The organism is Pseudomonas sp. BTN1 (genome assembly GCF_001907715.1).
Taxonomy (GTDB): domain Bacteria; phylum Pseudomonadota; class Gammaproteobacteria; order Pseudomonadales; family Pseudomonadaceae; genus Aquipseudomonas; species Aquipseudomonas paracarnis.
Genome location: NZ_MPBM01000044.1, coordinates 1 through 56,212, shown reverse-complemented (window position 1 = coordinate 56,212; position 56,212 = coordinate 1). Strand labels below are relative to the sequence as shown.

The window sequence follows — 56,212 nt, the reverse complement described above, 5'->3', positions numbered from 1 at the left end:
ATCCCGAAGCGCCATCACCATTGAGTGAAAGTCATCACCAGTGGTGCATGCGCCTCTCCATGGCGCTGCACCCCTCCATGCTGCCCCCACATTCCGATCCACTGCGACTGCTTCATAGCTGGGTTGAACCGGCTATCTGGCAGCGTCTTCGATTGCGCTTTCCCCGTACACGTGTGAGCGAGGCTGAAATAGCAAACGCCCCACTCGAACATGCAAGCGGCCGATTGAACACTCTCTGGCAGGCCGTCGTCTGGCGCGTCACGACCATGGCGAGCGGCAACACGCCCCTGTCTCGCACAGGTGAGGAAAACAGTAATGTTATGCCGACATACTATTGAGTTACGCAATGACGCATCCGGCGCACGAGGAAGCCTTATCAAGCGCGAAGAGCTTGCCCATTGGGAACACGCCAACCACCTCCTGAGCCACGCCAAGGCCCAGGCCGACGAATTGATAAGTATGGCCGAGAAAAAATGCGAGGCCATGCTTGAACAAGCCTCATTGGAAATCTGGCAACGCGCAGATGCACAACTCAAGCAATGGGAACGCGACCGTCAAACGATGCGCGACAACCTTGAACACTATGCGACCTCCATAACCAACCAGGCCATTCGCTGCTTGCTCGGCGAGACGACTGCCCCGCAAAGGCTCGCAGCACTGTTAAAGCACTTGCTGGAGAGCCAAGTTCAGGAAGTCAGCGCGACGCTGCTCTGTCATCCCCTTGATCTTGAGGAAATAAGGCAGAGCCTTGCACGCCACAAGAGCAACGCCTGGAAGTTAAGCGCCGACGACACAGTTCATCTTCAGACACTCGTACTGAAAACAGATGAGGGCGACTTCCGTATCAGCTGGAACGCCATGCTCGACACTTTTTTCAAGCAGGATAAAGAGTACTTGATCGAGATTTAATCCTACGAACATAGAGACTTTCTTTATGTTAATCACTCAGAGCTGACTGTTTAAATTCATCCATCGACAATAGAAAACCGAGGAAAAATCATGGATTTTTTCAAAGAACTGACTCATTCGATTGCCCGAAATAAAACATCGACATACAAGGAGTTCAAAGCCGGCTTCGAAGAAAGCCTGGCCGCCGAAGACAGCGAACTCTTTCACAACTTGGTAACGCGTAGAGAGGTCACCTTTGCGCTTTATAACGAGCACGGTAAAACCGTCAACCAAATGCTTAAAACAACTATTGAAAGCTTCCAGTAGATGAAGGCGCTCGTGAGTGACTGGTTGAGCAGCGGAAAGGAAAAAATCGCTCTATTTGAGCGCGACGACGAAGTCACCCTGCAACGTCAGGGAGACACCGTTTTATTGGGGGCTCAACTGACCTCTTCTCTACCCGATAACTCAGCCTTGCAAGGCTGGCTGCGCCTGGGCGCGGCCAGCTTGAATCATTTTCAAGGTGCATTGGCTCAAAAAGCCGACACGGGAGCGCTATGGGTGATTAACAGCCTGCGCGCCGACCGTGGAGAAGCCGGCCTGCTTGGCTGCCTTGAAGCCCTGCTCAACCAACGCGACACATGGCGCGCAATCAATGCACGACTTGCTCGCCCAGTTCAAAACCTCAAACCCACCCCGCTAAGTTCACGTTCGTACTAATCAGAGAACTGTCTATGTCTAACAAGACCCATAAGGGCAATCGCTCGTACCTTGGCTCGCCTGCCGTTACAGCCAAAAGAACCCACTGGCGGAATGTGTTTTTGTTTTCCTGGTTGCTGGTTTCAGCACAAAGCGCGCTGGCCGCCATCCCTTCGGAATGGAAAAACACCGCCTACGCTTATGAAGCCGAGCATAAGCCGGTGCGCGAGGTACTCGAAGATTTCGCCCAGACCTTCGGTACACAACTGCAGATCGAGGGCCTGCTGGAAGGCATCGTCAATGGCAAGATACGCGCTAACACCCCGCAGTCATTGCTCGACCGCCTGGGGGTAGAGCATCGCTTCCAATGGTACCTGTACAACAACACGCTCTACGTCAGTACTCTGGACCAGCAAGAGTCAGCGCGCCTGGAGGTCTCCTCCGAGACCATTGCCGACCTCAAGCAAGCCCTCACTGATATCGGCCTGCTCGACAGCCGCTTCGGTTGGGGTGAGTTGCCCGACGATGGCATCGTGTTGGTCTCAGGGCCTCGGCGCTATATCGAGCAAGTCAAACAGTTCAGCAGCCAACGCCGCTCGGTGGACGAAAAACAGAGCGTGCTGAGTTTCCCGCTGAAGTTTGCCAATGCAGCGGATCGCCACGTGGATTATCGCGGCCAGAAGATCACCATTGCCGGTGTTTCCAGCATTGTGCGGGGCTTACTGGAGCCACGCTCCAACGCGACACCCCCTGCGTTAGCCCAGCGCCCCGCCTCACAGCCCGCCCCTCTCGTACCCAACGTTCCCCGCTTGAGCAACCCGTTGCTGGGGCAGATGCTCGCTACAAACAGCACTCCCATGCCAATGGATATTGGCGCCACACTCACCCCGCGGGCGCCGGCCCCCACCAGTCGCATTCGCGTCGAAGCCGATATGCGCAATAACGCGGTGCTCATTTATGACCTGCCAGAGCGCCAGGCCATGTACCGCGAGTTGATCGCTCAACTCGATGTGGCGCGCAAGTTGGTGGAAATCGATACGATCATTCTGGATATCGAGCGCACCCAATTGCGTGAATTCGGCGTGAACTGGGGGTTTCAGAACAGCCGTTTCCGTGGTGGTGCAAATATGGCGCCCGGCACATCGCAGCAGTTGTCGATCGAGAATCGCGACCGTTTCTATGCTGACATACGCGCCCTGGAAGCCAAGGGGCTGGCGACCATGGTGTCCAACCCCTCCGTGCTCACCCTGGAAAACCAACCGGCGGTGATCGACTTCAACCGCACTCAGTACCTGACACCCGGTCGTCAGAACGCAACCATCCTGCCGGTCACCGTGGGTACCAGCGTGCAGGTCGTGCCCCGCGTCATCACCAGCCGAGGCAGCCATCAGATTCACTTGGTGGTGGATATCGAGGACGGTACGTTCGATGAGTCCAACCCCAATCGTGACCTCAATAACTTGGATGTGCGCCGCGGTAACGTCAGTACCCAGGCGGTCATGGCGGAAAAACGCTCAATGGTGGTGGGCGGATTCCATGTCACGGAAAGCACCGACAAGCACAACAAGGTGCCGCTGCTGGGCGATATCCCACTGCTGGGCAAGGCGTTGTTCTCTTCAAGCGAACGGCAGAACAATCGGCGTGAACGCCTGTTCATCATCACCCCACGCGTCATCGGCGACCAGGCCGATCCGTCCCGCTACTTGCCTCAGGCAGACCAGGCCGAGTTGCAGACGGCCCTTGCACCACTGGCCAGGCGCAACGCCCCTCACCAGCCCGAGATCAAGCGTAGCGACATCATCAGCACGTTGGCGCATCTGGTGACGGGAGAAGTGCCCAAGGCCTTCAAGTTGGCGCCCATGCCCCTGGGATTGAACACGCTGTGCAGCCCCCGCGACTTGCTGGCGCTGAACAGCGAGCGCAGCCAATGGTACGCAGGCCCCGAGTACAACGTCGCCGTCGTGGTGATGCGCAACCAGTTCAACCGCAATGTGCGCATCGATGAAAAAGAATGCAGCAACTCGCAGACTTTGGCCGTCACCGTGTGGCCACGCGCCTGGTTGAAGCCGGGAGAAGAAGCCGAAGTCTTTATCGCCATGCGCCCGGTGAAGAAGGATGAACACCTCAGCGTTCCGCGCCCTACCTTGATTACTCCTGTCAAAAAGGCCCGACCATGAAGCATCAATTGTTGTGCGTCACCCTGATCGGTGCGGCGCTGCTCGTCAGCGCTTGTACCCCAACATGCAAAGGCGACTCCTGCTCACGCCCGCAGTCGACCGCGCAGAAGATGGTGATCTGGTGGCCATCGCACATGCGCGTCCAGCCTGGACCGTCCGGGGAGCGCGCGGACTACCAGACGGTATCGCTGGAGCGATGAGCACGACGCAAATGCCCGGCAACCAACCCCAGGTAGTGCTGAACGACCTGGTGAGCGGCGCTGCCGCTCACCAGTCCCTCGCGCCCGGTATCAAAGTGTGCACGTTGCAGGCCGGCAATCGCCCGGGGCTGGCTCTGCATGTCGCTCGCGAAGCGTTGCAAGCCGGGCAATTGCAACGGATATTACAGCGCCGCTTTGAGCAGGCCCTGGTCTTCGAGGGGTGCTTTGTCTACCTCGATGCCCAGGGCGCCATGGTGATCTGGCACGCGCTGCCAACACCGCCCGGCAATCTGGACAGGACGCTGAGCCGGATGCTCTCGCTGGCAGGTCTCAGTGTCCTGGACCCAGGATCCATTCGCTGATCAGCGCTGGTCAAGCTCCGGGAGCTCCAGCGTCTCGCGTTTGGCGTCATCGTCCAGCTCGCGCAAGGTGCGATAGATCAACGCCACGGCCTGCAGGGTTTCGCGAGGAATGCTGGCTCCCAACTTTTTGGTGTAGATCGTACGCGCCAACCACACACACTGAATCACGGGCACCTCGGCGGCCTTCGCGCGCGCGATCAGTTTTCGCGCCTCGTCGTCCGTGCCTTTACTGATCAGCAGGGGCAGAGGCGTCTTGCCAGGACGGTAATACAGGGCGACCGCAAAGTGCGTCGGGTTGACTACCAGCATGTCTGCCTCTTCCAGCTTGGGCAGTTTGACCTTCGGTTCCTCCTGGGCCAATTGCTGCGCCAACTGACGGCGCTGCCCCTTCACATGAGGGTCGCCTTCCATGTCTTTGTATTCTTTGACGACCTCAACCTGTGTCATGCGCATACGCTTGGCGAAGAAGTGCTTCTGCAACGTCAGATCGATCAACGCCAACACCAGCAACAGCCCCAGGCAGGCATGCAGCAAGTGACGGAACAACGCGATCAGCGCCAGTAGGTAACTCTGCAGATCGCTGTTGGCAAGATTGATCAACGCCCCCAAAGAGGGCCAAACCACCACGTACACAATCAGGCCCAGGAGGAACGCCTTGGCTATGCTCATCAACAGATTCATCAAAGACTGGGCAGAAAACATCTGCTTGATCTGGCTGATAGGGTTGAGGCGATTGAAATCCAGCTTGAGCGTTTGCGGGGCGAACAACAAGCCGAACTGCATCCAGCTGCCAATCAGCTTCGCAGCAATTGCAAGCCCGGCCATCAGCAGAGAGAACGAGAAAAACATGACCAGGCCCTCCACCAGTACTTCTTCCAGCACTCGCACAAACGGCTGGCTCAAGCGCGACATCGGGAACACCATCAGTTGCTGAAAGCGCTGCAAACTGGTCTCGGCAGTGAACAAGGCGACTTCACTGATAGCCGTCAGTGCCAACAGCTTGCTCACATCCTGGCTTTGCGCGACCTGACCTTTCTTGCGTTGGTCACGCAGTTTCTTGGCGGACGCCGGGTGCTTTTTTTCCCCCGAATCACTCACGGTGCCGAGACCGAGAACAAAAGCCCCAGATAGTGCTTAAGGTCACCCAGCTGGCTCATACGCCCGACAATAAGATCCTGCAACAATGCAAAGTACAGCAACAAAATACCGATTCCCGCCAGGCATTTAACCGGTGGCGCCAAGGTACTCACTTGCAATTGCTGGCTGTAGACGCCCAGCAACGCGATGCCAAACTCCAACAGCAACAACACGGCAATAAAGGGCGCAGCGTAAAGCATCATGTGCATGAACGTGTCACTCAGCATCCCGACAAATACGCTCATGCCATCAGCCGCTGGAAACGGAAACCACACGGTGGGTGGCCAGATCAGATAACTGTCCCAGATCACCTGGGTCAGCGTGCCCAACCCCAGAACGGCCATCAACAGGTAAATCGCCAGTTGCTTGAACATGTGCCCGATCGGTGTCGCGTCCGGCCCCAGTGACGGGTTAAGTTGGCCACCTGCCAAGGCTCCACGCTGGTTGTCCAGCAGTGCCCCGACCGACTCGAACATCCAGAACGGCATCGCCAGCAACACCCCGAGCAGCAACCCCAGGACCACTTCCTTGATCATCAGCGCACCGAGCATGATTGCTGAAGGGTCCTGCCCTGCCAAAGCTGCGTGAATACCCGGCGCGGGCAGCAGCGCCAGGACCATCACGATGGTGTGCCGAGGCAGGCCTCGCACGTGCTGAAAACAAAACGCCGCCACCAAAATGCCACAGGGGTAAATACGCGCCATGCCAATCACCAGGCTGGGCAGGTAGTCAAGATAAAGCAGCACAGGCGACGCCTCAGTTCAGGGCCGAACGGCCGATCATTTCAAACGTCAGGTTGATCAGCTGGATCAACTCAACGCCAATCCAGCGGCCCGTCAGGATCAATGTGACACCCACCGCCACTAGCTTGATACCAAAGGGTAATGTCTGGTCCTGGATCTGCATCAGTGCTTGTACCAGGGAAGTCAGTACCCCCACCACCACCGCCACGATCAGCGGCGGCGCCGACAGTACAACCACCAGCAACATGCCCTGCTTGAACAGCACGATAGGTTCCATACGCCACTCAGAGATAAGAAAGGAACAGGCTGTCGAGCAACCGCGACCAGCCAGACACCAGCACGAACAGCAGCAGCTTGAGCGGCAGGGAAATGGTCATCGGCGAGACCATCTGCATACCCAGCGCCAGCAGCAGGTTGGAAACAATAAGGTCGATCACGATGAAGGGGATATATATCAGGAACCCGATCTCGAACCCCGCCTGCAATTGCGAAAGCACAAAGGCCGGAATCAGCAGGATAAGATCCTCACGCTGCACCTCCTGCGCCATTTTCGCTGGCCACAGACGTGCGGTATTTTCCAATAGATGGGTCAGCACATCCGGGTCCACATTACGCAGCATGAAGGCACGCAAGGGGTTGATGGCCTCATTGCCGGTACTCAGAAACGTTTGCACGTTGGTCATGTCCAGAGGCGAAGCCTTAAGGTTCTCGGCGATCTCGTAACCCACCGGCGCCATGATGAACAAGGTGGCAGCCAGGGCGATTCCGTTGATGGCCATGCTTGGAGGCACCTGTTGTACGCCGATGGCATTGCGGGTAATCATCAGCACAATCACGATTTTCAAGAAGGCTGTGCAGACAACCAACAGCATGGGCATCAACGACAACGCCCCCAGAAATACCGCCAGAACTACCGGGTCCAGCCCCTGAAGAATCATCGACCGAACACCACTCGGGACAACTGCAACCCCAGACGCCCGTCAACTTCCACCAACTGTCCCTGGCCGATGGGTCGATCACCGTAATACAGTCCCGCCGTGCCCGGGGCGAAACCGGCAATGCCCAATACCGAGCCGGGCACGAGGTTACGCAGCTCCCCCAGGGTAAGGTTCAGTGTTCCGCAGCGTACGTTCAGCGTCATGCTCAACTCATCGAACGGCTCGGGGCCGAATACGTCCATGACAGGTTCATCGTTTTCATGCCCCGAGTAATGAGGTACAGCTAAATCTTCGTCCACGGACATGTCCTCGATAGAAGTAAGAATGAAACGTAACCGCCCGTTGTCATCGTCAATGCCCCCGTGCAGGCGCTCTCTGCCAACCTGCACATAGCCGCTGCCCAGGGCCTGGAAAAAGGTCTGTTCAAGCACCAGCACATCGCCGGTCCGCAGGCTACTGGCCTGTACAATCGGTAACCGCAACCGCCCAAGGGTCACGGCAATTGCCAATTGAAACGACAACGGCAGTGGCGCAGCCGTGGCCCGCCAGGAACTCGCCTCGTGCAAGGCCAAAAAGCTTTCGGGGCTCAACCAGGCATAACCCTCAGCCCAGGATGCCCCCAGGGTCACGGTGAGGCGGCAGCCAAACCCCCTTGGTCGCTCGGTGTGCAGCAATCTCACATAACCCAACAACGACCGCACTTCGGGGCTCAGGTAATACTGGAACAACGCCCAGAACCAGGAGTCTGGTTCGTTGTCGGCCCCAGCGAGGGTCACCGGACACTCGCCCATCAGGCTGAGCAACGGCCCTGCCTTAGCGAGCGCCAGCACGCCGCACTGCGTGTCAAAGCACACCGCTTCACTGCCAACTGGCGCACGTCCAGGCTCAAGCCGCAGCTCACCGGCCTGACCCGCGACATGGAACGGCAGGTACAGGCCGCGCCCCAGTCGGTTGCGTGCGGCAACCAAGTCGCTCTTGATCGACGGGAATGTCAGTAGCGGTACGATCATAGGTTGCCGACGCTTGGCACAAGTACGCTGACTGGCCGCCCCAGCGCTTGCGCAAAACGTTCCTCACACTGCTGTCGTACGCCACTGAGCCACCGTGCCGTGGCGCCCTGTTCTGCTTCCAGCTCAATGGTCCAGGCGCTCTGTTCTCGGCGCACGCTGGCATTGATCCGTCCCAGACGTGGCAAGTACAACACTGCCTGCAACGGCCATTGCGAACCGGCCAATACACGCGGCGCCAGCTGTTCGGCGAGCGCCTCGATCATGGCGATACCGGATGCTGATTTTTTTCCCGATAAGGAGGCTCCCGTCCCTGTGCCCTCACGCTCATCAGCAAACAGCCGCGCAAACAGTCGCCCTTGCTCCCAGGGCACCACGCCCGCTGTTCCCGGCTCACGTTCTTCCCGTGGCTCACGCAGGGGCGGTCTTTGAGGGGGTTTATTAGCAACCTTAGTCATGCCGGCTCCCGTGCCAGTAAAAGTGATAACTCCTGTAACTTTTCGACCTGTCGCAAGCATTCGGTGGCTTGCCTCTGGGCTTTGCCAACGTGGCTTTCTTTTACTGGCCGTTGGCTGCGCAACGCCTCAAGCTGCCCCTCTTCTCGCTGGGTGCTGGCGGATAAGGAGTGTTCCTGCGCGCGCCAGGATTTCAGCCCCTTCAAGGTCAGGGTCTGGCCCTGATGCTGACTGAGCAACTGCGCACTTTGCCGGGCTTCCTCCTGCCGAGTCTGTTCAAGTGCTTCCTGGGCCTGCTGGATGTGCGCAAGCAGGGCCTGCTGCGCACGCTTGGCCTCACGCAGGGCACGCTCGGCCCGATCGGCCCGGTGCCTGCGCAGGCGCCGCAGCGTCTCCACCTCACCGAGCAGTACGTCAGAATGGGACATGGGCGGTCAGCTCCTTGAGTTGCTCCAGCGTGACAGCCATCGGTGTCGGCTCACGCAAATCCTGGCGCAGGAAACCATCCACCGCTTGGCGACTGTTCACCGCCAGGTCCGTCAGGGCATCGCTGCCAGGCTGGTACTCGCCCAGCTTGAGCATCAACTCAATCTGCTGGTACGCCGATAGCAAACGCCGCAACGCCGTGCCCGCCTGGATATCCGCAGGTTCTGCGACGTTGCTCAATATTCGTGAAAGGCTCGCCAGCACATCCACCGCCGGATAGTGCCCACGCTCGGCCAATTTGCGCGACAGCACGATATGGCCGTCAAGCAACGAACGCACTTCGTCGGCCACTGGGTCGTTCATGGAGTCCTGCTCGATCAGCACCGTGTAGATCGCTGTGATCACACCGTCACGGGTCAACCCGGCGCGTTCCACCAGACGCGGCAGCAAGCTGTACACCGAAGGCGGCAGACCACCGCGTCCCAGGGGCTCACCGGCAGCCAGGCCAATTTCGCGCTGGGCCCTGGCGAAACGAGTCAGGGAATCAATCAGCAACAACACCCGTTGACCCTTGCGCCGGAAACCTTCAGCCAACGCCGTGGCGGTGAATGCAGCGCGAGCGCGCTCCATGCTGGAGCGATCAGACGTAGCACACACCAGTACCGCTTTGGAGCGCAGTTGCTCATCCAGCTCATGGTCGAGAAACTCACGCAACTCGCGGCCTCGCTCGCCGATCAGGCCGAACACGATGACGTCGCATTCGACGTTACGGGCGATCTCGGCCAACAAGGTCGTCTTGCCGCAACCGGCCCCGGCGAACAGACCGACGCGCTGGCCTTCACCCAGCGTCATCAAGCCATCAATGGAACGCACCCCAGTGGCCAGGGCACGGTTGATCCGCGGGCGCTCGGTGGGTAACGGCGCTTCACACAGCACCGCACTGGTATCGGGCAGTTCAGCTTCGACAAACGCACTGGCGCCCTGCCCCGTAATCGGTCGCCCGAAACCATCCAGTACTTGGCCCAACAGCGCCTCGCTGACCTGCACACGATGCGAAACGCCCAGGCGCTCAACGCCAGCGCCCACTCGTACGCCTTCCAGATTACCCAGGGCACTGAGTACTGCATCCTGCTGATCAAAGCCGATGATTTCGGCGAGCATGAAATCGCCCGGCCCTTTTTCCACTTGGCACAAATCGCCGATGCGCGCCTGAGGCAATCGGCATTGCAGCAACATGCCATTGACGCGCTGGATGCGACCACGCATCGCCACTGGCGCAAAGCTGCTCAGCGCCTGGGCCTGGCGCTGTTGCCAGGCGTCGAGACGCGCTTGCAATTGCGTACTCACCAAAGCACCTCATAACGCTGCGCGCCGTCGAAAACCACCTTGCTGTTGTCGATCAACACCAGGCGCAGGCCATCTACCTGATCCCCCAGAAAAAGCCGGCTCCCCTCTTCCAGAACCACGTGGCCGTTCGGTCCGCCCACTATCTGCACAATCCTGAACGGCAAGGCCCCATCGCGCACACGGACACGACTGATCACCGGCACCGCACTGTCGAATTGCTCACCAAAACGGCTGAGCATCCGCGACACCAACTCCACATCTTCCTGGGAAACATCCCCGCTCAGCACGACTTGGCCGTTGATCACCTGCAAGCCGATGCGCGGGTTCAACTCACGCTCGCCAAGCATCTTCACCAACTGTTGGCGCACATCAATCGGTGAGGCCAGTTCCTGTTTGCCAGCCACCGCAGGCATCAGCGAAGCCTGGGCCTCATGCTCCCCTGTCGAGACCATGCCCACTACGGCGATGATGATCGCCATCACCAGCACCAGGCTGATCAAGCGCTTTTGCTGCGAGGGCGCAATGGCGGACAACATCAGTGCCTGCGCGGGTTCATCCGGCGATGGCACCGCTGCGGCCGCCGGCGCCACAGGCTCGGGCCACGGTTGATCCGCCAGGGTGACGCACAACCTTACGCTGCCCACCAGAAAGGGCACGTTCAATGCCAGATTCGGGATCTGCGCCATGGCTTGCCCAGCAGCCCCGTACAACAGTTCCGCCTGGGCCTGCACCGACCAGTTAGCCTCAAAAAAGCGCAGCAACGCATGCTGCTCGGCAACCCCTGGATCGTTCAGCACCAAGTCAGCATCTGCCTGGGCGCCAATGCTCCATTGTTCGCCAAACAACGGCAACGCAGCGCCCTGGCGCTGGCCATCAAGCACCCTTAGCTCATACATTATCGAGCCCTCCTTCGTATTAACCATGGCCGCAGGCTCATGCCGCCGCCCCCCGCATCAAGGCTTCCTGGCCCAGGTCTATGCGCCCCAGGACCTTGACCTTGGATGTGCTTCCCAACTCAGCGAAAGACAGCACCGGTACATGGTTGAACTCTTCCAGCAGCAAGGTCCGCAATGGGCTGCGCAAGTCTTGCGCCACCAACATCACACTTTTGCTCTTGGCCCTTAGAACAAAGGCTTGGTTGAGCAAACTGATAAAGGCCGCGCTGTGGTTCTCGTCCAGCGCGAAAAACACGCCGGTCTGGGTCTGGCGCAGCGCCTCGCGCAGGATGTTTTCGCTCTGCGGAGATAACAGCCAGGCATGCAGGCCATCGGCCTCGCTGTACTGGTGGTAGATCTGTGCCTTGAGGGCAATGCGCGCATAGTCGGCCAGGGCTTCCGGCTCACGCTCATGCTGCCCGTACTCGATCAGCGACTCGACAATCAGCCGCACTGCTCGCAGCGGTACGCCTTCACTGGCCAGGCGTTGCAACACCGCCGAAAAACGCGAGAGCGGCATGATGCGCTGCAGTTCCTGCACCAGTTCCGGCTGGTTATGCTCAAGCCAACTCAAGATCGACTTGCTCTCCTGAATCCCCAGGAACTGCGGCCCGCTAAGCATCATTGCCTGCCTCATGCGCTCCAGGATCAGGTGCGTAGCCGTGAAGCGCTCCAGCTCTGGGTCCTCCAGCAGCGGATCATCAGGAGGCAACCAGAGCCAATCCTGTTCATCCCGCTCAGCCAGCCCCGGTATGGCGTGCTCAGGCTCAACCGTCAGCGCCTTGCGCTCAACAGCCACATGGTTGACCACTGACGCCCTGACCATGGGCACCTCATGCACGCAAAAGCGCATTTCATCGGCGGCCAGGGAATCATCGAGTTCAACTTCGAACGGCGGCAATGTCAGGCCGATATTGGCGACCAGCGAGTTTCGCGCCTGGCGAATCCCATGAATCAGGTCCGTCACCTCAGGCGTTCCGCGCAGCACGGGGGAAAACTGCAACAGGTAGGGGCGCGACGGATCAAATCCGCGCAAGTCCTCTTTACCGTTCTCTTCAGGTCGAACGACCTCAGCGGCTTCGTTGGCGGGCTCTGCCTGTCGTTGACGCTGGCGTACCAGGTAGTAACCCACACAGCCGGTGATCAGCGCGATAAGAATAAACACCAGGGTAGGCATGCCCGGCACTAGGGCAAACGCAAGCATTCCCACCGAGGCAATCACCCAGCTCTTGGGCTCGCTGGTCATTTGCCGAGCAATTTCGACGCCCATGTTACTGACGCCTTTGCGTCCATCCGGCGCCACGCGGGTGATGATCATGCCCGCAGTCAGAGAGATCAGCAGCGCTGGAATCTGTGCTATCAGGCCATCGCCAATCGTCAGCACCGAATACAACGAAATGGAATCGGCAGCGCTCAACCCGTGCTGGAACATGCCCGTGGAGAAGCCGCCCAACAGGTTGACCACGACGATGATCAAACCGGCGATGGCGTCGCCTTTGACGAACTTCATGGCGCCATCCATGGCCCCAAACAGCTGGCTTTCACGCGACAGCTGATCGCGTTTGTCGCGCGCCTGCACACCGTCAATCAACCCGGCACGCAAATCGCTGTCGATAGACATCTGCTTACCCGGCATTGCATCCAGGCTAAATCGCGCCGCGACCTCGGCAACCCGCTCCGAACCCTTGGTGATCACCAGGAAGTTGACCAGGGTCAGGATCAGGAAGATCACCATCCCCACCGCCAGGTTTCCCCCCACCACAAAATTACCGAACGCCTCAACGATGTCACCGGCGTCCTGTTCCAACAAGATCAGGCGCGTGGTCGCGATCGACAGCGCCAATCGAAACATAGTGGTCAACAACAGGATCGACGGGAACGACGAGAACGCCAAAGGGCCCGGTAGATAAAGCGCCAGTACGATCAACAGGCAAGATATGCAGATATTGAGAGCAATCAGAATATCTACCAGCCAGGTCGGCAGTGGAACGATAAAGATAAAGATAATGGCCATGACCACCACAGCGCCCAGCACTTCAGCTCGCTGTGCCACTTTGAGCAGTAAGCCATTGATGGTCGACAGCAGGGTCACGTCATAGCCTCGGCCAGCTCAGGAGAACGCTGGGTTCCGCCATCGATCCGGTTCAGTTCGTCCATCACCGCTACAAACTTGAACAAGGTTTCCTCACGGACTCTGGTGTCAGGCCACAAGGCCAAAGGTAACTGCCGGATCAGAGGGTAAAGCGCGTTGAGAGCTGTCAATTGCCTGGTAGGCGAACCACTCCCCATCTCATTCCCCAACCGCAGAATTTCATCGGCGCCTATGCCGCTGCTGGCATATCCGAGCAGGCGCTGCAGCAGCGTAACGGCCTCATCCTCCATCTCCAGGCGCTGCTTGCACGTCACGCAACTGGCCAGCACTGCGCTCAACTGCCCGCAGCTTCGCAGCCCCACCAGCAAGGAGCGCAGCAATGGTGTAGGCACCGAGGACACCAAGGCGGCAATATCGTCTGCCAGGGCTTTACGCATCACGTTAAGCCCTTCTTGAAACCCATCACCGCCGTATACACCCAGCAGGGCTTGCATCATTGTTGCCAGGGATTGGCGCGTGACCACGCTGGCGTAGTAGAGCGCACGTAGGGCCTGGCGCTCCTCGGGGTCCACGCTGGCGGCTTGCAGTGTTAAGGCGATGTTCAGGCCGGCCTGGATTTCGCCCTTGAAACGCGCCTCCAGCTTGGCGATGGCTGCGTGTGCCAGGGCCGCTTCGGATTTACGGACTTCAGCGTCCGCCTCGCTCACCACATGCTTGAGCACCACGAAAGCACGCGCCGGGTCGCCTCCGGCGAGGTCGAGCAATTTTTCGAGACTGGCGCTTTGCAGCAACTGCATCCTGATTCGGCGCGAAACCGAAGCCATGCTCGCCTGGGCCGGGTGACCCAACTGGTCATAAAGCTCCACCAGCTTTTCAGCCGCAGGCACGCGCACGCCCATTTGCCGATGGGCCAGCGGGAGCTTATTGAGCTCCACTTCCTGATTGAACAGATGGGCCAGTTCGTCGACACCCTTCGCAGGTGCAGGCACGGAGCCAGTGTTGATAACAGGTTGATCCGAGCTTTGGACCGTTTGCACATCGTTGCGAGATTCGACTTTCATGGACAGGCCAGTTCAGGAAGAGTGTTTTCCCTGTGTGGCGAGGCCCACCCATACGGTTCCATAGAAATTTGAGGCTGAGCCGGGTTTGAAAAGACTTGCACAGGCACCTGGTCCCCCGTGCAAAAGTCTGCGTAAAAACACCTCCATTCAAAATATTTATCTATGTATATCAAGCTATTAAACGATTTTTTCTCTTTGGCACACGCAGTGCAATCGGGGTCCTGTCGATACGTTTTCGACTGCGTCTACCTTAAGGAAAAAATCATGAATATCCCTATTGAAGCCTTAGTTCACCTTGGTGGCAATTCGCCTCAATTCATGCTCCATCTGACAGACGATCAACAGAAAAAACTGCGGCGCTTCATTCACAAACGGGTCCTCAACCCGGAAGACGCGGATGATCTATTGCAACTGACTTACTTGGAGGCCTGGCGCAATCGCGAGCGCTTCAGTGGTACCGCGACGCTCAGCACCTGGATGTGCGGCATCGCGCAGAACCTGATCCGCAATCATTTCCGGCGCCTGTATGCCAAGCCCTCTCATTGCGAATTCGACGAGTCGCTGTGGCATGGCCATGAAGAAAGCCACAGCCTGGATTGGGAATTCGAGGTCAACCGACGCCTGGAAAATACCCTGAGCGCAATTGATCACTTGCCCACAGAGATGCGCAGAACACTGTATGCCTCCCTGGAAACCGACGGCAGTTACCAGGACACCGCCGACGTACTGGACATTCCTATCAGCACCGTGCGCTCGCGCCTGTCACGGGCACGCGAACAGCTCAAGCGCGTCACCCACACCCCACTGCATCAGTAAGTTGAACTAGCCAGTCAAGCGTTGGGCGACAGGGATATCTGCCCAACACTGTCGGACTTGGCCCGTGAGTAGACCCTCGAAGACGCTTAGCGCTTGCGCTCCCCTCATGCACGGCGCATTCGCCACCGCCCGTCGCCAAAATCAGCGCTTTGGCTTAAACAGTTGAAAGCGTAGAAAAATTTTCAACAAAAACGCTTGACGCATTGCCTTTCCAAGCGAATAATGCGCGCCACTTGGCTACATAGCTCAGTTGGTTAGAGCATAGCATTCATAATGCTGGGGTCCGGGGTTCAAGTCCCTGTGTAGCCACCAAGTACTAAAAACGGCTTACCGAAAGGTAGGCCGTTTTTTTATGCGCGCAAAAAAACTCCCCAACTGTATTTTGACGCCCCCCAACCCCACTGTTAGTGTCCTGCCTCCCCTAAACACGGAGTGCCCCGATGCAACTGGACATCTACCAAGTCGACGCTTTCAGCCACCATCCCTTCGGCGGCAACCCGGCAGCGGTGTGCCCACTCACTGAGTGGCTGGCCGACGAGCAACTGCAGCAGATTGCAGCCGAGAATAATCTTTCGGAAACCGCGTTCTTTGTACCCCGTGGCGAGTTCTATGAGTTGCGTTGGCTCACGCCGGAAGTTGAGGTGGACCTGTGCGGCCATGCCACGTTGGCAGCCGCGTGGGTATTGATCCACAAGTTGGCGGACGCCCCGCAGGTTCTGCGCTTTGCCACCCGTAGCGGCGAGTTGCGGGTAACGCGCAACGGCGATGAGCTGGCGATGGATTTTCCGGCCAAAAAACCCGAACGCTGCGAGCCGCCCCACGGCATGTTGAGCGCCCTGGGGCTTGAAAACGCCGAGGTGTTTGGCACCGACGACTACATCGTGCTGGTGGAAGATGAAGCACAGGTGGCGGCTCTCACACCGGACTTTGCGCGGCTCAAAGGCCTGCCTAAACGCGGGGTTGCGGTGACCGCTAAAAGCACTCGGTTTGATTTTATCTCGCGCTGGTTCGGCCCGAATGTGGGCGTTAATGAAGACCCGGTTACCGGCTCGGCGCACACCTCGCTGGCACCTTTCTGGGCCGAGCGCCTGGGCAAATCGCAATTGAGCGCCGAGCAAGGCGGCCAGCGTAAGGGCCAGCTGCGCTGTGAACTGCAGGGTGACCGGGTGATTATTTCCGGCAAGGCCGTGCTGTACATGCAAGGCACGATTTACCTGTAAACAACGCAGTAGCCCAAGGACCACAGCACCTTCTCAACATGAACGGAGTTCAGCGCGTGTTTTTGATTTCCCGCCGCAGTCTGACAGTCATCGCCGCAACCCTGGCCCTCGCCGCCTGCCACACGCCCGTCAACGAACAGCCTCCGGCGCCAGAGCTGGGCTCGGGCTACCGCACCGACCTGAGCACCCGCCACGCCGAGCGCCATATGGCCGCCGCCGCCAACCCGCTGGCCGCTGAAGCCGGGCGTGAAATGCTGCGTCAAGGCGGTTCAGCCATTGATGCGGCGATTGCCATGCAAGCGGTATTGACCCTGGTGGAACCGCAGTCTTCCGGCATCGGCGGCGGTGCGTTCATCATGCTGTGGGATGGGCACAACGTGCAGGCTTATGACGGCCGCGAAACTGCGCCGGCCGGGGCCACGGAGCGTCTTTTCCTGAAGGCCGACGGTACGCCGATGGCGTTCACGGATGCGCAGATTGGCGGGCGCTCGGTGGGCACTCCAGGGGTATTGCGCGCCCTGGAGATGGCGCACCAAAAGAGCGGCCGCTTGCCATGGGCCAAGGTGTTTGAACCGGCGATTCGCCTGTCGGAGCAAGGCTTCGCCATTTCCCCACGCTTGCACAGCTTGATCGCGGCTGACCGCTTTATCGCGCAATCGCCCGACATGGCGGCGTACTTCCTGAATGCCGATGGCTCGCCAAAAGCCACCGGCACGCTGTTGAAAAACCCGGCTCTGGCCGCGGTGTTCAAGCGCATCGCCAAGGAAGGGCCGGATGCGCTGTACCAAGGATCGATTGCCGATGAGATCGCACGCAAGGTGCAGGGCCATCGCAATGCCGGCAGCCTGTCCCAGGCTGATCTCAAGGGCTACACCGCCAAGCAACGCGCACCGCTGTGCACCGACTACAAACAATGGAAGGTCTGCGGCATGCCACCGCCGTCCTCGGGCGGGATTGCCGTGGCGCAGATCCTCGGGACACTGCAGGCGCTGGAAAACCGCACCCCGCGCCTGGCCATCGCCCCTATGACACCGGTCAAGAGTGCCTCGCCGGCCGGGCTTGAGCCGACACCCGAGGCCGTGCACCTGCTCGCCGAAGCCGGGCGCCTGGCCTTTGCCGACCGCGCGCTGTACGTGGCCGATGCAGACTTCACCCCCGTACCCGTCGCCGGCCTCGTCGCACCGAGTTACCTGGCGCAGCGCGCCACGCTGATCGGCGAACGCAGCATGGGCATCGCCAAGCCCGGCCAACCCGCCGGTATTCAGGTAGCGTATGCGCCAGACCGCTCGCCGCTGCGCATCTCCACCTCACAGGTGGTGGCGGTGGACGACCAGGGCGGCGCCGTGTCGATGACCACCACGGTTGAAGCGGCATTCGGCTCTCATGTGATGGTCCAGGGCTTTTTGCTCAACAACCAGATGACCGACTTCTCGTTCATCCCCGCAGAAAACGGCCAGCCTGTAGCCAACCGCGTACAACCGGGCAAACGCCCACGCTCGGCCATGGCGCCGACCTTGGTGTTCGACCGCAACTCGGGCGAACTGCTGGCTACCGTCGGCTCCCCCGGTGGCTCGCAGATCATCGAGTACGTGAGTAAATCCCTGGTGGCCATGCTCGACTGGAAGCTCGACCCGCAGGCGGCCATCAGCCTGCCCAACTTTGGCAGTCGCAATGGTGCTACCGAGTTGGAAGCTGGGCTGTTCAGTCCGGCGCTGAAACAGGCGCTCAAGGACAAGAGCCACGCCCTGAGCGAGATCGAGATGACCAGCGGCGTGCAGGCCATCGTGCGCACACGGGATGCCCAGGGTAAGGTGACGCTCAGTGGTGGCGCGGACCCTCGGCGTGAAGGTGAGGCGTTGGGTGATTAAGGTGTTGATCTATCCGTACAGGCTTATAAAAAAAGACCTGCACCCTTACGCCTTAAATCCTACGCGGAGCGCCAGAACTCAAAGTGCCATGTCATCTTTTGCGATAAAAACCTTCTTGAGCAGCCCCATCTCACCTGCGATTTTCTGGCCCGCCCTTTCTTGCCAGAGGCTACGTCAAAGACGTAGAATTTCGCGTGTTCACTCTCATAGAATCCCCTCTCTTCAGCAGGCAATGGCCTGACTATTGGACTGAAGATGAAAAAGGTATCTTCATGGCGTTTCTCACCAGCCATCCTGATGCTGGAAATGTCATTCCGCGCTCGGGAGGTTGCCGAAAGATACGCTGGAGCATGGAGGGCCGGGGTAAAAGTGGATCAGTGCGGGTCATCTACACCACACATCTGGAGTGCGGAGCAGTCGTCGCGCTACTGATTTATGGCAAGAGCGCCACGGAGAATATTCCGGCACATATCCTGTACAAAATCGCAAAGGAAATGAACCATGCCACTCACTGATAAAGAACTGAAGGAACGTGACGCCAAACGCAATATAGGCGAAGAACTACTCACAGCCATTCAGGATGTCAAAGCGGGACGTTACGGGGCCGTGCAGCACGTTGAGGTCACTCAGGCTGCCGAAGCAAGAAGCAAGACAGGGCTCTCACAACCCAAATTTGCCGAGCTTCTGGGCGTGTCAGTAAGAACCCTTCAAGAATGGGAGCAAGGGCGTCGCGCACCTTCCGGAGCAGCACGTTCGCTACTGCATATTGCGGCCATAAGGCCGGACGTTTTTCGCGAAGTACTCAGTAACGCCTGATCGCGTTACTGCTTCGGGCCAATCACTGGCGGTTGATCTTCAAGCCCTTGCGCCCCGCATGCCGCTCCAGCGCCAGCTCGATCAACCGGCTCACCAGCTCGCTGTAGCTCATGCCTGCCGCCTGCCACAGCTTGGGGTACATGCTGATGCGGGTAAAACCGGGCAGTGAGTTGATCTCGTTGATCAGCACTTCGCCGTCCTGCGTCAGGAACACATCCACCCGCGCCAACCCGGCGCAGCCCAACACTTCAAACGCCTCAATGGCCAGGCTGCGGATCCGCTCGCTGGCGTCATGACTGATCGCCGCCGGCACCACCACCTGGGCGGCCTGGCCATCGATGTATTTGCTGTCGTAGGAATAGAAACCACTGCTCACCACGATCTCGCCACAACCGCTGGCGATGGGCTCGTCATTGCCCAGCACGGCGCATTCGATCTCACGGCCCTGGACGGCGGACTCCACCAGCACCTTCTCATCAAACCCCAACGCCAGTTCAACGGCAGCGCGGTACTCGGCTTCGCTGCCGACTTTGCTTACCCCCACCGACGAACCCTGGTTGGCGGGCTTGACGAACATCGGCACACCGAGCTTGCCAGCGGCCGTTTCAAACGAGGTGCGCGCCGCATTAGCTCGCGTAAGGGTGATGAACGGCGTGACCGCAATACCCGCGTCGCGCAGCAAGCGCTTGCTGATGTCTTTGTCCATGCACACCGCCGAGCCGAGCACGTCGGAACCGACGAAGGGCAAGTCCGCCATGCGCAGCAAGCCTTGCAGGCAACCGTCTTCACCGAGGGTGCCGTGGACAATCGGGAAGATCACGTCGATGTGTTCCAGCATGCCCTGCCCGGAAGTTTCCACCACTTGCTGGCTGGCCTTGCCGGGCACCACGGCCAATTCACGGTTGGACTGGTTGAGGGCGATGAGTGCCGGGTTTTCCTGGTTGAGCAGAAAGTTCGAGGTGTCATTGAGGTGCCAGTGACCGGCCTTGTCGATACCGATCAAAACCGGCTCGAAGCGTGAGCGATCAAGGGCATCGACAATGTTGCGCGCCGATTGCAGCGAGACCTCGTGCTCAGCCGAACGGCCACCAAAAATAATCCCTACCCGCACCTTGCTCATGACCCGGCCTCACTGTTGAAAGTAAGGCTTCTTACCATGGGTGGTTAGCGATTCGCTACCAGATGTGCACCGAATAACAGGTAGCAGCTCCCGGCAAAGCGGTCGAGCCACTTGCGCGAACGGCTGTAGAGGTTGGCCATGTGCTCGCTGGAAAACACCAGGGCGACGCTGCAATACCAACTGAACGACAAGGTAGCCATGGTGATGACCGCCAGCGTCAACAGCGCCGGCGAGGGTGACGGTGGCATCGTCGAGGCAAAGGCTGTGGCGACGAACAGAGCTGCCTTGGGGTTGGACAAGTTGCCCAGTAAACCGAAACGCCATGCGGAAAATAGTGACCGTCGCGGCTCATCGGGCAACACCGTCTGCCCCGTGCTCGGCGCCGAGCGTTTGAACAGCTTCAGCCCAAGATAGATCAGGTAGCAGCCGCCGATGATCTTGAACGCCAGGTACAACATGGGCGCGGCGGTAAACAGCGACTTGATGCCCAAGCCACCAGCCAACCCCCAGATAATCGTGCCGGTCGCCACGCCCGCCGACGCCACCACACCGTGACGCCGCGAACAGCTGGCGGCCAACTGCGCCGTATTGAAGAAGTTGGGACCGGGGGTCACCACGGCGACCGTCCACAGCAGCGCGAGCGAGACCAGCGGCGCCACATAGGCAGGGTTGAAAACATCCATGAGGAGCACCACCAGCGCAGTATACGAACAGGGAGCATAGGCCTCGCCCCACACCTGCACAATCGTACAAGACCCCAGCAGACAACCGGTGCAGACTCAGTTAACGTGTTTCCACTTCCTTTTGTGACAAGTCACCATGGGCAACCCCATCCACTCCCTCGACTGGCTGCACCGCGCGCCCCACGCCAGTGGCCTTGACCGTATCGAGGCGTACTTTGCCGGCTTTGCCTTCGACCCTCATCGCCATGACACCTACGCCATCGGGCGCACGTTGTTCGGCGTACAGAGTTTTCATTATCGCGGCGGCACGACCCACAGCCTGCCTGGCACCACCATGGTGATCCACCCGGATGAAACCCATGACGGTCGCGCCGGCAGCGACGAAGGCTTCAAGTATCGGATGATTTATGTGGAGCCGGCGCTGATCCAGCAGATCCTCGGTGGCCAGCCGTTGCCGTTTATCCCCGACGGCTTGTCCACCGACCCACGGCTGCACCGCGCCAGCGAAGTGTTGCTGCAGAGCCTGGATTGCCCGATAGACCCGATGCAAGAACAAGACGCTATGTTCGACCTGGCCCACGCGCTGAGCGCTGCGTCCGGGGCCCTCATTCGCCGTAAATCCTTCGACTACGTCGCGGCCGAACGCGCCCGTGAATTCATCCACAGCGCCCTGGGCCGCAGCATCAACCTCGATGAAATTGCCGACCATGCCGGCCGCGACCGCTGGGCGTTATCGCGGGATTTTCGTCTGTTGTTCGGCACCAGCCCCTACCGCTACCTGACCATGCGCCGGCTGGACCTGGTGCGCCACTTATTGGCCCAGGGCCAATCGTTGGTAGATGCGGCGATGACCGCAGGCTTTACCGACCAAAGCCACATGACCCGCCAATTTCGCAGCACCTACGGCATGCCGCCATCGCGTTGGGTGAAAATGCTCGGACGCTGAGTACTGGGTTGGACTGTGGGAGCTGGCTTGCCTGCGATGCAGACACCGCGGTGTATCAGACACACCTTATTGATGCCATCGCAGGCAAGCCAGCTCCCACAGTTGGATGAGGTGGCGTTGCTGGCATTTGGTCATGGTTTGTAAAGGGCCAGCAAGCTGCGTCCCTTTAAATTGCAGGACGTTTCCGAGACAATCCCTGCCGCCTTGTGCCTGTTGGAATCGATGGCTAGTCTTCGGCCCGTCACTGCCTTTTCAGTGATCGGGTTTAGTCGCCCGGACTCTAATCAGGCGCATGGTCCTCCATGAGGTTTTATGGTGGCTGTGCGCAGGGCACCCTCGGGTGCGCCGGATTTTCCTGATTAGCCGGTCGACTAACCTGCGTACAGCCGCCACCCTTCGTTTAGTCGCGACTGGGCCGGCTTCTGCCTCAATCAGGAGTTACACCATGACCAAAGCACTTCCCGATCCACCCATGGATTGCCTAGTCGTCAATGAAGAACTCAGCTTCGAAGACGCTCAACTCTATATTTCCCATCTGATCAACAGCGCATCGGCCACGGTGTGGGACTGTTGCGATCACCTGCAACCCCACGACCGCGCCCGAATCCATGCCGTATGGCACTTGCTGGAGATGACCAAGACCGTAGTAAACCGCACCCTCGAGTGCATGCCACGAACCTGAAGACACCATAAACCCCATGTGGGAGCTGGCTTGCCTGCGATGCAGACACCTCGGTACATCAGGTACACCGAGGTGATGCCATCGCAGGCAAGCCAGCTCCCACAGTTGATCTTCGTGGCTTTGCGCCTCTGTCAGAGCTGGCGCCCGACAACCGGTTGACCAATCGCCAGGAAGTTTCCGCCCGCCACATGGTGCAACGTGCGCAGTTCATCATGCCCCTCAAAATGCCAGCGGCCCTCGCTGAATACCCGCTCATCAGCATAGGCCGCGACCACTTCGCCCAGGAACAGGTCATAGGCCTGCTGATTACGCGGCTCGGGCAGCAGGCGGCATTCCAGCCAAGCCACGCAGCCTTCCAGCATCGGCGCCCCGGTGTGCTCACCGCTGAAAGTGTGCAGGCCGTAGGCAGCGAATTTGTCGGTTTCAACGCCGCGGGTATTGCCCACCGTCTGCACTAGATCAGCCTGCACAACACAAGGCACCTGCAGCACAAAAGTGCCGGCGCCTTCCAGTAGTTGGCGGGTCCAGGCGGCCTTGTCGAGCACCACCGCGACTTTCGGTGGTTCGAAATCCAACGGCATGGCCCAGGCAGCGGCCATGATATTGCGCTGGCCGTTGTGGGCTGCACTCACCAACACGGTCGGCCCGTGGTTGAGCAAACGGTAAGCCTTGGACAATGGGACGGGGCGACGGAACGTAGGGCTCATGGTCGATCAGCTCTGCAAGCGAGAAAAGACCTACGATACCTCAAGCACAAGCCCGACAGGTCAGCTCGACAGCTGATTGGCAAACTGCCCGACCGCACTCACCACCTTTTGCGCACCGTCCTGAATCTCGACGATCACGGTACCCGCCTCCGCCGCCAGGGCCAGGCCCTGCTCGGCTTGCGCACGACCGTCGGCCATCAAGGCCACCGCGTCGCGGGCCATGTCCTGGTTCTGGCGCACCACACCGACAATTTCCTCGGTGGCTTTGCTGGTGCGTGACGCCAATTGCCGCACTTCATCGGCCACCACCGCAAAGCCCCGCCCCTGTTCACCGGCACGCGCCGCTTCGATGGCGGCGTTGAGCGCCAAAAGGTTGGTTTGCTCGGCAATGCCGCTGATGGTCTTGACGATGCTGCCGATCACTTGGGACTGGGCATTCAGCGCCTCGATACCTTCGCCGGCCTGCTGCATGTGCTGGGCCAGGTCGCGCATCACGTCCACGGCCTGGGTGACCACAGTGGTACCGCGCTGGGCGCTGTCGTCGGTTTGCAACGAGGTGCTGTAGGCAATATTGGCGGCCTCGGCCACCGCCTGCTCGCGGTTGACCTGGTCGGTAATGACCGTGGCGAACTTGACCACTTTGTACAACCGCTCATTGGCGTCCAGCACCGGGTTGTAGGTGGCCTCCAACCACACCAGGCGGCCGTGGCTGTCCACGCGTTTGAAGCGCGCGGCGACGAACTCACCGGCGTTCAGGCGCTTCCAGAACTGTTGGTATTCGGCACTGTTGTATTCCTGTGGTTCACAGAACATACGGTGATGTTTGCCTTCGATCTGCGCCAGACTGTAACCCATGGCGCCGAGGAAGCGGTCATTGGCGGTGAGTACATGCCCCTCCAGATCGAACTCGATCAACGCGGTAGAACGCATCAGCGCGGTGATCAGGTTTTCATGTTCACGCGAACTCTCGATGGTGCGAGTAAGGTCGCTGGAGAACATCGAAAACTGCTTGATGCGCCCCTCCGAACTGCGCACCGGCTGCACGATTGAGCGCAACCAGGCTTCCTTGCCATTGCCGCGCATCAGGCGCACGGCGCCGGCAAAGTGTTCGCCGCGGGCCAGCGCGTGCTTGAAGCGCAGCTGGAACTCGTCCTGGCGCACGTGGGCCGGCACCAAGTCTTCGATCGCGCGCCCGACAATCTCGCCCAGCGAGTAAGCCAGCTCCTGCAGGAAGTTGGCATTGGCCCACTCCACACGGCCTTCAGGGTCCAGCGTCAGGCAGAGCATTTCGCTTTCCAGGCTCTCTTTCACCTGAAGCAAGCTCGACAATTCTTCGCGCAGAGCGGTCAGCTCCTGCTTCAGGCGGGTATTGAACATGGGGCACCGTTAGGCAAGTGAGGTGGGTGTACTCACTTGCATCGGCGCTGCCGGGGTTTTCTGAAGAGCGCTTGAGCCCTGGGCCGAACTATATTTTCAACCGCCATTGTTACGGCATACGCCCATGACCTGATATTCCAGGGTATTGAGCTTGCCGCTGGAGTCTTCATAGGTCATGCGCGACGGCACGGCGTTGCACGAGCGGATCGGCGGCGTCACGTTGACGACCTTGGCAATGTCCAGGTCCATGCCATAGCGGTACGCCTGGACCTCGGGCACCGGCTTGCCTTTTTTGATGGCGTAGGCGGCCATGGCTTTCTCATTGCGCTCCATCATCAGGGCAAAGGTGCGATCCCCACCCCCTTCGGCCAGTGCGCCGAATGACAACACAGCCGTTAATACAGCCAAACCTGCTTTATAAAAGTTCATCGCGGTTTCCTCGACTGAAAAGTTCAGTGTCGAGATTAACCAACCCACCCTGACGCCAGGTTCACCAGAACATTACTTATTTGTTAGATGGCCGTTAGTTTCCAGAATTGTAATCTTCGCGCCATGCAGCTGTTATCCGTCGTTTGCAACTATCAGCCAGGGCCAGATCAATAAAAACGCCCGCCTCTATAAGAAGCCGATAACTGCCATCACCGAGGAGCGCATCATGAGCATTCGTCATTACACCCTTCCCTTTTCACTGATGGCTGCACTGCCCATGGCCGCCTTGGCGGTGGAGGACAAGCCCGAAGGTTTTATCGAGGGCAGCCGCATCAACGTGCTGGCACGCAATTTCTACTTCAACCGCGATGACCGCAAAGGCCAGTCCAGCCCCACTGGCAATGGTTACTCCGAAGCCTGGGCCCAGGGCTTCATCGGCAAATTCGAATCCGGTTTTACCCAGGGCACCGTGGGTTTTGGCCTGGACGCATTCGCCATGTACGGCCTCACACTTGACTCGGGCAGCGGCCGCAGCGGCGGCAAAGGCTCGTTCGGCGTGCTGCCGGTGAACAGCGACAACCAGCCGGAAGACAGCTACAGCAAAATCGGCGGCGCGGCGAAACTGCGCGTGCTGGACACGGTGATCAAGGCCGGCGACGTGTTCCCACTCACCCCGGTGGTGGCCTACGGCGACTCTCGCCTGTTGCCCGAGAGCTTTCGCGGCGTCACCCTGCAAAACACCAGCCTGGAAGGCTTGAGCCTGCAAGGCGGGCGCCTGAGCGGCATGAGCCAGCCCAGTGAAAGCGGCATGAACAAAGGCTTTGCCACCTTCTATGCAGGCAAGGTCGACTCGCCCTGGATCGCCTACTTCGGCGGTGACTATCAGCTCAACAGCCACCTGGGCTTTAGCCTGTACAGCAGCCGCTTGAAGGACGCCTGGGACCAGTACTACTTCGGCAGCAATGCCAATTACGCGCTGACCGACGACGTGTCGCTGTTCGGCGACTTCAACTATTACAAGGCCGTGGACGAAGGCCAGAAACGGCTCGGCGAGTTCGACAACAACATCTGGAGCGCCAGGCTCGGGGTCAAGGTCGGTGCCCACGGCCTGGCCGTGTCGCACCAGCGCAACAACGGCGACGATGATTTTGATTACCTGCGCCAGTCAGACTCGATCTTCCTCAACAACTCCATCCAGTACAGCGACTTCAACGCGCCCAAGGAGCGCTCATGGATGCTGCGCTACGACCTGGACATGCAGGCGTTCGGCATTCCCGGCCTGTCGTTCATGACCCGCTACGGCAAAGGCACCGGCGCCGACTACAGCAACGCCAATGCCGTGTATATGCGCCGTGATGCAGCGGGTAACCCCTTGACCGATCAACGCCGTTGGGAACGGGATATCGAGGCCAAGTACGTGGTGCAAAGTGGGCGTTTGAAGGATTTGTCCCTGCGCTTGCGCCAGGCCACCGTGCGCTCCAGTGCGTTCGAGTCAGACCTGGAAGAAGTTCGTCTGATTGCCGAATACCCATTGGTCGTGCTGTAGCCCTTACATTCGCTCGCGATTAACTAACATCTGTTCACAAATAGCCAGTTATCAAAATTGTAATATTGGCCTCAGCTTCTCGTTAAGTGGAACTTTCTATACTCGCTTCAACTTATTCACCCGAGCACATTCATCTCTGAAGCTTTTGTGTAGCTCCTTTGGAAAGAGATGAATTTTTAACGCCCCGCTTGGGGCGTTTTTTTTGCCTGCGGTGCGGTGCGACCGACGGTCGCAGTTGACCCTAGAGTTACTTCAGCCTTCAGACTTTTCCCACTTCCGAAACCGCCGCCATAGGGACATGGGCGCCTTCTCTCCCCCTAATTCAAGAGGTAACCCCCATGCGTATTCTTGTGGTTGAAGACGAGCAGAAAACCGCCGACTACCTGCAACAGGGCCTGAACGAAAGTGGCTACGTGGTCGACTGCGCCGCCAATGGCGTCGACGGCCTGCACCTGGCAGGGCAACACGCCTATGAACTGGTGATTCTGGACGTCAACCTGCCGGGCAAGGATGGCTGGCAAGTACTGGAAGAACTGCGCCGCAACGGCACCCAGCGCGTGATGATGCTCACCGCCCGTGGCCGGCTGGCTGACAAGATCAAGGGCCTGGACATGGGCGCCGACGATTACCTGGTCAAGCCGTTCGAGTTTCCCGAACTGCTGGCCCGCGTGCGCACCCTGATGCGTCGCAGCGAGCACATTCCACAGCCGGAAGTGTTCCGCGTCTCGGACCTGGAACTGGACCCGCGCCGCCACCGCGCTTATCGCGGCACCCGGCGCATCGACCTGACCACCAAGGAGTTCGCCCTGTTGCAAGTGCTGATGCGCCAGGCCGGCGAAGTGCTGACCCGCACACAGATTATTTCACTGGTCTGGGACATGAATTTCGACTGCGACACCAACGTGGTCGAAGTCTCCATCAGCCGCCTGCGCGCCAAGGTGGATGACCAGAGCGAGGTCAAGCTGATCCACACCATTCGCGGCGTGGGCTACGTGCTGGAAGCGCGCCCATGAAGACCGGCAGCCTGTCGATGCGCCTGGGCTTGACGGTCAGCCTGATGGGCGCGGGCCTGGTGTTGCTGCTGGCGACCCTGGCCTACCTGGCCCTCACCCATGAGCTGGAAAAACTCGCGCGCAAGAACCTGGAAAGCAAAATGGAACAGATCCAGCACAGCCTGGCCCTGGGCCTGAACGCCCACGCCATTCGCGGCCGCCCGCACTCGCTGATGGACCTAGTGATCGGCCACGACAATTTCCACCTGACCATCGTCGGCACCGCGCCCGATAACAGCGTGCTGCTGAACGTCGGCAGCAAGCCCCAGGAGCCACTGCTCACCGACTTCAAGCCACGGGAAACCCTGGGCTACCTCAATTGGGTCGACAGCTACGGCAACCAGATACTCAGTGCCTCCAGCTTGATGCGCCTGGCCAACGGTGAACGCGTGCGGGTGCTGCTGTCCCTGGACCGCATGGACGACCAGGCATTGCTCAGTGCCTACCTGCGCGCCACGCTGATTGCGCTGCCGCTACTGCTGATACTGATTGGCATGGGCGCCTGGTGGCTGGTGCAACGGGGCCTGGCGCCGTTGAAGCAGTTCAGCCAGGTGGCGGCGAAAGTCACCACCCAAGACCTCACCCATCGCTTGTCTGTGGACAACCTGCCCCACGAACTGGGTGAACTCGCCCACGGCATCAACGTGATGCTTGACCGCCTGGATGCCGGGGTGCAGCAACTCTCGCAATTCTCCGATGACCTGGCCCACGAACTGCGCGCGCCCTTGACCAACCTGATGGGCAAGGCCCAGTTGACCCTGTCGCGCCAGCGCCCGCCGCAGGAATACAAGGCGGTGCTGGAATCCAACACCGAAGAGCTCGAACGCCTGGCGCGGATTGTCAGCGACATGCTGTTTCTGGCGCAGGTCAGCCACCCGGCGGCGCGGGCCTCATTCACCGAGGTGTCCCTGGCGCAGGAAGCCCAGCGCGTGATGGAGTTGTTTGCCCTGAGTGCCGAAGACAAACACATCACCCTGAGCCTGCGCGGCGATGCCTGGGTGACGGGCGATCGGCTGATGATCCAGCGGGCGATTTCCAACTTGCTGTCCAATGCCATTCGCCACACACCCGAGGCCTCTACCGTGTTGCTGTTGGTGGAGACCTACGAGCAGAGCGTATCGCTGTCGGTGGGCAACCCGGGGCGAGGCATTGAAGCGCACCACCTGCCGCACCTGTTCGAACGTTTCTACCGCGCCGACAGCAGCCGTACCCGTGCCGAGGGCGGCACCGGGCTGGGGCTGGCCATCGTGAAATCGATCATGCATTTGCATCAGGGGCATGCTCATGTCACCAGCCAGCCTGGGCGTTTTACGCGGTTCAGCCTGGTGTTTCCCCAGGCTCTGGAAGCGCCGTTGGCCCCCTGTGGGAGCGGGCTTGCCCGCGAAGGCGGTGTATCCGTCAGTAAAGGTATCGACTGACCCGGCGCATTCGCGAGCAAGCCCGCTCCCCCAGGGGGGTTGCGGCGTTTTCACGGTTGTCAGGCGGTCTCTTCATCGCGGCGATGAGCCCATTGGTACAACGCCGGCAGCACCAGCAAGGTCAGCAAGGTCGAAGAAATAATCCCGCCAATCACCACGGTCGCCAATGGGCGCTGCACTTCGGCACCGGTGCCGGTGGCGAGCGCCATGGGGATAAACCCCAGGGACGCCACCAGCGCGGTCATCAGCACCGGGCGCAGACGGGTCAACGCGCCTTCGTGGATCGCCACCGATAATGAGCGACCTTCCTCGCGCAGGTTTCGGATGAAGGCGATCATCACCAGGCCATTAAGCACCGCAACGCCCGACAAGGCGATAAAGCCCACCCCCGCTGAAATCGACAACGGAATATCGCGCAGCCACAGCGCCATGATCCCGCCGGTGAGCGCGAATGGGATGCCGGTAAACACCAGCAGGCCGTCCTTGAGGTTGTTGAACATCATGAACAGCAACCCGAACACCAACAGCAAGGCCACCGGCACCACGATGCGCAAGCGTTCAGAAGCCTCCTTCAACTGTTCGAACTGGCCGCCCCAGGTGGTCCAGTAACCGGCGGGGACTTTCACCTGGGTGGTGATGGCGGCTTCGGCCTCCTCGACAAACGAGCCGATATCGCGCCCGCGCACGTTGGCGCTGACGATCACCAGGCGCTTGCCGTTCTCGCGGCTGATCTGGTTGGGGCCCAGCACCAGGTCGAGGCTGGCAACCTGGGACAAGGCGATAAAGCCCAACTGCCCCGAGGTACTACTCGCCAGCGCCGGCACCGGGATCAACAGGCGTGACAAGCCGTCGATATCGGTGCGCAACGTATCGGACAAGCGCACCACCATGTCAAAACGCCGATCACCCTCGTACAGCGTACCGGCCTGGCGCCCACCGACCGCGACGGCGATGGTGTCCTGCACATCACCCACATTCAGGCCAAAGCGAGCGGCTTTGTCGCGGTCGATATTGATGGTCAGCACCGGCAGGCCGGAGGTCTGTTCCACCTTCACTTCCGACGCGCCGTTGAGCTTCTGCAAGGTCTCGGCGATTTCCCCAGCTGTCTGGTTGAGCACCGCCATATCATCGCCAAACACCTTCACCGCCACATCGCTACGCACTCCGGAAATCAGCTCATTGAAACGCAACTGGATCGGCTGCGACAGCTCATACACGCTGCCCGGCACAATCGCGCTGGCCCTTTGGATGTCTGCGATAATTGCCTCGCGGGACTTCTTCGGGTCGGGCCATTGGTCCTTGGGTTTGAGCATCACATAGCTGTCGGAGATATTCGGCGGCATCGGGTCGGAGGCGATTTCCGCCGTACCGGTGCGCGCAAACACCCGCTCGATTTCCGGCACTTGGGCCAGTAAGGTTTTTTCCAGTTGCTGCTGCATCTGCACCGATTGGGTCAGGCTGGTGCCGGGCACACGCAGCGCCTGCTGGGCAAAGTCGCCTTCGCTGAGGCTGGGGATAAATTCACTGCCCATGCGGCTGGCAACCAGACCCGAGACGACGATGGTGAGTGCGGCCAGGCCGAACACCAAAGGCCGACGCACCATCACCCAGTTGAGCACCGGGTCATACACCCGGCGTGCACTGCGCATCACAATGTTTTCTTCTTCCTTGACCTTGCCGGTGACAAACAACGCAATCGCCGCCGGTACGAAGGTCACCGACAGAATCATCGCGCCGAGCAAGGCAATCACCACCGTGAAGGCCATCGGGTGGAACATCTTCCCGGCCACGCCCGTGAGGGCGAAGATCGGCAGGTACACCACCATGATGATCAACTGCCCGAAGATCAGCGCGCGTCGCGCCTCCTTGGCCGCGGCGAACACTTCGTGCAGGCGTTCACTGCGGGTCAGCAACCGGCCATGACGGTGTTGCGCATGAGCCAGACGGCGGATGGCGTTCTCGACGATCACCACCGCACCGTCAACGATAATGCCGAAGTCCAGCGCGCCCAGGCTCATCAGGTTGGCGCTGACTTTGTTGGTGAACATGCCGGTGAAGGTGAACAGCATCGCCAGCGGAATCACCATCGCCGTGATCAGCGCTGCACGGATATTACCCAAGAACAGGAACAACACCGCCACCACCAGCAATGCACCTTCGAAGAGGTTTTTCTTCACGGTGGCGATGGCTTTTTCCACCAGGTTGGTGCGGTCGTAAACAGTGACAGCCACCACGCCTTCGGGCAGCGAGCGGTTGATCTCCTCAAGCTTTTTCGCCACCGCCTGGGACACGCTGCGGCTGTTCTCGCCGATCAACATGAACACCGTGCCCAGCACCACCTCACGGCCGTTTTCGGTGGCGGCGCCGGTACGCAGCTCACAACCAATGTCGACCTGGGCCACATTGCGCACGCGGATCGGCGTGCCGTCCGAGGTGGTGATGACAATGTTGGCGATGTCGTCGATAGACGCCACCTGGCCCGGCGCGCGGATCAACAACTGTTCGCCGCTGCGCTCGATGTAACCGGCGCCGACGTTGGCATTGTTGCGCTCCAGCGCCGTGACCAGATCGTTGAGCGTCAAGTTGTAGGCGGCCAGGCGCTTGGGGTCTGGCGCAATCTGGTATTCCTTGGCGAAGCCGCCGATGGTATTGATCTCGGCCACGCCTGGCACGTTGCGCAGCTGCGGTTTGATGATCCAATCCTGGATCACCCGCAGGTCGGTGGGGGTGTAAGGCGTACCGTCCTCTTTGCGCACACCGTCCTCGGCTTCGACGGTCCATAGGAAAATTTCCCCCAGGCCAGTGGAAATCGGCCCCATCGCAGTTTCGATGCCGTCGGGCAATTGCTCGCGCGCCACTTGCAGACGCTCGTTGACCAGTTGGCGGGCAAAGAACAGGTCGGTGCCGTCCTTGAAAATCACCGTGACCTGGGACAAACCGGAACGCGACAGCGAACGCGTCTGCTGCAGGCCCGGCAGGCCGGCCATGGCCGTCTCGATGGGAAAGGTAATGCGCTGCTCGGTTTCCAGCGGCGAAAAACCGGCCGCCGCCGAGTTGATCTGCACCTGTACGTTGGTGATGTCAGGTACCGCGTCGATGGGCAGTTTCTGATAGCTGGCGATGCCGACACCGGCCATCAACAGCACCGCCAGCAACACGATAATGCGCTGCTCGATGGCGAATTGGATAAGGCGCTCAAACATGGGGAATCACTCGCAGGATCAATGGGCGTGTTCGGCCGAGCCTTTGCCCAGTTCGGACTTGAGGATGAAGCTGCCAGCCGTCGCCACCTGCGCGCCGACCTCCAGGCCTTTACGCACTTCGACGTAACCGTTTTCACTGACGCCCAGTTCAAGATGGCGGGTGATAAAGCCGTCCGCCGTGCGCACAAACACCGAGGGTTTGTCCTCGACGGTCTGGATAGCGGTTTGCGGCACGGTGACCTTGGCCTGATAGGTATCGGTGGCCACTTGCACGGCCACGAACAAGCCCGGGCGCCAGGCGTCGTCAGGGTTGGGGACCGTCACCCGCACGGTAGCGGTGCGCGTCTGCTCACCGAGCAAGTTGCCCACATAGGCCACGGTACCCAGCACTTCGGTGCCCATTTCCGTCGAGCTGACTTTCACCGGTTTGCCCACGCGAACCTTGTTCAAGTCTTTGGGAAATACGCCGAAGGTGACCCACACCTGGGACAGGTCCGAGAGGGTGAAGGCATTGCTGGTTTCACTGACCACCTCGCCCACCCCCAGGTGCTTTTCCACCACCACACCGGCGAAGGGCGCACGCAGTTCATAACGATTGCCGCCGGCCAATACGGCAGTGCCGCTGAGCGCAGTCATTTTTTGCCGCGCATTGTTCAGGGCGATTTCGGCTTCTTGCAGAGTTTGCCGCGCCAGCAGGTAATCCTGTTCGGCAGAGATTTTGTCCTGCCACAACTGACGCTCGCGCTGGAAGGTGGTACGCGCCAGTTCGACCCGGCGCTCACTGGCCGCCAATTCGCTGCGCTGGTCGGAAATCTGCTGGCTGGCGATCACCGCCAACAGTTCACCCTTCTTCACCGACTGGCCCAGGTTGACCTTCACCGCCTCCACCACGCCTGCCGCACGGGGCACGATATGGGAGGTACGGTCTTCATCAAAACGCACTTCGCCCGGCAGCGTCAGCACGGTGCTGATGGCACGCGGTTGCGCCTGGGCCAACTGGATGCCGGCGGCTTGAATCTGCTGCTCGGTGAGTTCGAGCTTGCCTTCTTCTTCCTCGGCGTGGGCGAAGCCGGAAAGCATCAGGCCCAGGGCGACGGCGAGCGCCATGCCATGTTTTTTGTTCATCAGAAGACTCCAGGAAAAATCAAAAGCGGGCGAGGTCGCCGTAAATGCGTTCGATGCGTACCCAGGCCTCGGTGGCCTGGGCGGTGGCCGCAAGGTATTGGGTGCGGGCCGCGATCAAGGTGCGCTGGGCGTCGAGCACGTCGAGGAAGTTGAACTTGCCCATCTCGAAGCCACGGGTGGCGCTGTCTACCGCACTTTGTGCGGCGGGCAGGATCTGCTGGTTGAACGCGCGCACTTCGGTATTCGCGGTCTGCCACAGGTCCAGGGCCTGGCGGGTTTCGGTGCGCAGGCGCAGCTCCGCGGCGTTGCGCAGGTCGCGGGCCTGGTCGGCGCGTCGGGTGGCCGCGAGGATGTTGCCCTGGTTGCGGTTGAACAACGGGATCGGCATCGACACGCCCACCAGGTTCACCCGTTCGCGCACGCTGGCGTCGTATTGGCTGCCGATGGACACGTCCAGGTCCGGAATGCGCTGGGCTTTTTCCAGGCCCACGCTGGCTTCGTTCTGCACAATGTTGAGTTCGGCCAGGCGCAATTCGGCGGTCTGCTCAACGCGTGCCAACAATGGCGCGGCGGCGGGTAACGCCGGTACGGAAGTGCTTGGCGTGGCGACGACCTGGAAGTCGGTGGCGGCGCTGCCGGTGCTGGTGGCCAGACGACGGTAGGCGTCAGTGAGGCCAATCTGGGCGCGGTTCAATTCCAGGCGGATTTCCGACACCTGCACCTGGGCGCGAGTGGCTTCCACGGGTGACGACTTGCCAGCAGTGACGCGCCCGTTGGCGACCACCAGGCCGCGCTCGGCAAGCGTCATGGAGCGTTGCGCCAGGTCAAGGCGTTCCTGGGCGCGCAGGGCGCCGTAGTAGCTGTCGATGATCTCGGCACGCAACTGGTTGCGACGCTGCTCCAGGGTCAGCGCGGCGGCATCCTGGGCGCGGGTGGCCACCTCGATGCGCGCACCGCGCTTGCCGCCCAGTTCCAGGGTCTGGCTGAGTTTGATGTTGGTAGTGCGGCTGTTGCGGCGGGTGTCTTCGGCGTCCCAGGAGGCCACCGGGTTGGGGATCAAGCCGGCCTGTTGGCGGCCGCCTTCGGCGATGTCGATTTCCCATTGTGCGGCCGCCAGGTCCGGGTTGTTGGCGAAGGCGGTTTGCAAGGCAGCATCGAGGGTGAGGGGTTGTGCCTGGGCGGCGTTTGCGGATATCCACACTGCCAATGCCGCCGCCCCCAACAGTGTTCTAACAAAAATTGCCATAACGAGAGTTCCACGCCCATGAAGTCGCTGAGGTTTCCCAGCGGGGGCAATGTAGCTTTCGGTACTTATCAGGGCCGTGGGCGAAAGATTACAAATCCGTTAGCCAGGCTCAGGCATGCACTTCGTCGTGATCGTCATGTTGAAAACCCTCGCCCTCGACCTGGATCGTGGCGTGGGAAATATCGAACTGTTCGTGCAGTAACTCCGTCACTCGGCTGAGGATCTGTTGCTCAGTGCCCTGGGACGCATCCGCGACCAGATGCGTACTCAGCACGTTCTTGCCACTGGTGAGGGCCCAGATATGCAGGTCGTGCACGTCCCTGACCCCCGGCACGCTGCGGATGGCCTGCTCCACCTGCTCGATGTCCACACCCTCCGGCACACCTTGCAGCAGGATGTTCATGCTCGCCTTGAGCAACGTCCAGGTGCGCGGCAATACCCAAAAGCCAATGGCGGCCGCGACCACGGAGTCAACCCAACCCCAGCCAGTGAACATGATCACCAGCGCGGCAATGATCACGCCGACGGAGCCCAGCATGTCGCTCCAGACTTCCAGGTAGGCGCCCTTGACGTTAAGGCTCTCGCCACTGGCAGCGCTGAGCAGGCGCATGGAGATCAGGTTGACCACCAGCCCCAGCAGCGCAATCACCAGCATGCCGGTGGACTGGATTTCGGCGGGCGCCTGCAGCCGCTGGTAAGCCTCGTACAAGATGTAGAACGCCACGGCGAACAGCAGTAATGCATTGAAGGCGGCCGCCAGGATCTCGAACCGCGCATAACCGAAGGTGCGCTTGCGGTCTGCCGGGCGCTTGGCGACCTGGATCGCCACCAGGGAAATCGCCAGGGCCAGGGCGTCGGTCATCATGTGCGCTGCATCGGACAACAGCGCCAGGCTGCCGGTGACAAAGGCGCCGATGACTTCGGCCAGCATGAAACTGCCGGTCAGCCCCAGGGCGATCCATAACTTGCGTTCGTGGCCGGCGCGTACTTGGGCGTGGCTGTGTCCTGCGCTCATGAAATGTCCTCGTGGGTTGGGATGGGGCGGATCATAGAGCTATAGGCCAGTTCCACTGGCATGGTTTGCAAAATTGTCATCTGAGCGCCAGAGCGTCGTTAGCTTCGGGCGCACCAAAATCGTTCATGCACGCGTTGGGGGAGCGCTATCAGGTATGCTTTTCAGGCTGAAACAAAAAGAAACACATTAGCCAACCTGCTCGATAAGGAGTCCCGTCTTGGAGTTATCGACTGCCGCGTGGATGGTTCACGACACCCGCCTCATGCTCTGCGTACTGTTGGCGATCGCCAGCATCATTGTGCTAATCAGCGCGACCAAACTGCCGCCCTTCCTGTCGATTTTGATCGGCACCTTTATCGCCGGGGTCGGCGCCGGCCTGCCGCCGGAAGAAGTGGCAAAGGCGTTCAGTAAAGGCGCCGGGGCGATTCTCGGCGAAGCCGGGATCATCATTGCCCTGGGTGCGATGCTCGGCGCGCTGATGGCCGAATCCGGCGCGGCCGACCGTATTGCCACCACGTTGCTCGGGCTGGGTAAAGGCAAGTCATTGCCCTGGGTGATGGCGTTGGTTGCCATGGTGATCGGCCTGCCGCTGTTCTTCGAAGTGGGCCTGGTGATGATGGTGCCGATCATCTTTGTGATGGCCAAGCGTTCAAACCAGCCATTGCTGAAAATCGCCATCCCTGCGCTGGCGGGCATGACCACCCTGCATGCCTTGATGCCGCCGCATCCGGGGCCGCTGATCGCCGTGGGCGCATTGCACGCCGACCTGGGCCTGACCATGTTGCTGGGCTTTTGCCTGGCGGTGCCGGCCGTGATCCTGGCAGGGCCGCTGTATGGCAATTGGCTGTCCAAGCGCCTGCACGTGGATGAACCGGCGGATATCGGCGCCTTGTTCAGCGCACCGCCCAAGGCCCCGCGCCAGCCGAGCTTCGGTGTGTCATTGCTGATCATTCTGTTGCCGGTGATCCTGATGCTCGGCAGCACCTTGGCCAAAGTCGCGTTGGCGCCGGAAAGCACCCTCGCCCTGACCTTGAAATTCCTCGGTGAACCACTGGTCGCCCTCGGCCTGGCCGTAATCGCCGCGGTCGTCTGCCTGGGTTGGGCGGCGGGCATGCCACGCGCCGACGTCGGCAACACCCTGCGCAAAGCCCTGGCGCCTATCGCCGTACTGCTGCTGACCATCGGCGCCGGCGGCGGCCTCAAGCAAACCCTGCTGGACGCCGGCGTCAGCCAGACCATCAGCAAAGTCGCCGAAGGCGCGCACATGCCCTACTTGCTGCTGGCCTGGCTGATTGCCGTGGCCCTGCGCCAGGCCACCGGTTCGGCCACCGTGGCCACCACCACGACCGCCGGCATCCTCGCGCCGATGATGGCCGGGTTGGCGGCGACTCAAAGCTCATTGGTCGCCCTGGCCATCGGCGCCGGCTCGGTGTTCTTCTGCCACGTCAACGACGCCGGGTTCTGGATGGTGCGTGAGTACTTTGGCTTGCAGTTGAAGCAGACGATCTGGGTGTGGTCGGTGCTGCAGACGATTGTTTCGGTGGTTGGGTTGGCGGGTACCTTATTGCTCTGGCACTTCCTGACCTGACCCTCAGGCGGCCAAGGTGTGGCGCTTGCCAAACAGCGCCACACTCGCTACCCCGACCGCCCCCATCACCACGCAATACCCCACGCAGATCCACGGGCTGGTTGGCATCAGCGCGATCAACAACAACGGTGTAGTACTTGCCCAGAGTGCGTAGGCAATGTTGTAGGTGAAGGAAATGCCCGACACCCGCACCTGCGCCGGAAACAGCCCGACCATCACCGACGGCACCGCGCCCACCACGCCGCAACTCAGGCCCGCCACGGCATACGCCGCGCCGAGCCACACGCCGCCGGCGATCAGGCTGGCGTACAGCAGCGCAATGCCCACCGGCAGCAACAGGCTGTAGACCAATACCGCGCGCCACGCGCCGATGCGGTCCACCAGCAGGCCAGCGAGGACGCAGCCGATATTCAGGAAGACGATGCCCAGGGCACTCAGAGCGAAGGTGTGGCTGGGGCTCATGCCGAAGGTTTTCTGCATCATGGTCGGGGTGATGACCACCAGCACCACCACGGCAGACGTCAGCACGCAGGTGAGGATCATCGCCGGCAGCAGCACGGCGCGATGGTCGCGCAGCACGGTGCGCAAGGGCATTTCGGCGGCGGCTTGGCGACGCGCCTGCATCTCTAGGAATACCGGGGTCTCGCTGAGCCAGCGGCGCAGCCATACGCCGATCACGCCGAATACGCCGCCGAGCAGGAAGGGGAAGCGCCAGGCGTAGTCGAGGATCTCGGCGGGGGTGAAGACTTGCGCGAGCAAAGTGGCGGTCAGTGCCCCCAGCAGGTAACCGAAGGTCAGGCCGGCCTGCAAAAAACCCAAGGCATAGCCACGATGGTGACGCGGTGCGTGCTCGGCGACGAAGGTCCAGGCGCTGGGCACTTCGCCGCCCACCGCTGCGCCTTGCAGCACGCGCAGCGCCAGCAGGATCAGCGGGGCGAAATAGCCGATTTGCGCGTAGGTCGGCATGACGCCGATCAGCAGGCAGGGCAAGGCCATCATGAGAATGCTCAGGCTGAAGACGCGCTTGCGTCCCAGGTGGTCTGCAAAGTGCGCCATCAGGATGCCGCCCAGTGGACGGGCGAGGTAACCGGTGACGAAGATGCCAAAGCTTTGCAGCAGGCGCAGCCACTCGGGCATTTCTGGGGGGAAGAACAGTTGGCTGAGGGTCAGCGCAAAGAACACGAAGATAATGAAGTCGTAGATTTCCAGGGCTCCACCCAAGGCGGCCAGGCCCAGGGTTTTGTAGTCGGAGCGGGAAAAACGCTGCGCCCGTGGGGAAAAGGTGGCAGTCATGTGCAGGCTCGGCAGACAAACAAAATGGCGTGCAGGTTATGAGCTGAGCCCATCGATGGCAATCGCGGCGGATATATTTGTTTTCCTCATTGATCGTTGAAGATAACTACATTCCCAAATCAATGGCCGTAGAGGAACATGCCGTAAAACTGCCAAACCCCATAATAACTACAAGAGGAAAGACTCGTGGCCGATGCTATCGAAGACAGCCGCTATGCCCGATTTGCCCTGCGTTGCTCCAACTTCGCCGAGCGCTGGTTTCCTGACTCCTGGGTGTTTGCCGCCCTTGCCGTGATCATCGTCGCCGTGGCGACCCTGGGCATGGGCGCGGCACCGGCCGAAGCGGCCAAGGCATTTGGCGATGGGTTCTGGAGCCTGATCCCGTTCACCATGCAGATGGCCTTTGTGGTGATCGGCGGTTACGTGGTCGCCAGCTCACCACCCGCAGTAAAATTGATCGACCGCCTGGCACGTATTCCCAAGAATGGCCGTTCGGCCGTGGCCTGGGTGGCGTTGATTTCCATGGTGGCTTCATTGCTTAACTGGGGCCTGTCCCTGGTGTTCGGCGGTTTGTTGGTAAGGGCATTGGCCCGACGCACGGACTTGCACATGGACTACCGCGCCGCTGGCGCTGCGGCGTACCTTGGCCTGGGGGCCGTATGGGCGCTAGGGCTATCGTCGTCGGCCGCGCAGTTGCAGGCCAACCGGGCCAGCTTGCCGCCGTCGATCCTGTCGATCACTGGGATGATCCCGTTCACCGAGACTATTTTTTTGTGGCAATCCGGCGTGCTGTTGCTGGCGCTGATCGTAGTGTCGCTGATCATCGCCTACGCCACCGCGCCTGGCCCCAACAGCGCCCGGGATGCCAAGGCCTGCGGCATTGACCCGGCCTTCAACCTGCCCAAGCCACAGGCGCCGACACGCCCCGGTGAATGGCTGGAACACAGCCCGTTGCTGACGATTCTGCTGGCGTTGCTGGCGGCCGGCTGGCTGTTCCATGAGTTCTCGACCAAGCCGGCAATCAGCGCCATCTCGGGGCTCAATACCTATAACTTCCTGTTCATCATGGTGGGCGCGCTGCTGCACTGGCGCCCGCGCAGCTTCCTCGATGCCGTGGCCCGTGCGGTGCCGACCACCACCGGCGTGCTGATCCAGTTCCCGCTGTACGGTTCGATCGCCGCGCTGATGACGGTAGTCAAGGGCGGCGACGGCCAGACCCTGGCGCACCACATCTCGACGTTCTTCACCTCCATCGCCTCACACGACACCTACGCCCTGCTGATGGGTGTGTACTCGGCAGTGCTGGGCTTCTTCATCCCCTCGGGTGGCGGCAAGTGGATCATCGAAGCGCCGTATGTGATGCAAGTGGCCAATGACCTGCAATACCACCTGGGCTGGGCGGTGCAGATCTACAACGCCGCCGAGGCGCTGCCGAACTTGATCAACCCGTTTTATATGTTGCCGTTGCTGGGTGTGCTGGGGCTGAAGGCGCGGGATTTGATCGGGTTTTCATTTGTGCAGTTGCTGGTGCATACGCCGCTGGTGTTGTTTCTGCTGTGGGCGTTGGGAACGACGCTGAAGTATTTGCCGCCTGTGATGCCCTGAATAACGGGTGACCGCAACTGTTGGTAAACAGTTGCGGTCAAGGATTTACAGGAAGGCGTGCCAATAGATCAGGTAATGCACTCTGTACAAGGAATATGTGAATGGCGTGCCGCGAAGTCCGGATGCTGATCCATGATTTTCGTCGACACTTCACCAATGATGATCAGGCTCATGACCACAGCTTGTTGTGTTCGCCGGTCCTCCAAAAACTCTTCTTTGCTCAAGCCCTCTACAAAAGTGATCGCGTCAGTGGCAGCTTGCCAGATAATCCCCTAGCCGACTTTCCGTCATACTGGCCGGGCCTCCGCTAGCACTTTATCGCGAAACTTCAAAGGCAAGTCGCCAGGCGTAAGCAGGTCGACATTAACGCCGAGCAAGTCCTCAAGCTCGACCTGCAACCCACCGAGATCAAAGAGCGTTGTGCCCGGCGGCGCGTCTACCAGCAAATCAAGATCACTGCCTTCTTGGTCAGTCCCCATCAGTACCGACCCAAATACTCTGGGATTGGAAATACGGAAACGTCCGACCACTTCTCGTACAGCCGTTCGTTGCAGATCAAGTGCAGTTGAAGGTCTCACGACTCATCTCAGTGATGTGCATCAGAAGGGCAGTCTAGCAGCGCTTGAGCTGTGTAGACACGCCCCGCCCATCACACGCCTGTCTTTGTTCCGTCACATTCCATTGCTACCGTCCTGCGAAATATCTTGCAACATCTCGCCAAGGATTCCTCGCAATGAGTGACGAGCACAACGACCACCCTGCCCACGACTGCGCCCCCAAAACGCCGGTAGACACCAGCCGTCGGCGCTTCCTCGGCGGTGCGGCGGTGTTGGGGGTGGGTGCAACCTTGAGTGCCTGCGGCAATACCAGCGAAGCACCGAGCCCACCCGTGACGCGGCCGCTCACGCCCCAGGAACTGGACAAAGCGCTGCGCGAGCAGGTGAAAACCGTGGTGGTGATTTACGCCGAGAACCGCAGCTTCAACAATCTGTTCGCAGATTTCCCCGGGGTGGAGAAACCGCTGTCGGCGTTAACCGCCAAGGACTTCCAGCAGCGCGACCGCGATGGCAGCGTATTGCCTGCCCTGCCACCGAGCTGGGGCGGTGTGTTGCAAGTCGGCCCACAAACGGTGGACGGGGTGACTTACCCCAGCGAAGTGCAATTCCAGCAAAACCTGCCCAACGCGCCGTTTGCCCTCAAAGGCCCGCAGGGCGAAGACCTGCCATTGAGCCTGGTGACTCGCGACCTGTGGCACGTGTTCTACCAGAACCAGATGCAGATCAACGGCGGCAAGAATGATGGTTTTGTCGCCTGGGGCGATTCCGGTGGGCTGGTGATGGGCCATTACGCCCAAAGCCGTTATGCCCTGCGCCTGTGGGACGTGGCCAAGGAGTTTGTGCTGTGCGATAACTTCTTCCAGGGCGCGTTTGGTGGCTCGTTCCTTAACCACCAGTACCTGATCAGCGCCACCGCGCCGTTTTATCCCAATGCCGCGCAGTCGGTGGCCAAAGCGCAGATCGCCACGCTGCAAAGCGATGACCCTCGCGGCACACGCCTCAAACCCTTGGACACGTCACCGGCCAGCGCCATGACCGGCCCGCCGCAATTCGGCCCCAGCGCACTGACACCCGATGGTTACGGGGTAAACACCCTGGCCCCGCCCTACTGGCCCACCTGGATCCGCGACCCGCAGAACCCGGATTATTCCAAGCCCGACCTGCCCAATGTGCTGGTGCCGCAAACCCACGAGCATATTGGCGACAAGCTGTCGAAGAAGAACATCGACTGGGCCTGGTACGTCGGTGCGTGGCAAGCCACCCTGGAGCAGTTCAAGGACTCCGGCGGCATCCCCAAGATTCCGAATTTCCAGTACCACCACCAGCCGTTCAATTACTTCAAACAGCAAGGGCCGCAAAACCCCGCAGAACGTGCCAAGCGCTTGCGTGACGGTGGCTTGGGCGATGAGTCGAGCACCAACCGGTTCTTCGCCGACGCCCAGACCGGCAAGCTGCCCGCCGTGAGCTTCTACAAACCCCAGGGCAACCTGAACATGCACGCCGGTTATGCCGACGTGGCCTCGGGCGACCGCCATATCGCCCGCGCCTTGAAGGTGCTGCAAGAAAGCCCGCAGTGGAAAAACATGGTGGTGGTGGTGACCGTGGATGAAAACGGCGGCTGGTGGGACCACGTGGCGCCGCCCCAGGGTGACCGCTGGGGCCCAGGCTCGCGGGTTCCGGCGCTGGTGGTGTCGCCGTTTGCCCGCAAAGGCACGGTGGACCATACGGTGTACGACACGGCATCGATCCTGCGTTTGATCACCCGGGTGTTCCAATTGGAGACCCTGGACGGCCTCAAGCAGCGTGATGACGCGATGATCGCGCGCGGCCAGAAGCCCATGGGCGATCTGAGCAATGCTCTGCAGTTCAGCCTGTAGGGGCTTATCCAATAACGACATGCCGGGCGATTTAACACGCGATTTTCCTGGTCAGCCGCTACTGTGTGCAGGTGGGCTTCCATCCCGCGCAGACGGGCTTCGCTGACAAGGAATTGACTATGTTTAAACCGACCAGGCTGTCCTTCACCCTCGCCGCACTACTGGCGAGTGCGGTCGTACAGGCCGACATCGAGGTGCCACTGGGCAGCACGCAGCGCGTCACCCAGTTGTTCGCGTACCCCAATAACTGCAACGTGATCTGCTTTCGGCCATGGTCACTGGAGCAGACGGCCGAACACTATTTGAACCAGAGCCTGCAACGTGACGGTTACAGCCGGGCCAAGGTCAGTGTTAAGACCCACGACGGTCAGGTCACGGCGACCTTCAGCGGCGTGCCAGACGGTTACGGCCAGCCACTGACCACGCTGCTCAATACCGCCGACCTGGCTTACCAAGGTGCGCGCCAGCTCAACAGCGATGGCAAATGGGCCTACAACTGGTACCTGTTCCTGCCGTTAGGCATGGCCTTGGAAAACCGCAAAAGCATTGAGCTGTTGCACTTCCCTCCGGATTACTCGCTGACCCAGGCTCAGGATTACCTGGAATCGGCCACCACCGACCGCTGGGCCACCTTGTTAAGCGAAAATGGCGTACCGGCCACGGAAACGCCGGCGTACCAGACCATCATCGATATCGCGCCCATCGCTGCACCGTCCAATGCCGGCAAAGACTTGGAAACTGTCTACGGGTATTTCACCGACTACCAGACCCGCATGGTCAAGGAGCTGAGCCTGCGCCCTGGCGGCGCATTGCCGATGGTGGCCTTCGGCGCGCCGGTGCGTAGCTGGATCCAGCAACAATACGGGCAAACCGTGGGCGTGCTGAGCCTGGCGCAGATCAGCCCGGAGCCTGGCAAAACCGTCTCGGTATTGGGCGCCAACCACCCCAGCTACATTTGGTATGCCGCCAGCCCCGACAGCTATGACGGTGACGAGCAAAAAGCCGACGACGCCGGCTTGAAAGTGATGGGCCAGGACTTGAGCGCCGCCTGCTGGCAAGCCGGCATGGGCCAGAAGCCCGCCAGCGATGCAAATGTATTGCTCAAGGCCTGCCAGAACACGTGGCAGGTCACGCGCAAGGAGCAGACGTGTGAGTTGTTCTACACCTCGGTGCGCCACCTGACACCCGAGCAGGCCAACGCCAAGTGCGCCACAGCGCCCATCAAGGCGCAGTTGAAACAGCTGAGAAATGCCGCCCCCGCCCCCACCGTCACGGCCCCTGCGCTTTAAGGTGAATAAACCGTTTCTACTGTCAACTTTGACAGTAGAAATCGGATCCCACTTCGGCGAATCTTGGGCCGCGCCCATTTGCTGCAAGACTGGCCGCCAGGTCCGCAGGTCCATGCAGCCCCGTTCAGGAGAGTGATGAAAACTCGAGCCATGGATAAGGCTAAAGCGGCTGTGAATGACGGCCTCTATCCCTTTGAGACGCTGCAGGTGGAACAGGGTTACCCCTCGACCGCACAATTCAAGGTCGTGCGATACCCTAATGGCAAGAGGGGTGGAATCAAGGCGCGCATCGACTTTGACAGTCGAGTACGCATCGCCCTGGTTTCAGGCTACGCAGTCAGCGAGCGCCGCTCGCATACGCTGCAACTGTCGTCGCGTATCCACTTGTACGATAGCTGGTTCTGCGGCCTGATACGGCACTCCTGCAAGCCGAACGTGCTCCTGGACACCACGTACATGGAACTATGGACCCTGAACACCATTACCGCAGGCAGCCTGCTGACCCTGGATTACGCCATAACCGAAGACGCGCTGTACCGGCAGTTCGCTTGCCATTGCGGCGAGCTGAACTGCCGGGGTTGGATCACCGGCAGCAAAGAGCCGTTGAACGCCCAAGGCCTGGCCTGGTGGCACGAAAACAAACGGCTCTAGGCTTCGCCCAACGGACGCAGGCGGTATTGCGGCGGCAGTTGCTCGAAGCCACTGATGGTGGTGTTCAAACTCTTCCAGCGACCGTCCTTGATGCCATAGATGCAGCCATGGATCGACAGGCTCTGCCCACGATGCCAGGCATTTTGCACAATGCTGGTGTGGCCGACGTTGGCCACCTGCTGGATCACGTTGAGCTCGCACATGCGGTCCACACGCTCTTCTTCGGTCGGCAACTGGGCCAGCACATCGCGGTTTTCGTAGTAAAGGTCGCGAATGGTGCGCAGCCAGCCATCGATCAGGCCGAACTGGCGGTCCTGCATCGACGCACGCACGCCGCCACAGCCGTAGTGGCCGGTGACGAGGATGTGTTTGACCTTGAGCACGTCCACCGCGTACTGGATCACCGACAGGCAGTTGAGGTCAGTGTGCAGCACCACGTTGGCCACGTTGCGGTGCACGAACAGGTCACCAGGCAACATGCCGACGATCTCGTTGGCCGGTACACGGGCATCGGAACATCCGATCCACAGGTATTCCGGGGTCTGCTGGCGGGCGAGCTTGGCGAAGAATTCGGGATCTTCCTGTTTGATCGCATCCGCCCAGCGTTCGTTGTTATCAAGCAGGTCTTGTAGTTCGTTCATCAGGGAAGCCTCAGGAATGATGCGCAGGTTTGTGACTGACAAGCCCTCGTCCGGGTCACGCCAGGCGCTAATTAGCTTGAATTTTTTGGCTGCCATGCCTGTCCACACACTATAAGCCCCACAGTATGAGGATTGGCCATGACTGAATCACGACGTCCCTACGGCGCAAGACAGCCGGAACCGATCGATGACAACGAAGATCGCATGGGTGAGATGCGCGAGCTGGATTTTGACGAGCAGGACCAGACTGCGGAAATCGGCGACGAGTTGCCGCGCCGTGAGCGCGACCATCTGATGCCCGACGAACGGGTGCGCGAAGCCGGGCTGACCGGCGCTTCGACGGATGATCATGAATCCACCGATGACGATATGAGCCCGCAGACGCTGATCCGTGAGGATGGCGCGCGGGATGCGCAGGAGCAAGGCGAAGACAATGCCGCCGACTACGACCTGAGCGTCGTGGGAGAAAATGACATTGGCGGCGGGAATGGCTTGGATGAGGCGGAACTGGCGGATCTGGACCCGCTGAACCGCAAGCGCTGATCGATCATCACCCTATGTAAGTGTAGGAGCGAGCTTGCTCGCGAAAAACCCACAGGCGACGCGTTCATCCAGGAAGCACGCGTTATCGTTGACGTTTTTCGCGAGCAAGCTCGCTCCTACAGCTCACGGTTTTTCAGTCGACGAGGGTGCAGGCCATCACAACCGCGTCTTCGCGGCCACCGACTGCCGGGTAGTAATCCCGGCGACGGCCGATCTCGTTGAAGCCATAACGCTCATACAGGCGAAACGCGCCGGTATTGCTGTCGCGCACTTCCAGGAAGCACTCCCGGGCATTGGCCGCATAGGCACGGGACATCAGGTGTTCCAACAAAGCCAGGCCCAGGCCACGGCCCTGGTTTTCCGGTTTCACGGTAATGTTCAGCAGGTGCGCTTCATCGAGGATGATCTGCACCACCCCATGCCCCACTTGCTGCTCGCCTTCGAACATCAGCCAGATCTGGTACTTGCCCAGCCCGTCGAGAAAAATCCCGCGGGTCCAGGGGTGGCTGAACGCCGCGTATTCGATTTTCAGCACGGCGTCGAGGTCGGCCTCGGTCATCGGGCGAAAGGATAAAGCCTCACTCATCAGTTGTTTTCCAGCGCGCCATCAGCCGGCGCATGGCTTGCCAGACATCAGCCTTACGCTGTGGCTCTTCCATTAATAATTCCAGGCCCGGCAGGGCCCACACCGACCCCAGGCCTTCAACCTGCAGCTCGCGGTACCAGGCCTCGGCGTTGGCTTCACCGGCAAACCGCACGGCGGGCAGGCCAATCAGCCACAGGCACACGCAGGGCTCGTCTTCCAGGCGTGCCGAGACAAACCCCTGGACGAAATCTCGTGCGGCCTCCGGGCCCTGGTCCATGGTGCCGCGCACCAGCAGCGGCCAGTGCACCGGCTCACCGACGATCTGAGGACTGTCAGGCAGGCCGGCGGCGCGCAGCATGTCCTTGAGCAACAGGTAGGCCGGGTCGCGGGACTGGAAACGCTCGCCGGTCGGCAGTTCCACCAGCAACAGGCAACGCCCGGCCCGCAGCAATTGCAGGGCAAAGCGTGGCGGCGGCACCACGGGCGCCTTGGCCACCGGCGCAGCCTCCTCCACCACCTTGGCAGCCTTGGTCGCCGGCGCAGGGCGCGGCACTTCGATCTTGGCCCGCTCGACCGCCGGGCGCGTCTCTGGGGTGGGTTTGACCACCGCCACGGGCGCGGCCGCCTCTTCTCCCGACGACTCGAACGCCTCGTAGGGCTCAAGCGCCTGCAACAACTCGGGCCGCGATGGTGCGGCAAACGGCAGTTCGGTGCGGGGCAGCCAGTTGACCACCTGCATGGCGGTCAAGTAAGCGCGACGTCGGGACTCGATAAGCACAGCTCGGCCACTTGTGGATAAGTAAAGAGCGGGGATTCTACCGCTGTTCGGCCACAATCGCCCACTGCGCACTGACCGGCTGTGGATAAATCCCGCGCCTGATGCAGTACAATCGCGACTTTTAATCGCCAACCAGCCGGCCATTCCCATGATCGAACCCAAGCGCGTCCTGCGCGCCCTCGCCGAACACTGGGCCTTACTTGAGCCTCTGTGCGAACACTTCGACCAAGGCACCCTGAGCCTGGGCGAGCTGCGCGCGCAATTGGCCGCCCAACAACTGGACAGCACGCCCCAGGACATCACCAGCCTGCTGGACGTGTGGATTCGCCTGGATATCCTGGTGCCTGTCGCCAAGAGCCCGAACCGTTTCGAGCTCAACGCGCAGATCCACGACTTCCTCGCCTATCTTCGCAAGGAGCACCGGCTTGGCCTGTGCCTGGAAATCGAAGCCTACCTGCGCCACCTGGAGCGCCTGGCCGGTTATATCCAGGACGCCTTCGACATCCGCGACGGCCATGACCTGGCTCGGCAACTGCGCCTGCTGGATATGCGCGTGCGCGACGTGCTGAAAAAACTTGCCAACGACGAACAGGCCCTCGCCGCCGTGGCTGACCGCGCCAAGACCAGCGACCGCCAGATTCCGTTGCGCCAGCGCTACGCCGAAGTACTGGCGACCTGGGACGAATACGTCGAGCCGATGATCCAGTTGGTGAACGCCGACGGCGCCTTCGAGCAAGGCGTGCGTAAGGTGGAAAACGTGCTGCTGCGCATGCTCACCGAGCAACAGCGTCTTGGCCACCTGGTGGACGACGACATGCTGCTGCGCACCCACGCACGCATTCTCGAAATGCAAACCAGCGCCCAGCTGACCTTGCGCCATGCACGGGAGTTGCTGCTGCCGCTGCGTGAAGAAGCACGCCGGCATAACGCCGTGACTCGCGGTGCGGCGCTGGCCCTGTCGGCGATTCGCCGCAAAGGCCTGGACGCGGTGCCGCAAGCGGCGATGCCGATGTTCACGCGGCCGCAAAGTACCTTCTTGGGCAGTGCCAGCCAGGTCGAAGCCTATGTGTACGCCTTGGCGAATTTCGAGCCGAAACCGGCGCGTTTCCCCAAGGCGCACAAGTCCCACAAAGGCGAAGCCCCGCGCGCACCGCGTACGGTCAAGGAAATGCTTGAACGCTGCGAAGACGCGTTGCCAATGCCGGACCTGATGACCTGGCTGCTGGAGCAGGAACCGGACGGCGCCACCGATGAATTGCTGTACTGGTTCTCGCGCCTGTCCCGGGAAAAACGCTTCAAGCGCGAGCGCCTGGAACGTCGCGATTACCACACCCACGAGCACCAGGTCAGCCTGCGCTCCTTCGCCCTGCTCCCGGCCGGCGTCGATGCCACCGAGAATTCTGCGAGCACGCCTTATGCATCTTGATCTATCCGAACTGTCCCAACTGGCGCCGATCTTTCGCGAGCTGTTCAAGGGTTACCACGTCAGCCGCCGCGACCCGGAGCTGTACGCGCAATTGTCGAACTTCCAGGACCAGTACCGCACGCTGTTCAAGGCGCTGGGCTTTGAGCTGGTATGCGATACCCGCGGTTTCTACTACTTCGTCCCGGACACCGCCGTGGCTGCCGCGCAGGTGAACAAAACCGCCCAGCGCCTGGCCTTGTTTACTTTCATCATCGTCGAACACCTGGCCGACCAAGGCCGCGACCCGGTTGCCGTGCTCGACGGCGGCAGCCTGGGCCGTGATGAATTGCCTTCGTTGCTGGAGAAATACCGTGACCTGTTTATCCAGGCCGAGGTGCAAACCCAGGAAGAACTCGAAGAAAAAATCATGCGCCGCATGACCCAACTGGGTTTTGCCAGCGAAGACAACGGTATCTACCGCTTCCTGCCGCCGATGCACCGCTTCCTGGATGTGTGCCTGTCGGTGCAGCAAGACCGCGACCTCGCCGCCAGCGTGCACAGCGTACTGCCACTGCCAGAACCGGTGATTATCGACGAAGACAGCGATGAGAAACTGCTGAAGACCGATGACCCGCTGGATTTGAGCGCCTTCACTGAGGAAAGCGAAGAAGATGCCCTGGCCCGTGCCATTGCCGAAGAACAGGAGACCGACGCATGAGTAAGGAACGCTACGGCATCCGCCGCTTCGCCCTATTGAACACCGCCGGTTACAGCCTGGGTTTGTTCCCGCTGGAAGAGCCGCTGTCGGTGTACGGCGCCAACAACCTGGGTAAATCCGCCTCGATCAACGCCTTGCAGTTCCCGATCCTGGCACGTATGTCGGACATGAGCTTCGGCAAGTACACCCTGGAACAATCACGGCGTTTCTACTTTGCCACCGACACCAGCTACATCCTGGTAGAAGTCTCGCTGCCCCACGGCCCCCACGTCATCGGCGTGGTCGGCCGCGGCCCGGGCGGCGGCTTTGGTCATCAGTTCTTTGCCTACGCCGGCAAGCTGGACCTGGCCCACTACCAGAAAAACGACACCTGCCTGCGCCAGAAAGAGCTGTTCACCAACCTTGAGCGCGAGGGCCTCAAAGCCTACGAACTCAAGCCTGATGAGCTGCGGCGCTTGCTGGTGGGCGGGCATACGTCGATCCCGCTGGACCTGACCCTGATTCCGCTGCGCTCCACCAGCGAGCAGAGCCTGAAGACGTTCCGCGCGCTGTTTATCAACCTGCTACACATGCGCGAAATCACCGCGGCCAAGCTCAAGCAACTGTTCCTTGATGCCTTCGAACACAGCCTGCGTTCGGGCAGTGTCGATTACATCGCAGCCTGTGAAGAAGCCTTCCGCGATGTGCGACGCATGGAGCAGGACTACAACTCGCTGGTGGCAGCCGGCCCCTTGGTTGAAGCCTTGGCCAATGGCGTGAAACAGCGCGACGCCCTGCGCGGCAAACTGCATCGCCTGTCGCCACTGCTGGATTCGTTGCTGGGCACCTGGTCGGACTACGCCAGTGCGCGCAAGGAAGAGCTGACCATCCAGGCCGAACACTACCGCAACGAGCAGGACGCGCTGCAAAACGACCAGCGCGGCGGCACACAGGAGCTGATGCGCCTGGAGCGGGAAATCAGTGGCATCCAGCGTTGGTTGGGCGAGTTGTCGGTGCTCAAGCACCGCTTTGCCCTGGTGGATGACGTCAAGATGCTGGAGCAGCAATTGCTCGCCGCCAAGGATGCCCACGATGAACTGGCGGGCGCCTTGGCGCAGTCGCGACAGTTCAGCGCCGAGGACCTGGACGAGCGCCTGCGCGACCTGGAAAAGCGCTTGAAGTCGGTCAAGCAGCAGCTCGATCACGCGGACAACAACAGCTACGCCAAGCTGCGCGAAGAGTTCTCGCAGCAGGATGTCGAACGCTTGATGCGCCTGTTCAACAGCTCGTTGTTCAGCCTGCCGCTGGGCGAACATGGCATCACGCTGGACGAAGACGGCCAGTGGGTCAAATCCCTGGAGCAGATCCTCGATAGCTTCAAGGGCGAGCGCTTTGAAGTGCCGGGGCTGTCCATCGATATCTCCCACATCGAGCCGCCGGCACTGCAAGCCCTGGCGGACCGCGCCGCGTTGCGTGACCAGAAAGAACGTCTGGAAAAAGAACTCAAGCAACTGAAAACCCAGCAGGCCGTGGCGTCCGACCGCGCTGCAAGCAAGACCCAGACCGAAGCGCTGTACCAGCAGGTGCTGGACGCCCAGAAGGCTTTGGAAGACTTCCGCCGCACCCAGACCCTGAGCGCCGAAGAAGGCGAGAAGCTGGAAAACCTGGCGCAGATGGAAGCCGCCCAGGACGAGTTGAAACGTTCCAGCGATGCCTTTACCGAGCGCGTCCAGCAACTGTCGGCCAAGCTGCAATTGGTCGGCCGCCAGATCGGCGATATGGAAGCCAAGCAACGCACGCTGGATGACGCCTTGCGCCGTCGTCAGCTCTTGCCGGCGGACCTGCCGTTCGGCACGCCATTCATGGACCCGGTCGACGACTCCATGGACAACCTGCTGCCGCTGCTCAATGACTATCAGGACAGTTGGCAGGGCTTGCTGCGCGCCGATGGCCAGATCGAAGCGCTGTACGCCCAGGTGCGTCTCAAGGGCGTGGCCAAGTTCGACAGCGAAGATGACATGGAGCGTCGCCTGCAGCTGCTGATCAACGCTTATGCGCACCGCACCGATGAGGCGTTGACGCTTGGTAAGGCACGTCGTGCGGCGGTCACCGATATCGCCCGTACCCTGCGCAATATCCGCAGCGACTACGACAGCCTTGAACACCAGTTGGCGCTGTTCAACCGCGAGATCAACAAGCGCCAGGTGTCCAACCTGCAGAGCTTTCGCATCGTGCTGGCGCCGAACAAGGAAGCCCTCAAGCATATCGACCAGATCATCCACAGTGCCGGTCAGTATGAAGAAGGCGAGACCCTCTCGGTGTTCGACCTCAGCCAGAGCGCCGAACAGGACAACAAGAACGAAGAAGCCAAGGAATACCTGGCTCGCCTGGTAGCCGCCAACCATAACCAGTTGGGCCTCAAGGACTTGTTCGAATTGGCGTTCGAGATCACCAAGGTCAACGGCCAGCCGGTGATCCATACCGACATCGACGGCGCTGCGTCCAACGGCACCACCATGACCATCAAGGCGCTGACCAACATGTACCTGTTGCTGCACTTGATGGACCGCGACCAGGCCGGTCGCGTACGGTTGCCGTACTACCTCGATGAAGCGGCAGACATCGATGAGAAGAACCAGGCCGCCTTGCTGGAAACCAGCTTGCAGCTGGGCTTCGTGCCGATCCTGGCGAGTGTAAAGCCGCAGGTCTCTGCCCAGGTGGCGATTGACCTGGAAGGCGGCAGCGGGCCGAACGGGATCTACATCGATGAGGCGGACTGGAAGTACATCCGTCGCCATGATGTGGTGAAGGCGACGATGAATGTACAGGCGGACGAGCCGGAGCTGGATGAAGTCTGACGGGTTGTACTGAAAGGCAAAAAGGCCGCGATCCTTTGGATCGCGGCCTTTTTTTCGGTTTGGGATTTGCGGTGTGTTTGTGGGCCTCATCGCGGGCAAGCCCGGCTCCCACAGGGATATGCATTTTCAGCAAGTATGCATTCCAACTATGGGAGCCGGGCTTGCCCGCGATAGCCGCGCCTCGGTTTATTTACCGAGTGGAATCTTAGGCGCCCAGGTCAGCCATTCATCCTCAAACTTGTCGAACAACGGGAACGTCTGCTGCGGCCGTGCCGGGTTACCCATGCGCTCGCCATCCGGGGTGGCAAAGGCGATCCCGCCGGCCACCAGCGTTTCCAGGGACTCGGTACGCACGGTCGCGCCCTTGAACAAGCCGAAGTCGAGGCCAAAGCCGCTGGTGTTCCAGAAGCGGCTGCCACTGCGTACCAGCGGCGCGTACTTGGGTTCGATCAGGATGTGCACCAGCACGCGGTCAGCGGTCTGGCCCAACTCGTAGCCGGTGACTTTACCCACCGTCACTTCACGGTAGGTGACCGGTACCCCTTCCTTCAGCGAACCACGGCGGGCAGCGCTGAGTGTGAGGCTCAGGCCAGCCTCCTGATGCACCGCTTCGGGCGGCTGGGCCAGGGCGACAAAACTCTTTTGCGGGCCGGCATTTTTCGCGGCCGGTTGCACTTCGATGTATTGGCCGGTGACCAGGGTCTCCAGGTTAGCCGTCTTCATCAGGCCCAGTTCCGGCTTGACCACCCAGAACTGACTGCCCGTACGCGCAATGCGGTCCGCGACCTGAGTGATACGCGCCTTGAGCAGCACCGACTGCATGTCGGCACTGAGGTCGACACTTTCGATCTTGCCGACATCCAACCCCTTGAAGCGCACCGGTGTGCCGGCGCTCAGGCCGTCGGCGCGGTCGACTTTGATGGTCACCAGAGTGCCGTGCTGGTTGGCGGCATCACGGTCGGCATACAGGCGAAAGCGCGGGATGCGATGTTTCAATGGCACATTCGGTTCCGGCGTTTCGAAGGCGATACCACCCGCCATCAGGCTGGCCAGGGACTCGCTTTTGACCTGGATGCCGCCGGTGAGGCCGCCCGTAAGGGTGACGCCGCTGGCATTCCAGAAGCGCGTCGAGCCGTTGACCAGGCTTTCGTATTCCTTCTCGATATGAACGCCGATCACCAGCTGTTTTTTCTTGCGTGAAAACTGGTAGCTCTGCACCGAACCGACTTTGACCTGTTTGTACAGAATCGGGCTGCCGACATCCAACGAGCCCAGGCTGTCGGTGAGCAGCACCATGTGCAGCCCCGGGGAACGCAGGTCCAAAGGCGGCGCCTTGGCGCGGGCTACGTATTCGCGTTGTGGCGGGGTGCCTTTGTCGCCTGGGCGAATCGCGATGTAGTTGCCCTTGACCAAGGCCTCCAGGCCAGTGATGCCTGCCAGGGAGATGGACGGCTTGACCACCCAGAATTGCGTGTCTTCGACCAGGTAATCTTCAGCCAATGGATCGAGGGTCAGCTCGGCGCTGGCGCTGGACAGGTCCGGATCGATCTTCAGGGTTTTCAGGCTGCCAACCTGGATACCTTTGTACATGACCGGCGTACGCCCGGCCTGCAGGCCTTCAAAGTCAGTGAGCTTGACCTTGACCTTGATCCCCGCTGCGGCGGCATCGAAATCTTCGTATAGGCGGAAAGGCAGGCTCGGATCGGTGGGCGGGCTGTCTTTGCGGTTTTCAGGAGTGGCGAAGGCGATACCTCCGGCGACAATGCTGGAGAGGGATTCGCTGCGCACTTTCAAGCCGGAAAGGTTGGCGTCGATACTGATGCCGCTGGCATTCCAGAAACGCGTGTGTTTGCGCACCAGGTTGGCGTAGGTCGGCTCGATATAGACCTTGATCTCGACGGTGCTCTGGTCTTCAGACAGCAGGTAGCTTTTAACCTGGCCGACCTGAATCTGCTTGTAGAACACCGGGCTGCCACGGTTCAGCGAGCCCAGGCGATCGGCCTTGAGGGTCAGGTGCAAGCCGGGCTTGGCGTCGGATAACGGCGGTTCTTCGGAGAGCGCCTTGAACTTGCGCGTGGGCTCGCCGTCACCGGGGCTGGCGGCGATGTAGTTACCTGAAACCAGGGTTTCCAAGCCGGTGATGCCGGCAAGGCTGACGCTGGGCTTGACCAACCAGAAGCGGGTGTTGGTCTTCAGGTACTGCTCAACGTCCTTGTTCATCTCGATGGTGGCGATCACCCCGCGATTGCTGCCCTCGTCATCCAGGGCCAGGGTTTTGACCTTGCCCACGGTCATGCCTTTGTAGACCACTTCGGTCTTGTTGATCTGAATGCCTTCACCGCTCTCAAAGCGAACTTGAATCTCGATACCTTGCTGGGAATAGGCACGCCACCCCAGCCAGCCACCGATGATCAGGGCAATCAGGGGCAACACCCAAATGGCCGACCAGTTAGAGGCTGGGCGGGTTTTAGCTTTAGGCAAATCACTCATGGTCGTCGTCCGACTCCGTGTTATCCCAAATCAGTCGGGGATCGAAAGTTACTGCGGCAAGCATCGTCAAGATCACCACACTGGCGAACGCCGCAGCGCCGAGGTTGGCCTCGACACTGGCGAGTCGCCCAAAGTTAACGACCGCCACCAGGATGGCGATCACGAAAATATCCAGCATGGACCAACGCCCAATGAATTCGATAAAGCGATACATCACAATGCGTTGTTGCGCGGACAGTGGCTGGTGACGCTGCACCGAGAACAGCAGCAAGCCAATGCCGACCAACTTGAAGGTCGGTACCAGGATACTGGCGATGAACACCACGGCAGCGATAGGAAACATCCCGTGCTGCACCAATTGGATGACACCCGACATGATGGTGCTGGGGTCGCCTTGCCCGAGGGAGCTGACCGTCATGATGGGTAACAGGTTAGCGGGGATATACAGGATTGCGGCGGTGATCAACAGTGCCCAGGTGCGTGTAAGGCTATTAGGGCGACGGGCATGGATCAACGCGCCGCAACGGTTGCAGAGTTGCTCATCGGTATCCGCTTCCTGCTTGTTCAACTCATGACATTCGGTACAAATCAGAATGCCTGCATCAATCGCCCGCATGGTCATCCTCTCCTGACAGCGCTTGCCAGATCTGATGAGGTGACATCACCACCTCAAGCAGAACTTGGACTATTAATAAACTGACGAAGCAGACCAGACCCAGGCCAATGGTGATGGAGGCCATATCGGCGAGCTTTACGATCGCCACCAGCACACCCATCAAGTAGACCTCCAACATCCCCCAATCCTTCATGTGGTGGTAGATGCGGTATAGCAGCAGCCCGTAGTTGCGACCAATGTTCCAGCGAATGCTGAGCAGCACTGCCAATTGGCACAGGAGCTTGAGCAAGGGGATGCCCATGCTGCACAGGAACACTACGGCGGCAACGCCTTGCATACCGGTATCGAACAGGCCGACCACGCCGCTCCACACGGTGTCCTCCGAGGACTGCCCGAGTAGATTGAGCTGCATGATGGGCAAAAAGTTCGCGGGGATGTACAGCAGCAGGGCTGCCAGTACCAAGGCGAGGCTGCGCTCGACCACATTGTGCCGATGAGCGTATAGCTCGTAACCACAACGTGGGCATTGGGCTTTTTCGCCGAGGGCGAGCGTTGGTTTGCGCATCAGCAAGTCGCACTCATGGCATGCCACCAGATCGTCTAGCGGTAAATCCGATACCTCGTGGGCATCAACCGGATCGGGCATAGATAGGGCTCTGACTCTAAAAATGGTTAGGTGGCTATTCTAGTGGTGTCGCTCAGAAATAACTGTGCAAATTTGTCGGGCCAGTCAGGTCGGAGTTTGGGCTGACATGTGTACGAGGGACAAGGCGGACACTTTTCGAGCGCGCAAAACAAAACCCCAACTGCTTTCGCAATTGGGGTTTCGGAATTTAATCTTGACGATGACCTACTCTCACATGGGGAAACCCCACACTACCATCGGCGATGCATCGTTTCACTGCTGAGTTCGGGATGGGATCAGGTGGTTTCACATATGCTCATAGTACGCTGTCGACGAGGTCGAGATGGTTGCAGCCGGGTGCCACCACTTGGTGAAAA

54 protein-coding genes, 1 tRNA gene, 1 rRNA gene and 2 pseudogenes (1 of these 58 cut by a window edge) are annotated in these 56,212 nt (G+C 60.3%); 27 read left to right on the top strand and 31 right to left on the bottom strand.

The features are described 5' to 3' along the window. The 7 genes from BMH52_RS21705 to BMH52_RS21675 form a co-directional block, all read left to right on the top strand. On the top strand, positions 1-338 hold the 3' portion of the coding sequence (locus BMH52_RS21705) for a type III secretion protein (protein ID WP_224796991.1). Its footprint begins 244 nt before the window's first position; only the last 338 of its 582 coding nucleotides appear in the window; its start codon lies off the left edge, out of view; its stop codon occupies positions 336-338. Then, entirely contained in the window at positions 316-909 is a 594-nt protein-coding gene (gene sctL / locus BMH52_RS21700) for a type III secretion system stator protein SctL (protein WP_014716824.1), read from the top strand. The genes BMH52_RS21705 and sctL overlap by 23 nt, the downstream gene beginning before the upstream one ends. Before the next feature lie 90 nt (positions 910-999). Continuing rightward, positions 1,000-1,215 (top strand): hypothetical protein, encoded by a 216-nt coding sequence (locus BMH52_RS21695; RefSeq protein WP_014716823.1) that lies wholly within the window; start codon positions 1,000-1,002, stop codon positions 1,213-1,215. Then, positions 1,216-1,608 carry a type III secretion protein gene (locus BMH52_RS21690; RefSeq protein WP_073845016.1) on the top strand — a complete coding sequence of 131 codons (393 nt, stop codon included), beginning with the start codon at positions 1,216-1,218 and terminating at the stop codon, positions 1,606-1,608. 14 nt (positions 1,609-1,622) lie between these two features. Next, positions 1,623-3,764, top strand: coding sequence for a type III secretion system outer membrane ring subunit SctC (gene sctC / locus BMH52_RS21685; protein WP_073845014.1), 2,142 nt, complete (start codon positions 1,623-1,625; stop codon positions 3,762-3,764). Next, positions 3,761-3,964: an HrpT family type III secretion system protein gene (gene hrpT, locus BMH52_RS29705; protein ID WP_014716820.1), complete on the top strand. Its 204-nt coding sequence runs from the start codon at positions 3,761-3,763 to the stop codon at positions 3,962-3,964. Before sctC ends, hrpT begins: the two co-directional genes overlap by 4 nt. Next, positions 3,961-4,326 carry a hypothetical protein gene (locus BMH52_RS21675; RefSeq protein WP_014716819.1) on the top strand — a complete coding sequence of 122 codons (366 nt, stop codon included), beginning with the start codon at positions 3,961-3,963 and terminating at the stop codon, positions 4,324-4,326. The genes hrpT and BMH52_RS21675 overlap by 4 nt, the downstream gene beginning before the upstream one ends. Here BMH52_RS21675 and sctU read toward each other — a convergent pair whose 3' ends face one another. Genes sctU through BMH52_RS21620 form a run of 11 tightly spaced genes read right to left on the bottom strand, consistent with a single transcriptional unit; the run spans position 4,327 to position 14,467 of the window. Continuing rightward, a complete protein-coding gene (gene sctU / locus BMH52_RS21670; RefSeq protein ID WP_020301452.1) occupies positions 4,327-5,424 on the bottom strand; it encodes a type III secretion system export apparatus subunit SctU in 1,098 nt (365 codons plus the stop codon). Continuing rightward, positions 5,421-6,209, bottom strand: coding sequence for a type III secretion system export apparatus subunit SctT (gene sctT / locus BMH52_RS21665; protein ID WP_020301451.1), 789 nt, complete (start codon positions 6,207-6,209; stop codon positions 5,421-5,423). Before sctT ends, sctU begins: the two co-directional genes overlap by 4 nt. 10 nt (positions 6,210-6,219) lie before the next feature. Then, complete coding sequence (gene sctS, locus BMH52_RS21660) at positions 6,220-6,483, bottom strand: type III secretion system export apparatus subunit SctS (protein ID WP_014716816.1); 264 nt, start codon at positions 6,481-6,483, stop codon at positions 6,220-6,222. A gap of 7 nt (positions 6,484-6,490) precedes the next feature. Then, positions 6,491-7,144, bottom strand: a complete 654-nt coding sequence (gene sctR / locus BMH52_RS21655; protein ID WP_014716815.1) for a type III secretion system export apparatus subunit SctR — start codon at positions 7,142-7,144, stop codon at positions 6,491-6,493. Continuing rightward, positions 7,141-8,154: a FliM/FliN family flagellar motor switch protein gene (locus BMH52_RS21650; RefSeq protein WP_014716814.1), complete on the bottom strand. Its 1,014-nt coding sequence runs from the start codon at positions 8,152-8,154 to the stop codon at positions 7,141-7,143. Before BMH52_RS21650 ends, sctR begins: the two co-directional genes overlap by 4 nt. Beyond that, positions 8,151-8,609 carry a type III secretion system HrpP C-terminal domain-containing protein gene (locus BMH52_RS29335; RefSeq protein ID WP_014716813.1) on the bottom strand — a complete coding sequence of 153 codons (459 nt, stop codon included), beginning with the start codon at positions 8,607-8,609 and terminating at the stop codon, positions 8,151-8,153. The genes BMH52_RS21650 and BMH52_RS29335 overlap by 4 nt, the downstream gene beginning before the upstream one ends. After that, positions 8,606-9,034 carry a YscO family type III secretion system apparatus protein gene (locus tag BMH52_RS21640; protein WP_014716812.1) on the bottom strand — a complete coding sequence of 143 codons (429 nt, stop codon included), beginning with the start codon at positions 9,032-9,034 and terminating at the stop codon, positions 8,606-8,608. The genes BMH52_RS29335 and BMH52_RS21640 overlap by 4 nt, the downstream gene beginning before the upstream one ends. After that, a complete protein-coding gene (locus BMH52_RS21635) occupies positions 9,021-10,379 on the bottom strand; it encodes a FliI/YscN family ATPase (protein WP_014716811.1) in 1,359 nt (452 codons plus the stop codon). The genes BMH52_RS21640 and BMH52_RS21635 overlap by 14 nt, the downstream gene beginning before the upstream one ends. Next, on the bottom strand, positions 10,376-11,275 hold the full coding sequence (locus tag BMH52_RS21630) for an FHA domain-containing protein (protein ID WP_073845012.1): 900 nt from the start codon (positions 11,273-11,275) through the stop codon (positions 10,376-10,378). The genes BMH52_RS21635 and BMH52_RS21630 overlap by 4 nt, the downstream gene beginning before the upstream one ends. A gap of 37 nt (positions 11,276-11,312) precedes the next feature. Further along, positions 11,313-13,406, bottom strand: coding sequence for a type III secretion system export apparatus subunit SctV (sctV, locus tag BMH52_RS21625; RefSeq protein ID WP_014716809.1), 2,094 nt, complete (start codon positions 13,404-13,406; stop codon positions 11,313-11,315). Then, complete coding sequence (locus BMH52_RS21620; RefSeq protein WP_014716808.1) at positions 13,403-14,467, bottom strand: TyeA family type III secretion system gatekeeper subunit; 1,065 nt, start codon at positions 14,465-14,467, stop codon at positions 13,403-13,405. The genes sctV and BMH52_RS21620 overlap by 4 nt, the downstream gene beginning before the upstream one ends. A gap of 264 nt (positions 14,468-14,731) precedes the next feature. Between BMH52_RS21620 and BMH52_RS21615 the strand changes: the two genes are divergently transcribed. The 6 genes from BMH52_RS21615 (at position 14,732) to BMH52_RS21590 (ending at position 19,187) form a co-directional block, all read left to right on the top strand. Then, positions 14,732-15,283, top strand: coding sequence for an RNA polymerase sigma factor (locus BMH52_RS21615; RefSeq protein WP_073845010.1), 552 nt, complete (start codon positions 14,732-14,734; stop codon positions 15,281-15,283). Between the two features lie 235 nt (positions 15,284-15,518). Beyond that, positions 15,519-15,595 (top strand) — tRNA-Met (locus BMH52_RS21610). 128 nt (positions 15,596-15,723) lie between these two features. Further along, positions 15,724-16,503: a PhzF family phenazine biosynthesis protein gene (locus BMH52_RS21605; protein WP_073845007.1), complete on the top strand. Its 780-nt coding sequence runs from the start codon at positions 15,724-15,726 to the stop codon at positions 16,501-16,503. 38 nt (positions 16,504-16,541) lie between these two features. Continuing rightward, the gene (ggt, locus tag BMH52_RS21600) at positions 16,542-18,371 is read left to right on the top strand and encodes a gamma-glutamyltransferase (RefSeq protein WP_073845005.1); all 1,830 of its coding nucleotides are present in this window, start codon (positions 16,542-16,544) and stop codon (positions 18,369-18,371) included. 272 nt (positions 18,372-18,643) lie between these two features. Next, on the top strand, positions 18,644-18,886 hold the full coding sequence (locus BMH52_RS21595; protein WP_256575814.1) for a hypothetical protein: 243 nt from the start codon (positions 18,644-18,646) through the stop codon (positions 18,884-18,886). Then, positions 18,873-19,187 carry a DNA-binding transcriptional regulator gene (locus tag BMH52_RS21590; RefSeq protein ID WP_019817027.1) on the top strand — a complete coding sequence of 105 codons (315 nt, stop codon included), beginning with the start codon at positions 18,873-18,875 and terminating at the stop codon, positions 19,185-19,187. Before BMH52_RS21595 ends, BMH52_RS21590 begins: the two co-directional genes overlap by 14 nt. A 22-nt stretch (positions 19,188-19,209) precedes the next feature. Here BMH52_RS21590 and ddlA read toward each other — a convergent pair whose 3' ends face one another. After that, positions 19,210-20,307 (bottom strand): D-alanine--D-alanine ligase, encoded by a 1,098-nt coding sequence (ddlA, locus tag BMH52_RS21585; RefSeq protein ID WP_073845001.1) that lies wholly within the window; start codon positions 20,305-20,307, stop codon positions 19,210-19,212. Positions 20,308-20,351: 44 nt separating this feature from the next. Further along, the gene (locus BMH52_RS21580; RefSeq protein WP_072434135.1) at positions 20,352-20,990 is read right to left on the bottom strand and encodes a LysE family translocator; all 639 of its coding nucleotides are present in this window, start codon (positions 20,988-20,990) and stop codon (positions 20,352-20,354) included. Between the two features lie 136 nt (positions 20,991-21,126). On the opposite strand from BMH52_RS21580, the gene BMH52_RS21575 reads away from it, so the two are divergent. Continuing rightward, positions 21,127-21,936 carry an AraC family transcriptional regulator gene (locus BMH52_RS21575; protein WP_072434134.1) on the top strand — a complete coding sequence of 270 codons (810 nt, stop codon included), beginning with the start codon at positions 21,127-21,129 and terminating at the stop codon, positions 21,934-21,936. A gap of 445 nt (positions 21,937-22,381) precedes the next feature. Further along, positions 22,382-22,618, top strand: coding sequence for a DUF6124 family protein (locus BMH52_RS21570; RefSeq protein ID WP_073844999.1), 237 nt, complete (start codon positions 22,382-22,384; stop codon positions 22,616-22,618). A gap of 131 nt (positions 22,619-22,749) precedes the next feature. Here BMH52_RS21570 and BMH52_RS21560 read toward each other — a convergent pair whose 3' ends face one another. From BMH52_RS21560 to BMH52_RS21550, 4 genes and pseudogenes are all read right to left on the bottom strand, one after another. Then, the gene (locus BMH52_RS21560; RefSeq protein ID WP_073844997.1) at positions 22,750-23,325 is read right to left on the bottom strand and encodes a flavin reductase family protein; all 576 of its coding nucleotides are present in this window, start codon (positions 23,323-23,325) and stop codon (positions 22,750-22,752) included. A 60-nt stretch (positions 23,326-23,385) separates the two neighbouring features. Further along, positions 23,386-23,817, bottom strand: a pseudogene (locus BMH52_RS30040) (methyl-accepting chemotaxis protein); the annotation flags it as partial. Positions 23,818-23,925: 108 nt separating this feature from the next. Continuing rightward, a pseudogene (locus BMH52_RS30035) lies at positions 23,926-24,612 on the bottom strand (PAS domain-containing protein); the annotation flags it as partial. 186 nt (positions 24,613-24,798) lie between these two features. Continuing rightward, positions 24,799-25,131, bottom strand: a complete 333-nt coding sequence (locus BMH52_RS21550; RefSeq protein WP_014716799.1) for a DUF2790 domain-containing protein — start codon at positions 25,129-25,131, stop codon at positions 24,799-24,801. Positions 25,132-25,357: 226 nt separating this feature from the next. Here BMH52_RS21550 and BMH52_RS21545 point away from each other — a divergent pair, with 226 nt between their 5' ends. From BMH52_RS21545 to BMH52_RS21535, 3 genes are all read left to right on the top strand, one after another. Then, a complete protein-coding gene (locus tag BMH52_RS21545; protein ID WP_073844995.1) occupies positions 25,358-26,677 on the top strand; it encodes an OprD family porin in 1,320 nt (439 codons plus the stop codon). Between the two features lie 338 nt (positions 26,678-27,015). Further along, a complete protein-coding gene (locus BMH52_RS21540) occupies positions 27,016-27,690 on the top strand; it encodes a heavy metal response regulator transcription factor (protein WP_014716797.1) in 675 nt (224 codons plus the stop codon). Beyond that, positions 27,687-29,147, top strand: a complete 1,461-nt coding sequence (locus BMH52_RS21535) for a heavy metal sensor histidine kinase (protein WP_073844993.1) — start codon at positions 27,687-27,689, stop codon at positions 29,145-29,147. Before BMH52_RS21540 ends, BMH52_RS21535 begins: the two co-directional genes overlap by 4 nt. A 59-nt stretch (positions 29,148-29,206) precedes the next feature. On the opposite strand, the gene BMH52_RS21530 is transcribed toward BMH52_RS21535, so the two are convergent. From BMH52_RS21530 to BMH52_RS21515, 4 genes are all read right to left on the bottom strand, one after another. Continuing rightward, the gene (locus tag BMH52_RS21530) at positions 29,207-32,350 is read right to left on the bottom strand and encodes a CusA/CzcA family heavy metal efflux RND transporter (protein ID WP_073844991.1); all 3,144 of its coding nucleotides are present in this window, start codon (positions 32,348-32,350) and stop codon (positions 29,207-29,209) included. Between the two features lie 18 nt (positions 32,351-32,368). Further along, on the bottom strand, positions 32,369-33,475 hold the full coding sequence (locus BMH52_RS21525; protein WP_073844989.1) for an efflux RND transporter periplasmic adaptor subunit: 1,107 nt from the start codon (positions 33,473-33,475) through the stop codon (positions 32,369-32,371). Positions 33,476-33,494: 19 nt separating this feature from the next. Next, positions 33,495-34,721 carry a TolC family protein gene (locus BMH52_RS21520; RefSeq protein ID WP_073844987.1) on the bottom strand — a complete coding sequence of 409 codons (1,227 nt, stop codon included), beginning with the start codon at positions 34,719-34,721 and terminating at the stop codon, positions 33,495-33,497. Positions 34,722-34,830: 109 nt separating this feature from the next. Further along, positions 34,831-35,736: a cation diffusion facilitator family transporter gene (locus BMH52_RS21515; protein ID WP_014716792.1), complete on the bottom strand. Its 906-nt coding sequence runs from the start codon at positions 35,734-35,736 to the stop codon at positions 34,831-34,833. 217 nt (positions 35,737-35,953) lie between these two features. On the opposite strand from BMH52_RS21515, the gene BMH52_RS21510 reads away from it, so the two are divergent. Further along, positions 35,954-37,324, top strand: a complete 1,371-nt coding sequence (locus BMH52_RS21510) for a gluconate:H+ symporter (RefSeq protein WP_014716791.1) — start codon at positions 35,954-35,956, stop codon at positions 37,322-37,324. Positions 37,325-37,327: 3 nt separating this feature from the next. Here the strand turns inward: BMH52_RS21510 and BMH52_RS21505 are convergent, their stop codons facing one another. Beyond that, positions 37,328-38,617: an MFS transporter gene (locus BMH52_RS21505; RefSeq protein ID WP_020301437.1), complete on the bottom strand. Its 1,290-nt coding sequence runs from the start codon at positions 38,615-38,617 to the stop codon at positions 37,328-37,330. A gap of 186 nt (positions 38,618-38,803) precedes the next feature. On the opposite strand from BMH52_RS21505, the gene BMH52_RS21500 reads away from it, so the two are divergent. After that, a complete protein-coding gene (locus BMH52_RS21500; protein ID WP_073844985.1) occupies positions 38,804-40,222 on the top strand; it encodes a short-chain fatty acid transporter in 1,419 nt (472 codons plus the stop codon). A 68-nt stretch (positions 40,223-40,290) separates the two neighbouring features. Here BMH52_RS21500 and BMH52_RS29700 read toward each other — a convergent pair whose 3' ends face one another. Together BMH52_RS29700 and BMH52_RS21490 are read right to left on the bottom strand one after the other, a co-directional pair. Next, positions 40,291-40,428, bottom strand: coding sequence for a hypothetical protein (locus BMH52_RS29700; protein ID WP_230633863.1), 138 nt, complete (start codon positions 40,426-40,428; stop codon positions 40,291-40,293). Between the two features lie 81 nt (positions 40,429-40,509). Beyond that, positions 40,510-40,800, bottom strand: coding sequence for a nucleotidyltransferase family protein (locus BMH52_RS21490; RefSeq protein ID WP_032893707.1), 291 nt, complete (start codon positions 40,798-40,800; stop codon positions 40,510-40,512). Between the two features lie 155 nt (positions 40,801-40,955). On the opposite strand from BMH52_RS21490, the gene acpA reads away from it, so the two are divergent. From acpA to BMH52_RS21475, 3 genes are all read left to right on the top strand, one after another. Beyond that, positions 40,956-42,656: an acid phosphatase gene (acpA, locus tag BMH52_RS21485; RefSeq protein WP_073844983.1), complete on the top strand. Its 1,701-nt coding sequence runs from the start codon at positions 40,956-40,958 to the stop codon at positions 42,654-42,656. Between the two features lie 119 nt (positions 42,657-42,775). Then, complete coding sequence (locus tag BMH52_RS21480) at positions 42,776-43,945, top strand: hypothetical protein (protein WP_072434126.1); 1,170 nt, start codon at positions 42,776-42,778, stop codon at positions 43,943-43,945. Positions 43,946-44,080: 135 nt separating this feature from the next. Continuing rightward, on the top strand, positions 44,081-44,596 hold the full coding sequence (locus tag BMH52_RS21475) for a hypothetical protein (protein ID WP_014716787.1): 516 nt from the start codon (positions 44,081-44,083) through the stop codon (positions 44,594-44,596). On the opposite strand, the gene can is transcribed toward BMH52_RS21475, so the two are convergent. Further along, entirely contained in the window at positions 44,593-45,237 is a 645-nt protein-coding gene (gene can, locus BMH52_RS21470) for a carbonate dehydratase (RefSeq protein ID WP_003188288.1), read from the bottom strand. The two genes, BMH52_RS21475 and can, sit on opposite strands and share 4 nt — an antisense overlap. 138 nt (positions 45,238-45,375) lie before the next feature. Between can and BMH52_RS21465 the strand changes: the two genes are divergently transcribed. Continuing rightward, positions 45,376-45,780: a serine kinase/phosphatase gene (locus tag BMH52_RS21465; RefSeq protein ID WP_073844981.1), complete on the top strand. Its 405-nt coding sequence runs from the start codon at positions 45,376-45,378 to the stop codon at positions 45,778-45,780. Positions 45,781-45,913: 133 nt separating this feature from the next. Here BMH52_RS21465 and rimI read toward each other — a convergent pair whose 3' ends face one another. Together rimI and BMH52_RS21455 are read right to left on the bottom strand one after the other, a co-directional pair. Further along, positions 45,914-46,366, bottom strand: a complete 453-nt coding sequence (gene rimI, locus BMH52_RS21460) for a ribosomal protein S18-alanine N-acetyltransferase (protein WP_003188286.1) — start codon at positions 46,364-46,366, stop codon at positions 45,914-45,916. Then, positions 46,359-47,105 (bottom strand): energy transducer TonB, encoded by a 747-nt coding sequence (locus BMH52_RS21455; RefSeq protein WP_073844979.1) that lies wholly within the window; start codon positions 47,103-47,105, stop codon positions 46,359-46,361. Before BMH52_RS21455 ends, rimI begins: the two co-directional genes overlap by 8 nt. A gap of 187 nt (positions 47,106-47,292) precedes the next feature. On the opposite strand from BMH52_RS21455, the gene mksB reads away from it, so the two are divergent. From mksB to mksF, 3 genes are read left to right on the top strand one after another with little or no spacing between them, the layout of a single operon-like run. Then, the gene (gene mksB, locus BMH52_RS21450) at positions 47,293-48,570 is read left to right on the top strand and encodes an Mks condensin complex protein MksB (protein ID WP_014716784.1); all 1,278 of its coding nucleotides are present in this window, start codon (positions 47,293-47,295) and stop codon (positions 48,568-48,570) included. Next, on the top strand, positions 48,560-49,267 hold the full coding sequence (mksE, locus tag BMH52_RS21445; protein ID WP_072434123.1) for an Mks condensin complex protein MksE: 708 nt from the start codon (positions 48,560-48,562) through the stop codon (positions 49,265-49,267). Before mksB ends, mksE begins: the two co-directional genes overlap by 11 nt. Then, positions 49,264-52,104: an Mks condensin complex protein MksF gene (gene mksF / locus BMH52_RS21440; RefSeq protein WP_060766653.1), complete on the top strand. Its 2,841-nt coding sequence runs from the start codon at positions 49,264-49,266 to the stop codon at positions 52,102-52,104. Before mksE ends, mksF begins: the two co-directional genes overlap by 4 nt. A gap of 186 nt (positions 52,105-52,290) precedes the next feature. Here the strand turns inward: mksF and BMH52_RS21435 are convergent, their stop codons facing one another. The 4 genes from BMH52_RS21435 to rrf form a co-directional block, all read right to left on the bottom strand. Beyond that, positions 52,291-54,594, bottom strand: a complete 2,304-nt coding sequence (locus tag BMH52_RS21435; RefSeq protein WP_019817032.1) for a PqiB family protein — start codon at positions 54,592-54,594, stop codon at positions 52,291-52,293. Continuing rightward, positions 54,587-55,210, bottom strand: a complete 624-nt coding sequence (locus BMH52_RS21430) for a paraquat-inducible protein A (protein WP_072434121.1) — start codon at positions 55,208-55,210, stop codon at positions 54,587-54,589. The genes BMH52_RS21435 and BMH52_RS21430 overlap by 8 nt, the downstream gene beginning before the upstream one ends. Then, on the bottom strand, positions 55,197-55,856 hold the full coding sequence (locus BMH52_RS21425; protein WP_019817034.1) for a paraquat-inducible protein A: 660 nt from the start codon (positions 55,854-55,856) through the stop codon (positions 55,197-55,199). The genes BMH52_RS21430 and BMH52_RS21425 overlap by 14 nt, the downstream gene beginning before the upstream one ends. Before the next feature lie 196 nt (positions 55,857-56,052). Next, positions 56,053-56,157: ribosomal RNA gene (gene rrf / locus BMH52_RS21420) — 5S ribosomal RNA — on the bottom strand. Positions 56,158-56,212: the final 55 nt, after the last annotated feature.

Coding starts and splice junctions, on each gene's coding strand:
- sctL (WP_014716824.1), top strand. CDS start 316: ATGTTATGCCGACATACTATTGAGTTACGCAATGACGCATCCGGCGCA.
- BMH52_RS21695 (WP_014716823.1), top strand. CDS start 1,000: ATGGATTTTTTCAAAGAACTGACTCATTCGATTGCCCGAAATAAAACA.
- BMH52_RS21690 (WP_073845016.1), top strand. CDS start 1,216: ATGAAGGCGCTCGTGAGTGACTGGTTGAGCAGCGGAAAGGAAAAAATC.
- sctC (WP_073845014.1), top strand. CDS start 1,623: ATGTCTAACAAGACCCATAAGGGCAATCGCTCGTACCTTGGCTCGCCT.
- hrpT (WP_014716820.1), top strand. CDS start 3,761: ATGAAGCATCAATTGTTGTGCGTCACCCTGATCGGTGCGGCGCTGCTC.
- BMH52_RS21675 (WP_014716819.1), top strand. CDS start 3,961: ATGAGCACGACGCAAATGCCCGGCAACCAACCCCAGGTAGTGCTGAAC.
- sctS (WP_014716816.1), bottom strand. CDS start 6,483: ATGGAACCTATCGTGCTGTTCAAGCAGGGCATGTTGCTGGTGGTTGTA.
- sctR (WP_014716815.1), bottom strand. CDS start 7,144: ATGATTCTTCAGGGGCTGGACCCGGTAGTTCTGGCGGTATTTCTGGGG.
- BMH52_RS21650 (WP_014716814.1), bottom strand. CDS start 8,154: ATGATCGTACCGCTACTGACATTCCCGTCGATCAAGAGCGACTTGGTT.
- BMH52_RS29335 (WP_014716813.1), bottom strand. CDS start 8,609: ATGACTAAGGTTGCTAATAAACCCCCTCAAAGACCGCCCCTGCGTGAG.
- BMH52_RS21640 (WP_014716812.1), bottom strand. CDS start 9,034: ATGTCCCATTCTGACGTACTGCTCGGTGAGGTGGAGACGCTGCGGCGC.
- BMH52_RS21630 (WP_073845012.1), bottom strand. CDS start 11,275: ATGTATGAGCTAAGGGTGCTTGATGGCCAGCGCCAGGGCGCTGCGTTG.
- BMH52_RS21620 (WP_014716808.1), bottom strand. CDS start 14,467: ATGAAAGTCGAATCTCGCAACGATGTGCAAACGGTCCAAAGCTCGGAT.
- BMH52_RS21615 (WP_073845010.1), top strand. CDS start 14,732: ATGAATATCCCTATTGAAGCCTTAGTTCACCTTGGTGGCAATTCGCCT.
- BMH52_RS21605 (WP_073845007.1), top strand. CDS start 15,724: ATGCAACTGGACATCTACCAAGTCGACGCTTTCAGCCACCATCCCTTC.
- ggt (WP_073845005.1), top strand. CDS start 16,542: ATGAACGGAGTTCAGCGCGTGTTTTTGATTTCCCGCCGCAGTCTGACA.
- BMH52_RS21595 (WP_256575814.1), top strand. CDS start 18,644: ATGGCGTTTCTCACCAGCCATCCTGATGCTGGAAATGTCATTCCGCGC.
- BMH52_RS21590 (WP_019817027.1), top strand. CDS start 18,873: ATGCCACTCACTGATAAAGAACTGAAGGAACGTGACGCCAAACGCAAT.
- ddlA (WP_073845001.1), bottom strand. CDS start 20,307: ATGAGCAAGGTGCGGGTAGGGATTATTTTTGGTGGCCGTTCGGCTGAG.
- BMH52_RS21580 (WP_072434135.1), bottom strand. CDS start 20,990: ATGGATGTTTTCAACCCTGCCTATGTGGCGCCGCTGGTCTCGCTCGCG.
- BMH52_RS21575 (WP_072434134.1), top strand. CDS start 21,127: ATGGGCAACCCCATCCACTCCCTCGACTGGCTGCACCGCGCGCCCCAC.
- BMH52_RS21570 (WP_073844999.1), top strand. CDS start 22,382: ATGACCAAAGCACTTCCCGATCCACCCATGGATTGCCTAGTCGTCAAT.
- BMH52_RS21560 (WP_073844997.1), bottom strand. CDS start 23,325: ATGAGCCCTACGTTCCGTCGCCCCGTCCCATTGTCCAAGGCTTACCGT.
- BMH52_RS21550 (WP_014716799.1), bottom strand. CDS start 25,131: ATGAACTTTTATAAAGCAGGTTTGGCTGTATTAACGGCTGTGTTGTCA.
- BMH52_RS21545 (WP_073844995.1), top strand. CDS start 25,358: ATGAGCATTCGTCATTACACCCTTCCCTTTTCACTGATGGCTGCACTG.
- BMH52_RS21540 (WP_014716797.1), top strand. CDS start 27,016: ATGCGTATTCTTGTGGTTGAAGACGAGCAGAAAACCGCCGACTACCTG.
- BMH52_RS21535 (WP_073844993.1), top strand. CDS start 27,687: ATGAAGACCGGCAGCCTGTCGATGCGCCTGGGCTTGACGGTCAGCCTG.
- BMH52_RS21530 (WP_073844991.1), bottom strand. CDS start 32,350: ATGTTTGAGCGCCTTATCCAATTCGCCATCGAGCAGCGCATTATCGTG.
- BMH52_RS21525 (WP_073844989.1), bottom strand. CDS start 33,475: ATGAACAAAAAACATGGCATGGCGCTCGCCGTCGCCCTGGGCCTGATG.
- BMH52_RS21520 (WP_073844987.1), bottom strand. CDS start 34,721: ATGGCAATTTTTGTTAGAACACTGTTGGGGGCGGCGGCATTGGCAGTG.
- BMH52_RS21515 (WP_014716792.1), bottom strand. CDS start 35,736: ATGAGCGCAGGACACAGCCACGCCCAAGTACGCGCCGGCCACGAACGC.
- BMH52_RS21505 (WP_020301437.1), bottom strand. CDS start 38,617: ATGACTGCCACCTTTTCCCCACGGGCGCAGCGTTTTTCCCGCTCCGAC.
- acpA (WP_073844983.1), top strand. CDS start 40,956: ATGAGTGACGAGCACAACGACCACCCTGCCCACGACTGCGCCCCCAAA.
- BMH52_RS21480 (WP_072434126.1), top strand. CDS start 42,776: ATGTTTAAACCGACCAGGCTGTCCTTCACCCTCGCCGCACTACTGGCG.
- BMH52_RS21475 (WP_014716787.1), top strand. CDS start 44,081: ATGAAAACTCGAGCCATGGATAAGGCTAAAGCGGCTGTGAATGACGGC.
- can (WP_003188288.1), bottom strand. CDS start 45,237: ATGAACGAACTACAAGACCTGCTTGATAACAACGAACGCTGGGCGGAT.
- BMH52_RS21465 (WP_073844981.1), top strand. CDS start 45,376: ATGACTGAATCACGACGTCCCTACGGCGCAAGACAGCCGGAACCGATC.
- rimI (WP_003188286.1), bottom strand. CDS start 46,366: ATGAGTGAGGCTTTATCCTTTCGCCCGATGACCGAGGCCGACCTCGAC.
- BMH52_RS21455 (WP_073844979.1), bottom strand. CDS start 47,105: ATGCAGGTGGTCAACTGGCTGCCCCGCACCGAACTGCCGTTTGCCGCA.
- mksB (WP_014716784.1), top strand. CDS start 47,293: ATGATCGAACCCAAGCGCGTCCTGCGCGCCCTCGCCGAACACTGGGCC.
- mksE (WP_072434123.1), top strand. CDS start 48,560: ATGCATCTTGATCTATCCGAACTGTCCCAACTGGCGCCGATCTTTCGC.
- mksF (WP_060766653.1), top strand. CDS start 49,264: ATGAGTAAGGAACGCTACGGCATCCGCCGCTTCGCCCTATTGAACACC.
- BMH52_RS21435 (WP_019817032.1), bottom strand. CDS start 54,594: ATGAGTGATTTGCCTAAAGCTAAAACCCGCCCAGCCTCTAACTGGTCG.
- BMH52_RS21430 (WP_072434121.1), bottom strand. CDS start 55,210: ATGCGGGCGATTGATGCAGGCATTCTGATTTGTACCGAATGTCATGAG.
- BMH52_RS21425 (WP_019817034.1), bottom strand. CDS start 55,856: ATGCCCGATCCGGTTGATGCCCACGAGGTATCGGATTTACCGCTAGAC.